52 protein-coding genes, 1 tRNA gene and 2 pseudogenes (1 of these 55 running past the window's edge) are annotated in these 57,530 nt (G+C 68.7%); 38 read left to right on the top strand and 17 right to left on the bottom strand.

Annotation, left to right across the window (positions count from 1 at the left end; genetic code table 11):
- The 15 genes from MHN84_RS27265 to MHN84_RS27195 all read left to right on the top strand — a co-directional run.
- Positions 1–491: the 3' portion of an NAD kinase gene (locus MHN84_RS27265; RefSeq protein WP_241207597.1), read on the top strand. 427 nt of this gene lie to the left of the window's left edge; 491 of the gene's 918 nt are visible here — the last part of the coding sequence; its start codon lies off the left edge, out of view; the stop codon is at positions 489–491.
- On the top strand, positions 491–2,266 hold the full coding sequence (recN, locus tag MHN84_RS27260; RefSeq protein ID WP_241207608.1) for a DNA repair protein RecN: 1,776 nt from the start codon (positions 491–493) through the stop codon (positions 2,264–2,266). Before MHN84_RS27265 ends, recN begins: the two co-directional genes overlap by 1 nt.
- Before the next feature lie 91 nt (positions 2,267–2,357).
- Positions 2,358–3,542, top strand: coding sequence for a putative cytokinetic ring protein SteA (gene steA, locus MHN84_RS27255; RefSeq protein WP_241207596.1), 1,185 nt, complete (start codon positions 2,358–2,360; stop codon positions 3,540–3,542).
- A 10-nt stretch (positions 3,543–3,552) separates the two neighbouring features.
- Positions 3,553–4,494 carry a copper transporter gene (locus tag MHN84_RS27250; protein ID WP_241207595.1) on the top strand — a complete coding sequence of 314 codons (942 nt, stop codon included), beginning with the start codon at positions 3,553–3,555 and terminating at the stop codon, positions 4,492–4,494.
- A 73-nt stretch (positions 4,495–4,567) separates the two neighbouring features.
- A complete protein-coding gene (locus MHN84_RS27245; protein WP_241207607.1) occupies positions 4,568–6,328 on the top strand; it encodes a CTP synthase in 1,761 nt (586 codons plus the stop codon).
- On the top strand, positions 6,321–6,953 hold the full coding sequence (locus tag MHN84_RS27240; protein WP_241207594.1) for an NUDIX domain-containing protein: 633 nt from the start codon (positions 6,321–6,323) through the stop codon (positions 6,951–6,953). The genes MHN84_RS27245 and MHN84_RS27240 overlap by 8 nt, the downstream gene beginning before the upstream one ends.
- Complete coding sequence (gene xerD / locus MHN84_RS27235; protein ID WP_241207593.1) at positions 6,950–7,909, top strand: site-specific tyrosine recombinase XerD; 960 nt, start codon at positions 6,950–6,952, stop codon at positions 7,907–7,909. Before MHN84_RS27240 ends, xerD begins: the two co-directional genes overlap by 4 nt.
- Positions 7,910–8,002: 93 nt before the next feature.
- Positions 8,003–8,911 (top strand): ParA family protein, encoded by a 909-nt coding sequence (locus tag MHN84_RS27230; protein ID WP_304654343.1) that lies wholly within the window; start codon positions 8,003–8,005, stop codon positions 8,909–8,911.
- Positions 8,908–9,699, top strand: a complete 792-nt coding sequence (locus MHN84_RS27225) for a segregation/condensation protein A (RefSeq protein WP_241207592.1) — start codon at positions 8,908–8,910, stop codon at positions 9,697–9,699. Before MHN84_RS27230 ends, MHN84_RS27225 begins: the two co-directional genes overlap by 4 nt.
- Before the next feature lie 16 nt (positions 9,700–9,715).
- The gene (scpB, locus tag MHN84_RS27220) at positions 9,716–10,423 is read left to right on the top strand and encodes an SMC-Scp complex subunit ScpB (RefSeq protein WP_241207591.1); all 708 of its coding nucleotides are present in this window, start codon (positions 9,716–9,718) and stop codon (positions 10,421–10,423) included.
- 2 nt (positions 10,424–10,425) lie between these two features.
- Positions 10,426–11,169, top strand: coding sequence for a pseudouridine synthase (locus MHN84_RS27215; protein ID WP_241207590.1), 744 nt, complete (start codon positions 10,426–10,428; stop codon positions 11,167–11,169).
- Positions 11,166–11,852, top strand: a complete 687-nt coding sequence (gene cmk / locus MHN84_RS27210; protein WP_241207589.1) for a (d)CMP kinase — start codon at positions 11,166–11,168, stop codon at positions 11,850–11,852. The genes MHN84_RS27215 and cmk overlap by 4 nt, the downstream gene beginning before the upstream one ends.
- Complete coding sequence (gene der, locus MHN84_RS27205; protein ID WP_241207588.1) at positions 11,849–13,258, top strand: ribosome biogenesis GTPase Der; 1,410 nt, start codon at positions 11,849–11,851, stop codon at positions 13,256–13,258. The genes cmk and der overlap by 4 nt, the downstream gene beginning before the upstream one ends.
- A 25-nt stretch (positions 13,259–13,283) precedes the next feature.
- Positions 13,284–14,051, top strand: a complete 768-nt coding sequence (locus MHN84_RS27200; RefSeq protein ID WP_241207605.1) for a sulfite exporter TauE/SafE family protein — start codon at positions 13,284–13,286, stop codon at positions 14,049–14,051.
- Positions 14,052–14,258: 207 nt separating this feature from the next.
- Positions 14,259–15,167, top strand: a complete 909-nt coding sequence (locus tag MHN84_RS27195) for a sulfite exporter TauE/SafE family protein (RefSeq protein ID WP_241207587.1) — start codon at positions 14,259–14,261, stop codon at positions 15,165–15,167.
- On the opposite strand, the gene MHN84_RS27190 is transcribed toward MHN84_RS27195, so the two are convergent.
- Positions 15,147–16,625, bottom strand: a complete 1,479-nt coding sequence (locus tag MHN84_RS27190) for a cryptochrome/photolyase family protein (protein ID WP_241207586.1) — start codon at positions 16,623–16,625, stop codon at positions 15,147–15,149. The two genes, MHN84_RS27195 and MHN84_RS27190, sit on opposite strands and share 21 nt — an antisense overlap.
- A 100-nt stretch (positions 16,626–16,725) precedes the next feature.
- On the opposite strand from MHN84_RS27190, the gene MHN84_RS27185 reads away from it, so the two are divergent.
- A tRNA-Pro gene (locus tag MHN84_RS27185) sits at positions 16,726–16,799 on the top strand.
- A 77-nt stretch (positions 16,800–16,876) separates the two neighbouring features.
- Here MHN84_RS27185 and MHN84_RS27180 read toward each other — a convergent pair.
- Positions 16,877–17,200, bottom strand: a complete 324-nt coding sequence (locus tag MHN84_RS27180) for a DUF2795 domain-containing protein (protein ID WP_241207585.1) — start codon at positions 17,198–17,200, stop codon at positions 16,877–16,879.
- A 92-nt stretch (positions 17,201–17,292) separates the two neighbouring features.
- Entirely contained in the window at positions 17,293–17,775 is a 483-nt protein-coding gene (locus MHN84_RS27175) for an STAS domain-containing protein (RefSeq protein WP_241207584.1), read from the bottom strand.
- Between the two features lie 245 nt (positions 17,776–18,020).
- Here MHN84_RS27175 and MHN84_RS27170 point away from each other — a divergent pair, with 245 nt between their 5' ends.
- Positions 18,021–19,034 (top strand): AraC family transcriptional regulator, encoded by a 1,014-nt coding sequence (locus MHN84_RS27170; protein ID WP_241207583.1) that lies wholly within the window; start codon positions 18,021–18,023, stop codon positions 19,032–19,034.
- A 244-nt stretch (positions 19,035–19,278) separates the two neighbouring features.
- On the opposite strand, the gene MHN84_RS27165 is transcribed toward MHN84_RS27170, so the two are convergent.
- From MHN84_RS27165 to MHN84_RS27155, 3 genes are all read right to left on the bottom strand, one after another.
- The gene (locus MHN84_RS27165) at positions 19,279–21,402 is read right to left on the bottom strand and encodes a hypothetical protein (protein ID WP_241207582.1); all 2,124 of its coding nucleotides are present in this window, start codon (positions 21,400–21,402) and stop codon (positions 19,279–19,281) included.
- A gap of 61 nt (positions 21,403–21,463) precedes the next feature.
- Positions 21,464–22,129 carry a cation transporter gene (locus tag MHN84_RS27160; protein ID WP_241207581.1) on the bottom strand — a complete coding sequence of 222 codons (666 nt, stop codon included), beginning with the start codon at positions 22,127–22,129 and terminating at the stop codon, positions 21,464–21,466.
- Positions 22,129–22,467, bottom strand: coding sequence for a helix-turn-helix transcriptional regulator (locus MHN84_RS27155; RefSeq protein WP_241207580.1), 339 nt, complete (start codon positions 22,465–22,467; stop codon positions 22,129–22,131). Before MHN84_RS27155 ends, MHN84_RS27160 begins: the two co-directional genes overlap by 1 nt.
- A gap of 86 nt (positions 22,468–22,553) precedes the next feature.
- Between MHN84_RS27155 and MHN84_RS27150 the strand changes: the two genes are divergently transcribed.
- Entirely contained in the window at positions 22,554–22,976 is a 423-nt protein-coding gene (locus MHN84_RS27150) for a pyridoxamine 5'-phosphate oxidase family protein (protein ID WP_241207579.1), read from the top strand.
- On the opposite strand, the gene MHN84_RS27145 is transcribed toward MHN84_RS27150, so the two are convergent.
- The gene (locus tag MHN84_RS27145) at positions 22,977–25,115 is read right to left on the bottom strand and encodes a DNA gyrase subunit A (protein ID WP_241207578.1); all 2,139 of its coding nucleotides are present in this window, start codon (positions 25,113–25,115) and stop codon (positions 22,977–22,979) included.
- Positions 25,116–25,124: 9 nt separating this feature from the next.
- Positions 25,125–27,158 (bottom strand): toprim domain-containing protein, encoded by a 2,034-nt coding sequence (locus MHN84_RS27140; protein WP_241207577.1) that lies wholly within the window; start codon positions 27,156–27,158, stop codon positions 25,125–25,127.
- 115 nt (positions 27,159–27,273) lie between these two features.
- Between MHN84_RS27140 and MHN84_RS27135 the strand changes: the two genes are divergently transcribed.
- The gene (locus tag MHN84_RS27135; RefSeq protein WP_241207576.1) at positions 27,274–28,182 is read left to right on the top strand and encodes an endonuclease/exonuclease/phosphatase family protein; all 909 of its coding nucleotides are present in this window, start codon (positions 27,274–27,276) and stop codon (positions 28,180–28,182) included.
- A 63-nt stretch (positions 28,183–28,245) separates the two neighbouring features.
- Positions 28,246–28,482, top strand: coding sequence for a hypothetical protein (locus MHN84_RS27130; protein ID WP_241207575.1), 237 nt, complete (start codon positions 28,246–28,248; stop codon positions 28,480–28,482).
- 6 nt (positions 28,483–28,488) lie between these two features.
- Here MHN84_RS27130 and MHN84_RS27125 read toward each other — a convergent pair whose 3' ends face one another.
- Complete coding sequence (locus tag MHN84_RS27125) at positions 28,489–28,848, bottom strand: Rv2640c family ArsR-like transcriptional regulator (protein ID WP_241207574.1); 360 nt, start codon at positions 28,846–28,848, stop codon at positions 28,489–28,491.
- Between the two features lie 105 nt (positions 28,849–28,953).
- On the opposite strand from MHN84_RS27125, the gene MHN84_RS27120 reads away from it, so the two are divergent.
- Positions 28,954–29,349, top strand: a complete 396-nt coding sequence (locus tag MHN84_RS27120) for an ArsI/CadI family heavy metal resistance metalloenzyme (protein ID WP_241207604.1) — start codon at positions 28,954–28,956, stop codon at positions 29,347–29,349.
- A gap of 10 nt (positions 29,350–29,359) precedes the next feature.
- A pseudogene (arsB, locus tag MHN84_RS27115) lies at positions 29,360–30,885 on the top strand (ACR3 family arsenite efflux transporter).
- On the opposite strand, the gene MHN84_RS27105 reads toward arsB, so the two are convergent.
- Positions 30,857–31,648, bottom strand: a complete 792-nt coding sequence (locus tag MHN84_RS27105) for a DUF4239 domain-containing protein (protein WP_241207573.1) — start codon at positions 31,646–31,648, stop codon at positions 30,857–30,859. The pseudogene arsB and the gene MHN84_RS27105 sit on opposite strands and share 29 nt — an antisense overlap.
- 130 nt (positions 31,649–31,778) lie before the next feature.
- Here MHN84_RS27105 and MHN84_RS27100 point away from each other — a divergent pair, with 130 nt between their 5' ends.
- Positions 31,779–32,726 (top strand): helix-turn-helix transcriptional regulator, encoded by a 948-nt coding sequence (locus MHN84_RS27100; RefSeq protein WP_241207572.1) that lies wholly within the window; start codon positions 31,779–31,781, stop codon positions 32,724–32,726.
- A gap of 93 nt (positions 32,727–32,819) precedes the next feature.
- On the top strand, positions 32,820–33,095 hold the full coding sequence (locus tag MHN84_RS27095; protein WP_241207571.1) for a hypothetical protein: 276 nt from the start codon (positions 32,820–32,822) through the stop codon (positions 33,093–33,095).
- Between the two features lie 14 nt (positions 33,096–33,109).
- Here the strand turns inward: MHN84_RS27095 and MHN84_RS27090 are convergent.
- Positions 33,110–33,274 (bottom strand): annotated as a pseudogene (locus MHN84_RS27090) (SDR family NAD(P)-dependent oxidoreductase); the annotation flags it as partial.
- A gap of 154 nt (positions 33,275–33,428) precedes the next feature.
- On the opposite strand from MHN84_RS27090, the gene MHN84_RS27085 reads away from it, so the two are divergent.
- On the top strand, positions 33,429–35,252 hold the full coding sequence (locus MHN84_RS27085; RefSeq protein ID WP_241207570.1) for an alkaline phosphatase family protein: 1,824 nt from the start codon (positions 33,429–33,431) through the stop codon (positions 35,250–35,252).
- Here the strand turns inward: MHN84_RS27085 and MHN84_RS27080 are convergent.
- Positions 35,249–35,908, bottom strand: a complete 660-nt coding sequence (locus MHN84_RS27080) for a glycoside hydrolase (RefSeq protein WP_374238436.1) — start codon at positions 35,906–35,908, stop codon at positions 35,249–35,251. The two genes, MHN84_RS27085 and MHN84_RS27080, sit on opposite strands and share 4 nt — an antisense overlap.
- Positions 35,909–36,036: 128 nt before the next feature.
- Between MHN84_RS27080 and MHN84_RS27075 the strand changes: the two genes are divergently transcribed.
- Entirely contained in the window at positions 36,037–37,437 is a 1,401-nt protein-coding gene (locus MHN84_RS27075) for an amino acid permease (protein ID WP_241207568.1), read from the top strand.
- Positions 37,438–37,440: 3 nt separating this feature from the next.
- Here the strand turns inward: MHN84_RS27075 and MHN84_RS27070 are convergent, their stop codons facing one another.
- Positions 37,441–37,770, bottom strand: a complete 330-nt coding sequence (locus MHN84_RS27070) for a cupin domain-containing protein (protein WP_241207567.1) — start codon at positions 37,768–37,770, stop codon at positions 37,441–37,443.
- A gap of 139 nt (positions 37,771–37,909) precedes the next feature.
- On the opposite strand from MHN84_RS27070, the gene MHN84_RS27065 reads away from it, so the two are divergent.
- From MHN84_RS27065 to MHN84_RS27055, 3 genes are all read left to right on the top strand, one after another.
- A complete protein-coding gene (locus MHN84_RS27065; RefSeq protein WP_241207566.1) occupies positions 37,910–40,147 on the top strand; it encodes an NADP-dependent isocitrate dehydrogenase in 2,238 nt (745 codons plus the stop codon).
- A gap of 156 nt (positions 40,148–40,303) precedes the next feature.
- Entirely contained in the window at positions 40,304–41,443 is a 1,140-nt protein-coding gene (locus MHN84_RS27060) for a hypothetical protein (protein ID WP_241207565.1), read from the top strand.
- A 70-nt stretch (positions 41,444–41,513) separates the two neighbouring features.
- On the top strand, positions 41,514–42,827 hold the full coding sequence (locus MHN84_RS27055) for an acyltransferase (RefSeq protein ID WP_241207564.1): 1,314 nt from the start codon (positions 41,514–41,516) through the stop codon (positions 42,825–42,827).
- On the opposite strand, the gene MHN84_RS27050 is transcribed toward MHN84_RS27055, so the two are convergent.
- Complete coding sequence (locus MHN84_RS27050) at positions 42,781–43,563, bottom strand: SDR family oxidoreductase (RefSeq protein WP_241207563.1); 783 nt, start codon at positions 43,561–43,563, stop codon at positions 42,781–42,783. The genes MHN84_RS27055 and MHN84_RS27050 overlap by 47 nt on opposite strands.
- A 138-nt stretch (positions 43,564–43,701) precedes the next feature.
- On the opposite strand from MHN84_RS27050, the gene MHN84_RS27045 reads away from it, so the two are divergent.
- Both MHN84_RS27045 and katG read left to right on the top strand, forming a co-directional pair.
- On the top strand, positions 43,702–44,139 hold the full coding sequence (locus tag MHN84_RS27045) for a Fur family transcriptional regulator (protein WP_241207562.1): 438 nt from the start codon (positions 43,702–43,704) through the stop codon (positions 44,137–44,139).
- A 33-nt stretch (positions 44,140–44,172) separates the two neighbouring features.
- On the top strand, positions 44,173–46,419 hold the full coding sequence (katG, locus tag MHN84_RS27040; protein WP_241207561.1) for a catalase/peroxidase HPI: 2,247 nt from the start codon (positions 44,173–44,175) through the stop codon (positions 46,417–46,419).
- A 7-nt stretch (positions 46,420–46,426) separates the two neighbouring features.
- Here katG and MHN84_RS27035 read toward each other — a convergent pair whose 3' ends face one another.
- Both MHN84_RS27035 and MHN84_RS27030 read right to left on the bottom strand, forming a co-directional pair.
- Entirely contained in the window at positions 46,427–47,176 is a 750-nt protein-coding gene (locus MHN84_RS27035) for an STAS domain-containing protein (RefSeq protein WP_241207560.1), read from the bottom strand.
- Positions 47,173–48,177, bottom strand: coding sequence for a chemotaxis protein CheB (locus MHN84_RS27030; RefSeq protein WP_241207559.1), 1,005 nt, complete (start codon positions 48,175–48,177; stop codon positions 47,173–47,175). Before MHN84_RS27030 ends, MHN84_RS27035 begins: the two co-directional genes overlap by 4 nt.
- A 144-nt stretch (positions 48,178–48,321) precedes the next feature.
- Between MHN84_RS27030 and MHN84_RS27025 the strand changes: the two genes are divergently transcribed.
- From MHN84_RS27025 to MHN84_RS27015, 3 genes are all read left to right on the top strand, one after another.
- Entirely contained in the window at positions 48,322–49,440 is a 1,119-nt protein-coding gene (locus tag MHN84_RS27025; RefSeq protein WP_241207558.1) for a glycosyltransferase family 4 protein, read from the top strand.
- A 153-nt stretch (positions 49,441–49,593) separates the two neighbouring features.
- On the top strand, positions 49,594–50,571 hold the full coding sequence (locus MHN84_RS27020) for a glycosyltransferase (protein ID WP_241207557.1): 978 nt from the start codon (positions 49,594–49,596) through the stop codon (positions 50,569–50,571).
- An 11-nt stretch (positions 50,572–50,582) separates the two neighbouring features.
- Entirely contained in the window at positions 50,583–51,773 is a 1,191-nt protein-coding gene (locus MHN84_RS27015) for a glycosyltransferase (RefSeq protein WP_241207602.1), read from the top strand.
- 4 nt (positions 51,774–51,777) lie between these two features.
- Here the strand turns inward: MHN84_RS27015 and MHN84_RS27010 are convergent, their stop codons facing one another.
- The gene (locus MHN84_RS27010; RefSeq protein ID WP_241207556.1) at positions 51,778–52,671 is read right to left on the bottom strand and encodes a glycosyltransferase family 2 protein; all 894 of its coding nucleotides are present in this window, start codon (positions 52,669–52,671) and stop codon (positions 51,778–51,780) included.
- Between MHN84_RS27010 and MHN84_RS27005 the strand changes: the two genes are divergently transcribed.
- From MHN84_RS27005 to MHN84_RS26990, 4 genes are all read left to right on the top strand, one after another.
- Entirely contained in the window at positions 52,670–53,689 is a 1,020-nt protein-coding gene (locus MHN84_RS27005; protein ID WP_241207555.1) for a UDP-glucuronic acid decarboxylase family protein, read from the top strand. The two genes, MHN84_RS27010 and MHN84_RS27005, sit on opposite strands and share 2 nt — an antisense overlap.
- A 12-nt stretch (positions 53,690–53,701) precedes the next feature.
- Positions 53,702–55,354 (top strand): carbamoyltransferase C-terminal domain-containing protein, encoded by a 1,653-nt coding sequence (locus tag MHN84_RS27000; RefSeq protein ID WP_241207554.1) that lies wholly within the window; start codon positions 53,702–53,704, stop codon positions 55,352–55,354.
- On the top strand, positions 55,351–56,847 hold the full coding sequence (locus MHN84_RS26995) for an HAD-IIIA family hydrolase (protein ID WP_241207553.1): 1,497 nt from the start codon (positions 55,351–55,353) through the stop codon (positions 56,845–56,847). Before MHN84_RS27000 ends, MHN84_RS26995 begins: the two co-directional genes overlap by 4 nt.
- Positions 56,844–57,530 (top strand): glycosyltransferase family 9 protein (locus MHN84_RS26990; protein ID WP_241207552.1); only part of this gene is annotated, 687 nt, incomplete at its 3' end. The genes MHN84_RS26995 and MHN84_RS26990, both read left to right, overlap by 4 nt.

Below are 57,530 nucleotides of genomic sequence, written 5' to 3'. Positions count from 1 at the left end.
TGTGGTCGGGCGGAGAGCTGCTCGACCGCGGCTGGGCGCTCAACGAGGCCAGCCTGGAGAAGGGCCCACGGCTGGGCGTGCTCGGCGTGGTCCTCGAAGTCGACGGTCGCCCGGTGTCGGCGTTCGGGTGCGACGGCGTGCTCGTGTCGAGTCCGACCGGATCCACCGCGTACGCGTTCTCCGCCGGCGGCCCCGTGCTGTGGCCCGACCTGGAGGCGATCATCGTGGTGCCCAACAACGCGCACGCGTTGTTCGCCCGGCCGATGGTCACCAGCCCCAATGCCTTGATCGCCATCGAGATCGAGGCAGGCGGACACGACGCGCTGGTGTTCTGCGACGGGCGTCGGGAAATGGTGCTGCCCGCCGGCAGCCGCCTCGAGGTGACCCGCTGCGGCACGCCGCTGAAGTGGGTACGCCTGGACAGCGCACCGTTCACCGACCGGCTGGTGCGCAAGTTCCGGTTGCCAGTCACAGGGTGGCGCGGACAGTAGTGCTAGCCGAGATTCGGATCGAGTCGCTGGGCGCGATCAGCGCCGCGACCGCGGAATTCGACGGTGGATTGACCGTGCTCACCGGGGAGACCGGCGCAGGCAAGACCATGGTCGTGACGGGCCTGCACCTGCTCGGGGGCGCCCGCGCGGACCCGGCCCGCGTGCGCTCGGGGTCGGCCAAGGCGGTCGTCGAGGGCCGGTTCGTGACTGACGAGATCGGCGCGGACGCGGTCGCCCGCGTCGATGACATCCTCGATTCCTCAGGTGCCGAGCGCGACGACGACGGCAGTGTGATCGCGGCCCGCTCCGTGAGTCGTGAGGGGCCGTCGCGGGCCTATCTGGGCGGCCGCAGCGTGCCCGCCAAGTCGCTGAGCGAGTTCACCGGCGAGCTGTTGACGCTGCACGGCCAGAACGACCAGCTGCGCCTGATGCGTCCGGATCAGCAGCGCGCCGCCCTCGACCGCCATGCCGGCGTCACCTCGCAGCTACAGCACTACCGGACCGTGCGCGACGAGTGGCTGGCCGCGCGCAGCGACCTCGAGGAGCGGCGCCGCAGCGCCCGGGAACTGGCCCAGGAGGCGGACCGGCTGCAGTTCGGTATCGACGAGATCGAGGCGGTCGCACCGCAGCCGGGCGAGGACGAGTCGTTGGTGTCCGACATCCGGCGCCTGTCCGAGCTCGACGCGCTGCGCGAGGCGGTGCAGACGGCGCGCGCAGCGCTCGCCGGTGACAGCGAGCCCGGCGCCGACGGAGTGGCCGCCGTCGACACGATCGGGCAGGCGCGCTCGGCGCTCGAGCACACCGATGACGCCGCGCTCAAGGCGCTGGCCGCACAACTCGACGGAGCATTGACGGTCGTCGTCGACGTCGCCGCCGAGCTGGGCCACTTCCTGTCCGAACTACCCAGCGACGCAAGCGCTCTGGAGACCAAGCTGGCCCGGCAGGCCGAACTGCGTTCGCTGACCCGCAAGTACGCCCCCGACGTGGACGGCGTGCTGGAGTGGGCGCGCACCTCCCGCGAGCGGCTCGCGCAGCTCGACGTCTCCGAGGAAGCGATGGCCGGGCTCGCGCGTCGCGTGGACGAGCTGGCCGGGTCGGTCGCCTCGGCCGCGGCGACAGTGACCAAGGCCCGCGTGAAGGCCGCCAAGGGATTGGCGAAGGCGGTCACCGCCGAACTCGGCGGGCTCGCGATGGCCGGCGCGCAGTTCACCATCGCGGTCAGCCCGCTGCCGACCCGCCCCGACGACAGTGCGCCGTTGACGCTGAGCTCCGGTGACGTCGTGCACGCCGGCCGCGACGGTGTCGACGCGGTGGAATTCGGGTTTGCCGCGCACTCCGGGTCGGACATCCTGCCGCTGCACAAGAGCGCGTCCGGCGGTGAGCTGTCGCGCGTGATGCTCGCCCTCGAGGTGGTTCTGGCCGCGTCGACAGAAGGCACCACGATGGTCTTCGACGAAGTCGACGCCGGGGTCGGCGGGCGTGCGGCAGTGCAGATCGGGCGCCGGCTGGCCCGCCTGGCCCGCACCCACCAGGTGATCGTCGTGACCCACCTACCGCAGGTCGCCGCCTATGCCGACGTGCACCTGGTCATCGAGGGTCAGACGGAGGCGACCTCGACGCGCGCCAAGACCAGCGGTGTGCGGCGCCTCGGCGAAGACGACCGGGTCGCAGAACTGGCGAGAATGTTGGCCGGTCTGGGGGAGTCCGACAGCGGCCGTGCGCACGCGCGGGAGCTGCTCGACGCGGCGCGGCAGGAGCGTGACGCGCCGGACTGACGTGTGACTGGTGTGAAAAGAAGAGACTTCTGAGGCTGATGTTACGGCGCGCCTCCGACGGATCCACGGGGTTGCTGGCCAGAATCCCCCCATGAAGATGTCAGCGCTGCTCTCCCGAAACGCCAGTTCACGGCCGGGCATCACCGGCACCGCCCGCGTGGACCGCGACATCGACCGGCTGCTGCGCCGGGTGACTCCCGGCGACATCGTCGTCATCGACGCCCAAGACCTCGACCGCGTCACCGCCGATGCTCTCGTGGAGGCCAACATCGCGGCCGTGGTGAACGCCTCGTCGTCGATCTCGGGGCGCTATCCCAACCTCGGACCCGAGGTGCTCGTCGCCAACGGCATCACCCTCGTCGACGACACCGGCCCGGAGGTGTTCAAGAAGGTCAAGGACGGTGCACGGATCCGGCTCAACGAGGGCGGCGTCTACTCCGGTGATCGCCGGCTCATCCTGGGCACCGAGCGCACCGACGCCGACATCCACGAGCTGATGCAGGAAGCCAAGGGCGGGCTGGTCGCGCACCTGGAGGCCTTCGCCGGCAACTCGATCGAGTTCATCCGCAGCGAGAGCCCGCTGCTCATCGACGGCATCGGCATCCCCGACATCGACGTCGACCTCAACCGTCGCCACGTCGTGGTCGTCGCCGAGGAGGACCACGCCGCCGCCGACCTCAAGGCGCTCAAACCGTTCATCAAGGAGTACCAGCCGGTGCTCGTCGGCGTCGGCACCGGCGCCGACGTCCTGCGCAAGGCCGGCTACCGGCCGGCGTTGATCGTCGGCGACCCGGACAAGATCAGCACCGAGGCGCTGCGCAGCGGCGCGCAGGTGGTGCTTCCCGCCGACGCCGATGGGCACGCCGCCGGTCTGGAGCGCATCCAGGACCTCGGCGTCGGGGCGATGACGTTCCCGGCCGCGGGATCGGCTGCCGATCTCGCGCTGCTGCTGTGCGATCACCACGGGGCGTCGCTGATCGTCACCGTCGGCCACACCGCAAGCATCGAGGAGTTCTTCGACCGCACCCGGCAGCGCAGCAATCCGTCGACCTTCCTGACCCGGCTGAAGGTGGGCGAGAAGCTGGTCGACGCCAAAGCCGTTGCGACGCTGTACCGCAGCCGTGTCTCCGGCGGTGCGATCGCGCTACTCGTCCTCGCGATGCTGATCGCGGTGATCGCCGCGCTGTGGGTGTCGCGCGCCGATGCCGCCGTGCTCGAATGGATCACCCACACGTGGAATCAGTTCCTGCTGTGGGTGCAGGGTCTGGTCTCCTAGGGCTCGCGACATGATCTCGCTGCGTTCGCACGCCATCTCGCTGGCCGCCGTGTTCCTGGCGCTCGCCATCGGCATCGCCCTGGGTTCCGGGCTGCTGTCCAACACCGTGCTGTCGGGTCTGCGCGACGACAAGGCGCAGATGCAGACCGAGATCGACATCCTCACCAACGACCGCAATGCTCTCAACGAAAAGCTCAGTGCCGCAGGCGACTTCGATGCGCAGATGGCCCCTCGCATCCTGCGTGGCAGCCTGGCCGACAAGTCGGTGGTGCTGTTCCGCACCCCGGATGCCGCCGACGACGACGTCGACGCCGTGTCTCGCCTCGTCAGTGCGGCGGGCGGTTCGGTCAGCGGCACCATCGCGCTGACCCAGGAGTTCGTCGACGCCAACGCCGCCGAGAAGCTGCTGTCGGTCGTGAACTCGCCGATCGTGCCCGCCGGCACCCAGCTGAGCACCACGACCGTCGACCAGGGCTCCCAAGCCGGCGACCTGCTCGGCATCACACTGCTGGCCGCCAAGGACCCCAAGGCTCCGCCCGTCAACGACGATCAGCGCGACACCGTGCTCTCCGCGCTCCGCGACACCGGTTTCATCACCTACGGGACCGAGCGCATCGGTGTGGCCGACACCGCGGTCGTCATCACCGGTGGCGGTCTCGGCGACGATGCCGGCAATCAGGGCGCGACGGTGGCCCGCTTCGCCGCCGGACTCGCCCCGCACGGCGCGGGCGTCGTGCTCGCCGGCCGGGACGGCGCCGCCTCGGGGACCTCGGCGGTCGCCGTCGTACGCTCCGACAACGCCCTCGCGAGCACGGTCAGCACCGTCGACGACGTCGACCGGGAATCCGGCCGGATCACCACTGTGCTCGCGCTGGGCGCGCTGGTCGGAGGCGGCAAACCCGGTCAGTACGGCACCGGACAGGGCGCTAGCGCGGTCACCGTTCCCCAGTAGCGCCGCCGCGTGCCCGCGTGTCAGTGACGCGGCAACGCAGTCGCTGTTAGGGTGGAGTTCCGTGCCAGGCCAAATGAAGCCGTTGCGCAAGCATCCGCAGACCGCCACCAAACACCTCTTCGTGACCGGTGGGGTGGTGTCCTCTCTCGGCAAGGGGTTGACGGCATCCAGCCTCGGTCAACTCCTCACCGCGCGTGGTCTGCAGGTCACGATGCAGAAGCTGGATCCGTACCTCAACGTCGATCCGGGCACCATGAACCCGTTCCAGCACGGTGAGGTGTTCGTCACCGAGGACGGCGCCGAAACCGACCTGGACGTCGGCCACTACGAGCGCTTCCTGGATCGCAACCTGACCGGGTACGCCAATGTGACGACAGGCCAGGTGTATTCGTCGGTGATCGCCAAGGAGCGCCGGGGCGAGTACCTCGGCGACACCGTGCAGGTCATCCCGCACATCACCGACGAGATCAAGAACCGGGTACTGGCCATGGCCGAGCCCGACGCCGACGGGAACCGCCCCGATGTGGTGATCACCGAAGTGGGCGGCACGGTCGGCGACATCGAGTCGCTGCCGTTCCTGGAAGCCGCGCGGCAGGTGCGCCACGAGGTCGGCCGGGAAAACTGCTTCTTCCTGCACTGCTCGCTGATCCCCTACATGGCGCCCTCCGGAGAACTGAAGACCAAGCCGACGCAGCACTCGGTGGCGGCACTGCGCAGCATCGGCATCCAGCCCGACGCGCTGATCCTGCGCTGCGACCGGGACGTGCCGGAAGGGCTGAAGAACAAGATCGCCCTGATGTGTGACGTCGACATCGACGGCTGCATCTCCACCCCCGATGCGCCGTCGATCTACGACATCCCCAAGGTGTTGCACCGCGAGGAACTGGACGCCTATGTGGTGCGCCGGCTGAACTTGCCGTTCCGCGACGTCGACTGGACGCAGTGGAACGATCTGCTGCGCCGCGTGCACGAGCCGCGTGAGACCGTGCGGATCGCGCTGGTGGGCAAGTACATCGATCTCTCCGACGCCTACCTGTCGGTCGCCGAGGCGCTGCGCGCGGGCGGATTCGCCCACCACGCCCGGGTGGAGATGCGCTGGGTGGCCTCCGACGACTGCGAGACCGACACCGGGGCGGCCAGCGCGCTGGCCGACGTCGACGGCGTGCTGATCCCCGGCGGGTTCGGCATCCGCGGGATCGAGGGCAAGATCGGCGCCATCCGCTACGCCCGCCGCCGCGGCCTGCCGGTGCTCGGCCTGTGCCTGGGACTGCAGTGCATCGTGATCGAGGCGGCGCGGTCGGTCGGGCTGACCGAGGCCAGCTCGGCCGAGTTCGATCCCGACACACCGGACCCGGTGATCTCGACGATGGCCGACCAGAAGGAGATCGTCGCCGGCGAAGCGGACCTCGGCGGCACCATGCGGCTGGGCGCCTATCCGGCCGTTCTGACCCCGAATTCGATTGTCGCGCAGGCGTATCAGTCGACCGAGGTGTCCGAGCGGCACCGCCACCGCTACGAGGTCAACAACGCCTACCGCGCGCAGATCGCCGAGGGCGGGCTGCGGTTCTCGGGCACCTCGCCCGATGGACACCTGGTGGAGTTCGTCGAATACGACCCCGAGGTGCACCCGTTCCTGGTCGGCACCCAGGCCCACCCGGAGCTCAAGAGCCGGCCGACCCGGCCGCACCCGCTGTTCGTCGCGTTCGTCGGTGCGTCCCTCGATTACAAGAACGCCGAACGACTCCCCGTCGACATTCCCGAGATTCCGGAGGCTCCCGAGCGGGAAACCAACGGCGCCAAGCATTCTCTGGAAGACGCGCCCGCCCGTGGCTGACGGGACCGGCAACCACGACTTCTCGGTGGCCTCGTCGGAGACCCTCTACGTCGGCAACATCTTCGCGCTGCGTGCCGACGAGGTGCGGATGCCGGGCGGAGCGACGGCGCGCCGCGAGATCGTCGAGCACTACGGCGCGGTCGCCGTGGTCGCCCTCGACGAGGACAGGCGCGTCACGCTCGTCTACCAGTACCGGCACCCGTTCGGCCGCCGGCTGTGGGAGCTGCCCGCGGGCCTGCTCGACATGAGCGGTGAACCGCCGCACGTGTCCGCGGCGCGGGAACTCGAAGAAGAGGCCGGACTGGCCGCCGAGACCTGGCACACGCTGGTCGACCTCGACACCGCGGCCGGGTTCAGCGACGAGAGCGTGCGGGTGTTCCTGGCAACTGGGCTGCGTGAGGTGGGCCGCCCGGAGGCTGAACACGAAGAAGCCGACCTCGTCGTCGAGCGTGTCGCGCTCGAAGACGCCGTCGCCAAGGTGTACTCGGGGGAGATCGTCAACTCGATCTCCGTCGCCGGCATCCTGGCCGCGCACGCGATGCCCGGCATCGATGCGCTCCGCGCCGTCGACGCGCCCTGGACCGACAGGCCCCGGGCGTTCGCACGGCGGAAGGGACACGCGTGACCCAGACGTTCTCGTCTGTCGGCTCCACCCTCGAGGTCCAGATCCAGGGCTATCTCGACCACCTGGCGATTGAACGCGGCGCGGCCGCGAACACGCTGAGCTCCTACCGGCGGGACCTGCGCCGCTACGTCGAGCACCTGTCCTCGCGCGGCGTCACCGACCTGGCCGAGGCCACCGAACCCGACGTCAGTGACTTCCTCGTCGCGCTGCGCCAGGGCGACCCCGACAACGGCGTGCCCGCGCTGTCGGCGGTCTCGGCGGCGCGCGCGCTGATCGCGGTACGCGGCCTGCACCGCTTCGCCGCCGCCGAGGGGATCGCGACGCTCGACGTGGCCCGCGAGGTCAAACCGCCCACCCCGAGCCGGCGCCTGCCCAAGAGCCTGTCGCTGGACGAGGTGCTGGCGCTGTTGGAAGCCGCCGGCGGTGACAGCGACGCCGACGGGCCGCTGACGCTGCGTAACCGAGCACTGCTGGAACTGCTGTACTCGACCGGGGCGCGGATCTCCGAAGCCGTCGGCCTCGACATCGACGACATCGATCTGCAGGCGCGCTCGGTGCTGCTGCACGGCAAGGGCGGCAAGCAGCGGCTGATTCCGATCGGCCGGCCCGCCGTCGCCGCGCTGGACGCCTACCTCGTGCGGGCCCGCCCCGACCTGGCCCGTCGCGGCAGGGGAGTCCCGGCGATCTTCCTCAATGCCCGGGGCGGCCGGCTGTCCCGGCAGAGTGCGTGGCAGGTGCTCCAGGACGCGGCCGATCGTGCGGGTATCACCGCCGCGGTGTCCCCGCACGTGCTGCGGCACTCGTTCGCCACCCACCTCCTCGACGGCGGCGCCGACGTGCGCGTCGTGCAGGAGCTTCTCGGCCACGCCTCGGTGACCACCACGCAGATCTACACGATGGTCACCGTCAACGCGCTGCGCGAGGTGTGGGCCGGCGCGCACCCGAGGGCGCGCTAGCGTGCGGGTCTGCCTCGCCGGCGCGCCATCTCCCGTTAAACTCGTCGCGATGTCCGCCACGCCTGAAGGTTGCCTGACCAGCGACGGTCCGGCATGACCGACGACACGGGCACATCCATCCCTGAAGCGGGACCCGAACCCGACCCGGCACCTGAGCCTGAACCCACTCCCGGACTGACCGGCCGGCTGCCCCGTCACATCCCCGAACCGCCGCCGCGCACCTCACACGGCCCGGCCACCGTGATCGCGATGTGCAATCAGAAGGGCGGCGTCGGCAAGACCACGTCGACCATCAACCTGGGCGCCGCCCTCGCCGAGTACGGCCGCCGGGTGCTGCTCGTCGACCTCGACCCGCAGGGTGCGCTGTCCGCCGGGCTCGGCGTCCCGCACTACGAGCTGGACAACACCGTCTACAACCTGCTCGTCGAGCCGCGGGTGTCGATCGATCAGGTGCTGATCACGACCCGGGTACCGGGCCTCGACCTGGTGCCCAGCAACATCGACCTGTCCGCCGCCGAGATCCAGCTCGTCAACGAGGTGGGGCGGGAGCAATCGCTGGCGCGGGCGCTCTACCCGGTGCTGGACCGCTACGACTACGTGTTGATCGACTGCCAACCCTCGCTGGGCCTGCTCACCGTCAACGGCCTCGCGTGCAGCGACGGCGTCGTCATCCCGACCGAATGCGAGTACTTCTCGCTGCGGGGTCTGGCACTGCTCACCGACACCGTCGAGAAAGTGCACGACCGGCTCAATCCCAAGCTCGACATCAGCGGGATCCTCATCACCCGCTACGACCCGCGCACCGTCAACTCCCGCGAGGTGATGGCCCGGGTGGTCGAACGCTTCGGCGACCTGGTGTTCGACACCGTGATCACCCGCACCGTGCGCTTTCCCGAGACCAGCGTGGCCGGCGAGCCGATCACCACGTGGGCGCCGAAATCGGCTGGGGCCGAGGCGTACCGGGCGCTGGCGCGCGAGGTCATCCACCGGTTCGGCGCGTGAGCGAGCCCACCGGGTTCCAGGTTCGGCTGAGCAATTTCGAGGGCCCGTTCGACCTGCTGCTGCAGCTGATCTTCGCCCACCGGCTCGACGTCACCGAGGTGGCGCTGCACCAGGTCACCGACGAGTTCATCGCCTACACCAAACAGATCGGCAGCACCTTGGGCCTCGACGAGACGACGTCGTTCCTGGTGGTCGCCGCGACCCTGCTCGATCTGAAAGCGGCCCGGCTGCTGCCGGCCGGTGATGTGCACGACGAGGACGACCTGGCGCTGCTGGAGGTGCGCGACCTTCTCTTCGCCCGGCTGCTGCAGTACCGCGCGTTCAAGCACGTCGCGGAGATGTTCGCCGAACTGGAGTCCGCGGCGCTGCGGAGCTACCCCCGGGCTGTGGCGTTGGAGGATCGTTTCGCCGACCTGCTGCCCGAGGTGATGCTCGGGGTGGATGCGGCCCGATTCGCCGAGATCGCTGCCGCCGCGTTCACCCCCCGCCCGGTGCCGACCGTCGGGCTCGATCACCTCCACCAGGTCCCGGTGTCGGTGCCCGAGCAGGCCGCCAATCTGATGTCGCTGCTGGAGGACCGCGGAATCGGCGAATGGGCGTCCTTCTCCGATCTGGTCGCCGGCTGCCAGGTGCCGATGGAGATCGTCGCGCGCTTCCTGGCACTGCTCGAGCTGTTCCGCGCCCGGGCGGTAGCATTCGACCAGTCAGAACCGCTGGGCGTGCTCCAGATTTCCTGGACCGGGGAGCGGCCCAACAGCGAGCAGTTGGCGACCGCGGACGCCGAATAGCGCGGGACTAGAGAACATGCCAGAAGACTTTTCGCCGGACGCCGAGCCGGACAACGAGCCCGATGCCGAGCACGTCGAGGCCGACCTCGAGGATGCCGAGCTCGATGCGGTGCTCGAGGCGCTGCTGCTCGTGGTCGACACCCCGGTCCCTGTCGACGCGCTCGCGACGGCCACGGACGCCCCCGCGGCCAGGGTCGCCGAGCGGTTGCAGCTGCTCGCGGACGGGTTCGCCGCCCGGGGCAGCGGTATCGATCTGCGCGAAGCCGGCGGTGGGTGGCGGATGTACACCCGCGCCCGCTACGCGCCGTACGTGGAGAAGCTGCTGCTCGACGGCGCTCGGACGCGGCTGACACGCGCCGCACTGGAGACCCTGGCGGTGGTCGCCTATCGGCAGCCGGTCACGCGGGCCCGGGTGAGTGCGGTGCGCGGCGTCAACGTCGACGCGGTGATCCGGACACTGGTGGCGCGCGGGCTCATCACCGAGGCCGGTACCGATCCCGATTCCGGTGCGGTCACCTTCGCCACCACCGAGCTGTTCCTCGAACGCCTCGGCTTGTCGTCGCTGACCGATCTGCCCGACATCGCACCGTTGCTGCCGAACGTCGACGTGATCGACGACATCAGCGAAAACCTGGACGAGGAGCCACGTTTCATGAAACTCAACGGGACATCGGCTGGGTCCCAGCCGGACCCGGCGATCGACGTCGACGCGGAACGGGAGTGACGATGAGCGACGACGAGGGCGTGCGGCTGCAAAAGGTGTTGTCGCAGGCCGGGATCGCCTCCCGGCGGGTGGCCGAGAAGATGATTCGCGACGGCCGGGTCGAGGTCGACGGCATCATCGTCACCGAACTCGGTACCCGCGTGGATCCGCAGAACTCGACGATCCGGGTCGACGGTGCGCGGATCGCCGTCGATGACGACCGGGTCTACCTGGCGATCAACAAACCGCGCGGTATGCATTCGACGATGTCCGACGATCGCGGCCGCCCCTGTGTCGGAGACCTCGTCGAGCACCGGGTGCGCGGTAACAAGAGCCTTTTCCACGTCGGCCGGCTCGACGCCGACACCGAGGGTCTGCTGCTGCTCACCAACGACGGTGAGCTCGCCCACCGGCTCATGCACCCGTCGTTCGAGGTGCCCAAGACCTACCTGGCCACGGTGATGGGCAGCGTCCCCCGCGGGTTGGGCAAGAAGCTGCGCGGCGGCATCGAGCTGGACGACGGTCCGGTGCGGGTGGACGACTTCGCCGTCGTCGACACCGTGCCGGGCCGATCCTTGGTGAAGGTCACGCTGCACGAGGGCCGCAAGCACATCGTGCGCCGGCTGCTCGCCGAGGTCGGCTTCCCGGTTCAGGAATTGGTCCGCACCGACATCGGCGCGGTCACGCTCGGCGAGCAGCGGCCGGGCAGCATCCGGGTGTTGACGCAGAAGGAGATCGGCGACCTCTACAAGGCGGTGGGACTGTGACCCGGTCGGTGGTGATCGCGATCGACGGTCCGGCAGGTACCGGAAAGTCAACCGTAGCAAGGGGATTGGCGACCGCCCTGAAAGCCCGCTACCTGGACACCGGGGCGATGTACCGCATCGTCACGCTGGCCGCGCTACGGCAGGGAGTCGACCTCGACGACCCGGCGGCGATCACGGCGGCGGTGCGCGACACCGCGATGGCCGTCGGCCACGACCCCGCCGAGGACCGGTCCTTCCTGGCCGGCGAGGACGTCTCGGCCGAGATCCGCGGCGACGCGGTGACCAAGGCGGTGTCGGCGGTCTCGGCGGTCCCTGAGGTGCGCGCCCGGCTGGTGACGCTGCAGCGCGAGCTCGCCGACGGTGACGAGCCCGTGGTCGTCGAGGGCCGAGACATCGGCACCGTCGTGCTGCCCGACGCCGACGTGAAGATCTTCCTGACCGCCTCCGCCGAAGAACGGGCCCGCCGCCGCAACGACCAGAACGTCGCATCCGGGCTGCCCGACGACTACGACGCGGTGCTCGCCGATGTCCGCCGTCGCGACCATCTCGACTCCACCCGGGCGGTGTCGCCGTTGCGCGCTGCCGACGACGCGCTGGTGGTCGACACCAGCGACATGACCCAAGACCAGGTGATCGGCCATCTGACCGCACTGGTCGAACAGAAAGCCGGTGCGATCAGATGAGTGAAGGAGACGGCGTCTGGTTCGACGAGGGCGACTGGGAAGTCGGCGCCGACGAGATCAGCGAAGCGGTCGAGGAAGCGTCGGCGCCGCCACCGGTGCTGGCCGTCGTCGGCCGGCCCAACGTCGGCAAATCGACACTGGTGAACCGCATCCTGGGCCGCCGCGAGGCCGTCGTTCAGGACATCCCCGGCGTCACCCGCGACCGCGTCTCCTACGACGCGTCCTGGTCGGGCCGCCGGTTCGTCGTGCAGGACACCGGCGGATGGGAGCCCGACGCGAAAGGCCTGCAGCAGCTGGTCGCCGAGCAGGCCTCGGTGGCGATGCGCACCGCCGACGCGATCGTGTTCGTGGTCGACGCCGTCGTCGGCGCGACGAGCGCGGACGAGGCCGCCGCCAAGATCCTGCAGCGCTCCGGCAAGCCGGTGTTCCTCGCCGCCAACAAGGTGGACAACGACCGCGGCGAGGCTGACGCCGCCGCGCTGTGGTCGCTGGGATTGGGGGAGCCGCACCCGATCAGCGCGATGCACGGCCGCGGCGTCGCTGATCTGCTCGACGCGGTCCTCGAGGAACTGCCCGCCCTCTCCGAGGTCGGCGGCAGTGGTGGCGGACCACGCCGGGTCGCGCTGGTCGGCAAACCGAACGTCGGCAAGTCCTCACTGCTCAACCGGCTCGCCGGTGACGAACGGTCCGTCGTGCACGACGTCGCCGGCACCACCGTCGATCCCGTCGACTCGCTCATCGAGATGGACGGCAAGCTCTGGCGCTTCGTCGACACCGCCGGGCTGCGCCGCAAGGTGGGGCAGGCCAGCGGGCACGAGTTCTACGCCTCGGTCCGTACCCACGGCGCGATCGACGCCGCCGAGGTCGCGATCGTGCTCATCGATGCCTCACAACCGCTGACCGAGCAGGACCAGCGGGTGCTGTCGATGGTGGTCGAAGCAGGCCGCGCGCTGGTGCTGGCGTTCAACAAATGGGACCTCGTCGACGAGGACCGCCGCTACCTGCTCGACCGCGAGATCGACCTGCAGCTGGCGCAGATCCAGTGGGCGCCCCGGGTCAACATCTCCGCCAAGACCGGCCGGGCGGTGCAGAAACTGGTGCCGGCACTGGAAACCGCGCTGACCTCGTGGGACAAGCGGATCACGACCGGCCAGCTGAACACGTTCCTCAAAGAGGTCGTCGCCGCGACGCCGCCGCCGGTGCGCGGCGGCAAGCAGCCGCGCATCCTGTTCGCCACCCAGGCCACCACCCGACCGCCGACGTTCGTGCTGTTCACCAGCGGGTTCTTGGAGGCCGGGTACCGGCGGTTCCTGGAGCGGCGGCTGCGTGAGACGTTCGGCTTCGACGGCAGCCCGGTGCGGATCAACGTCCGGGTGCGTGAAAAGAGGGGTCCCAAGCGCCGATAGGGTGAGCCGAGTGCCCGTCGTCGACATGATCCTCATCGCCCTGGCGGGCGTCGGAGCGGGCGCGATCAATGCGCTCGTCGGCTCCGGCACCCTCATCACGTTCCCGACGCTCGTCGCACTGGGGTATCCGCCGGTGACCTCGACGATGTCCAACGCGGTGGGCCTGGTGGCCGGCGGCGTATCCGGCACCTGGGGCTACCGGCGGGAACTGCGCGGACAGTGGCACCGGCTGCGGTGGCAGATCCCGGCGTCGCTGCTCGGCGCGGGTGGCGGAGCCTGGCTGCTGCTGCACCTGCCGGAGAAGGTGTTCCTCCGCATCGTGCCGGTGCTGCTGGTGCTCGCACTCGTGCTGGTGGTCATCGGGCCGCGCATCCAGGCCTGGGCGCGCCGCCGTGCCGAGGCGGCCGGCCAGTCCGCCGACCACGTCTCCGCGGCGCGGATGACCGCGCTCGTCGCGTTGACGTTCGCGGTCGGCGTCTACGGCGGCTACTTCACCGCCGCGCAGGGCATTTTGCTGGTCGCAGTCATGGGTGCGCTGCTGCCCGAGGACATGCAACGCATGAACGCCGCCAAGAACCTGCTGTCGCTGCTGGTCAACATCGTCGCGGCCGTCGCCTACACGGTGGTGGCGTTCGACCGGATCAGCTGGGCGGCTGCCGGGCTGATAGCGATCGGGTCGCTCATCGGCGGATTCCTCGGTGCCCACTACGGGCGCCGACTTTCGCCGAACGTGCTCCGCGCGGTGATCGTCGTGGTGGGATTGATCGGGCTGTACCGGTTGTTGACCGTGTAAGCTGACCGGGATCTGATCAGGGGATGGGGTAATCGATGGTCGACAGCGTGCTGGTGGCGGCTGCGCCGTCCGAAGCGTCTGCACTCGAGCCCTTCTGGCCGTCGCGCCGCCTGATGGCTTTCGACGAGTGGTGTTGTCGGCGTCCCTGACGCCGAGTCCCCACGTCCGGCCGGTCGCTTTGCGTGACCGCATCCCCCGAAAGCACCCATGCGTTCGCTTCTGATCTTCACCCTCGTCGGTGTCGGCGCCCAACTCGTCGACGGTGCCCTGGGCATGGCCTTCGGGGTCACGGCCACCACGTTGCTGGTGCTCTCCAGCGTCGGCGCGGCCCAAGCCAGCGCCGCGGTGCACCTCGCCGAGGTCGGCACCACGCTGGCGTCCGGACTGTCGCACTGGCGGTTCAAGAACATCGACTGGCCGCTGGTCGCCAAGCTGGGTGTGCCCGGAGCGATCGGCGCCTTCGTCGGTGCGACCGTGCTGTCCTCGCTGTCGACGGAGCACGCAGCTCCGCTGATGGCTGCCATCCTGATGGTGATCGGCATGTATGTGCTGCTGCGTTTCTCGCTGCGCACCCCGCTGGTGATCGGCGGTGAGGGCACTCGGCACGGGGTGAAGTTCCTCGCGCCACTGGGTTTGTTCGGCGGCTTCATCGACGCCTCCGGTGGCGGCGGCTGGGGTCCCGTCACGACCAGCACACTGCTCTCGCAGGGCAAGACGGCGCCGCGCACCGTCATCGGTTCGGTCAGCGCCTCGGAGTTCCTGGTGTCGGTGTCGGCGTCGATCGGTTTCCTGATCGGGCTGCGTCACGAGTTCCTGGAGAACTGGCCGGTGGTGGTCGGGCTGATGGTCGGCGGTGTCATCGCCGCGCCGATCGCAGCGTGGCTGGTGAGCCGCATCAGCCCCGCGCTGCTGGGCACCGCGGTCGGCGGGGTCATCGTCTTGACCAACAGTCAGAAGTTGGTGCATTTCTTCGACATCCACTGGCCGTGGTCGACGGCCATCTACACGCTGATCGTCGTGGTGTGGGTGTCGCTGGTCATCTACGCGTGGCGGGTGTCGCGGGCACCCAAGTCGCTGCCGGTCACCGATTCCAGCTCAGAAGTGCTCCCGCGCTGACTCCTGCTCGAGGACGGCGTCGAGATCGCCGAGACGTTCCATCGAGGACACCGCACGGCGGGTGCGCATGTTCTTGGCGAGCAGATCCTTGTGGCGGTGCGTGAAGGCCCAGTACCCCGCGGTGAACGGACACGCATCGTCGCCGAGGCGCTTCTTCGGGTCGAACGCGCAGTCGCCGCAATAGTCGCTCATCTTGTTGATGTAGGCGCCGCCGGAGGTGTACGGCTTGGTGGCCAGCAGTCCGCCGTCGGCGTGTTGACTCATGCCGACGACGTTGGTGGGCATCACCCAGCGGAACCCGTCGACGTAGGCGGTGGCAAACCACTCGGCCAGCTCGTCAGGCCGGTAGCCGCGCTGCAGGGCATGGCTGCCCAGGATCATCAGCCGCTGGATGTGGTGAGACCAGCCGCGGTCGCGCACGCCTTTGAGGGCGTGGTGCAGACAGGCCGCGGTGACCTCGTCGGCGTCCAGGTCGGCCCACCACTGCGGCAGCTTGGTGTGCGCTCTCAGCTCGTTCTTCTTCGTGTACTGCGGGCCGAAGTGCCAGTAGAGATGCCACATGTACTCGCGCCAGCCGAGGATCTGGCGGATGAAGCCCTCGGTGGCGGCCAGGGGAGCGTTGCCATCGCGGTAGGCCTGCTCGGCGGCTTCGACGGCATCGAGGGGGTGCAGGACGCCGAGGTTCAGCGGGACCGACAGCAGCGAGTGCGACATCGCCCAGTCGCCGCCCATCATCGCGTCCTCGTAGCGGCCGAACAGCTCCAGCCGGTGGTCGATGAAGCGCTTCAGCGCCCGCTTGGCCTCGGTGGGGGTGACGGCGAACAGGCGCGGACCGTCGGCGCCGACGGTGTCGAGGTCCATCGCGTCGAGGTCGTGGCGGACCTGCTCATCGATGTCGTCCTCGCGCGGCTTGTAGGGGGCGGGCACGTCGAGTGTGGCCTGCTTCTTGGGCGGGGACTCGCGGTTGTCCTCGTCGTAGTTCCAACGCTTGCCGACGGGATCCGCGCCCTCCATCAGCACGTCGAAGCGGCGGCGTTGGTCGCGGTAGAAATCCTCCATGCGAAAACGGGTCCGGTTGCCGGCCCAATCTTCGAAGTCCTTGCGCGGCAAGGCAAATGTCGGGGTGGGGAGGACTTCCTCGACGAGGCCCTGCTTCTGGAGCCGGTTGACGAAACGTTCGGCCGCGTGCGAGGTGGGTTGGTGGACCAGCACTGGACGGTCGAATTGCTCGAGCGCGTCGGTGTAGGTGTCCGCCTTGAGCAGGGTCGCGCGGTCGCCGAGATCGCGCTCGGCATGGCGCAGCGCCGAGAGGACCAGGTGCAGTTTCTGGCGGTGATACCGGCGTTTGGCCAGAGCCGAGGTGGCCTCGACGAGCAGGACCTCGCGGTGGGCGTGCTCGCCGCCGTAGACGGCCGGGCCGAGCTGATCGGCGAACAGCCACAGGGGAGTGTCGCTCATTGGTCAGTTGTACCCGCGCGGGGCACGGCGACGCGGTTGGGAACCGGGGGTAACCCTGCTGTAAGCTTTCGACCGCTGACCGGCGATCCCGGGAGGCACGCGGGCTGTGGCGCAGCTTGGTAGCGCACTTGACTGGGGGTCAAGTGGTCGCAGGTTCAAATCCTGTCAGCCCGACTTTCAAAACCCGCTCTGACCAGTGTCGGAGCGGGTTTTTGTGTCTCGGCGGTCCTGCGCGATTGCCAAGCGGCGCCTCACTTCTTGCGGTTCTCGCCCAGTTCCTCGGCGATCGGGTTCGGCGGCACGTCTCTGTCCCTCTCGGTGACACCCGGTTTGGTGGGCACCCGGTGCGCGGCACCCTTCTCGCCGTTGCTCATCACGTCGTCGGTCAGCGGCACCGACGCCAGCACTTCGGAGAATGCGGCATATGTCTCGGGTGGGATCGAACGCAGGGCCCGGATGGTGTCGTCATCGCAAGAATGGCGTTCGGCCGCTGCGAGAAGAGTCGCCTTGTCAGCTGGGAAATCGACATCGTCGAGGCATTCGCGGAGTTGGCGGCGAGTGGTGGCTGCGGACATGGTGCTCCTCCTCATCTGCGGGTCTGTCGGTGCCCAATGCCCAGCACGACGGGCCGCAAACCAGGCCGCTCATGACTCCTGGGACGAGATCGCTACCCCTGCGGGTCCGCGCCGCCCGGGTGCCGATCGTCTGTCGCGCGAGGCCCGAAGCGTCGCAGACACTGGCTCTGCTCAGACGCCCTCCGCGCTGCCTCGATGGTCTTCTGCGCGCGCTCACGGTCGCGATGCGACTGTTCGATCACGGCAGCGCCCGGTGTCTTCAGATGGTCCGCCCTGAGCTGGGCTTTGTGCAGCGACGTGAATATCTCGAAGCGCTCGAGTAGATCAGCAGCGGCGAGCGCATCGGCGACGGGTCCAGTCGGCGACACAACCAGGCAGAAGGAGGTGTCGGCCTCTCCGGCGATTGCGGATGCGTCGACGAGGGTTGTGACGAATGAGCCACCGACCGACGTGGCGCGTGACAGCTCGAGGACCAGCTGTGCCGGTTGTCGTGCCAGTTCAGCGGCGACCAAGCGGCCCATGGTCGCCCCTTCGGCATCGTCGATGTGCCCAGAAACGAACAGGATGCTCGTCATGTCGGGAAGTCGCCTCAGCGTGAACGGATGTCCGTTCTGCCGGCCGCTGTCTCCGATTTCGCCCACTCCGTCACCTCCTTCATAAGTCCACCGGCGACCTGATCAGGCGGTGGGGGGGGCAGCTATCCGCTGGAAGTCCCTGCATTGGCCGATTCGCGCCAGGTACGTGGCTGGCATGCTTGAAGGAGGGCCGCAATGACGCGGGGCAGTAGGATTTCGGGGGGCCGGCGAGGAGCCCCCCGCGCATGACAAGCTGGGAGCACCACATGACCGACGCGCCGTTCGAGCAGGCAGCGGAGGTGCGCACAACTGACGTCGACGAGGCGGCCGATGCCGTAGGCCGCTTCTATGTGGCCGCAGAACTGGCTCCCATCGAAACCGCCGCGGTGAAGATGCAGATGAAGGCGTTGGTACTTCCCATGGTCACCGTCGGCGACGTCGGCTTCGGGGTGGACATCGAGATACGAGCCGACGACGTCAGTGCCTACTACATCGACGCACCGGTAACAGGCACGGCGATGAACAGGTGGCGCGACGGTGAGGATGTCGCTACGACCGCAGGGGCCGTCGCCATCTTCACACCGGGAACGCCGTGCCGGCTCGCCTGGTCCGCCGACTGCGATCAGGTGTGCGTCAAGGTGCCCGAATCACAGATGCGGCGCCAGCTCGAAGCCATGCTCGACCGTCCCGTCCGAGAAAGAATCACGTTCGATCGGCGGCTCAGTCTCAGCTCCACTGCCGCGAAGGACTGGTATTCCTTGGTGCGGCTCCTCGGCCGGCAAGCCTGGCAGCCCGGAGGCCTCCTGAACCACCCGCTCGCGGTGGGCAACCTCCAACTCCTCTTGATACAGGGTCTGTTGCAGATGCAGCCCCACAACTTCACCGATGCGCTGACCGCACGCGAACACCCGGCCAGCGCAGCAGTGACGAAGCGGGCAATCGATTTGATGCATGCGCAGCCGCAAAAGCTCTGGAGCACCGCAGAATTGGCGCGAGCAACGGGAGTCAGTGCACGTTCCCTACAGCGGGCGTTCGAACGGTCCGACCATCCCGCGCCGATGGCCTACCTCCGACGGCTTCGACTGAACCACGTGCACGCAGAGTTGGCGTCGAGCTCTCCTGACTCGGTCAGCGTGACGACGGTCGCCGTCCGCTGGGGATTCCTGCACTTGGGCCGATTCGCCAGTCAGTATCGAGAGCATTTCGGAGAGACCCCCTCGGAGACACTTCGCTCGGGCGCCCGGCCGGATCGTCCCTAGCTCCTCGCGAAACGACCCCGTCGTGGCAGCAGCGCCGACGTCACCCGGCGCCTTCGATAGCTGATCACACTCTCGTCAGAGGGAACCCGGGGCCGAGACCGCGCGCCGACGCCGAACATCAGCAGCCGCTTGTGAACACACGCAGCGATGTACTCGGTCCGGCTAATACACCGGAAGTGCTCACGTTCTTGGCCTGGAAGAAGTGGTCGAGCTGACCGACCACGACGAGCCGCCGCATCCGCGGTCACACGACAGCCAGCGCCGAGAAGCTGTACACGAGGGTGTCTCGCGTGGCCGTCCCGAGCTTGACGTACGCCGTTCCGTTCGGCTCGAACTCCGACAGGAAACTCTGCGAGGTATTGGATCTGCCCGCTGCCTCCAGCACCTTCTGTGCGCCCGACGGCGTCAGTGCGTACACGCTTGCGGTGGGGCCGAGGTCGTTGTTGATCACGTACGCGGTGCCGTCCGGGGCGAAGGTCAGCAATCTCTGCTTGTAGAACTCCGTGAAGACGTACGTCAGGCTGGTGAACTCGCTCAGCGGGATCACGGTGTTCCCTGTCGAATCGAAGCCCAGGATGTTCCATGCGCCGCCACTTCCCGACACGCGCAGATATCCGGTGCCGTCCGGGCCGAACTCGATGTATCCCGCCAATCCAGGCACTTCGGTCGTGACCGTGTCGGTCGAGAGCGCGAGTACCTGATAGGCCGAGATGAAGCCGTCAGGCCCCGTGTAGCGCAGCAGCTGGTACGGCGCACCGTCGGGGCCGAACACCACTGCGTTTCCCGCCGCACCCGACGGAAGATCGACAATGCGCACGATGGTGCCATCGGTGTTCAGCACGGCCACGTGTTCGGATCCCTCGGCGGTGTAGTTGACGTAGCCGACGTTCTCCGTCGCGGGGGACACGACGCCTCCCTGCCCTGGCGCCACCGACGACTGCGTCGGTGTGCCCGGCACCGCGACGACGGCGACGGTGCCGTCGGGGGCGACGATCGCCACCGGGGTGGTCGTCGACGACGCCGGAACCGCCAGCGGCGCAAAGACAGTGCCATCCGCCGCGACCTGCATCAGGAAACTGACGATGCGGCCCTCGATCACGTCGGAGGTGTCCAGCGTGGTCGGCGTGATCTTCGAGATGAGGGTTGTTCCGGTGCCATCGTCGGTCGAACCGGGATGGGTGTACGTCTCCAGGTAGACGCCGTCGGGCGTCACCACGGTCCACCCGGGCAGGCCGTCGACGGTGCGCACCGTGCTCGACGTCCCGGCGAGGGCGTAAATGCGGGTTGTCTTGCTGCCGAACCATCCCTTCACGCCGGCGGTGACGTAGACCGTGCCGTCGTCACCGACGATCGGGTCGCTGGGTTCTGAGCCGTACGGCAGCGCGACGGTTCGTGTCGCGCCGGTTGCCGTGAAGACCCGCACCGACGAGAACCCGCCCTGGGTCGACACCAGGTACGCGCTCCCGTCGGGTCTGAGCTCGACCGCGGTGTCGTGCGGCAGAACCTGGGCGGTGCTGTTCGGTGAGATCCGCACCAACCGGTAGGGGCGGGTCGCTCCCATGACACCGAAGGTGGGGACCTCAGTGCTGATGTACAGCGCGCCGTCCGCACCGACGCGAACCTGCCGATCCGGCGTGCCGGTGATCTTGGCGATCCTGGTGACTGTTCCGGCGCTGTCGACGGTCGAGACAGTCGAGCGCCTGCCGCCCGGGCCGAGGGTGACGACGACGACCGTCCCGTCGGGTCGTGCCGCGGGAAAGTAGGCATACCCGTCGATGTCTGCGCTCGCGATGACCTGAGCGTTGTCATCGAGGACGGAGACGTGGGTGATGGACTCGCGCCGGCTGAACACCTCACGGGTCACTTGGTACGCGGTGCCGTCGGGGGTGACGACCGGGGCCTCGAACGCCTCCCCGGGAAGTTCGGAGGTTCCGACAGCAGCCTCGACATCGCGGGCTTCGCGCCGCGCGGAGCCCACCATCGTCCACAGCAGCGACGAGGCGGCCGGCGCGTCAGGTGTGCTCGCCGGCTTCGGCTTCGGGGAGAACAGCGGCCGCAGTGCCGTGGACCGCTTCGTCCGCGGCAGCGCGGACCGCTCGGCGAGATCGGAATCCTGTTCGCTGGCAGCGACTTTGACATCAGCGCTGCCGGTACCTCGCTTGCTCGTGCGTGTGCTGCCGCGCCAGGGTTTGTCGGAAATCTTCCTGGTGTGGTTCCTGGGAGCGTCGGCGCTCTGCGATGTGCCCGCCGACGTACTCGTTGCGTCGGGTTCGGCCTGCGCCTCCCCAGCCAATCCGACGATCGCCGAACCGATTCCCAATGCAACGGCCAGTGCGCCCACTCGGCCGATGTTGTTTGCTTGCCCCACTGCGCAACCTCCCCTGGACCCCTTTCAGCAAACCACGCTGGGAAGCGGCTGTGAAGGGAAATCAGCAGTCGCAGCTCGAGCAGGCCGGCTCACCTGTGCTGACGACGGGTGACGGGCAGCAGGTATCGCCCTTCCAGGCGTTGACGCCTTCGCGGACGGCTATCGCGGCGATGACCACACCCGCGATGGGATCGGCCCAGGTCCACTCGAAGAGGCTGTTGAGCACCAGGCCGACGAGGAGCACCGCCGACAGGTACGTGCACAGCAGCGTCTGCTTGGAATCTGCTACGGCAGAAAGCGATCCGAGTTCGCGGCCGGCGCGCCGCTGCGCGTAGGACAGCACCGGCATGATGACCAGGCTCAGCGCCGCCAGCACGATGCCGATGGTCGAGTGTTCGGCCACGCCTCCACCGAGCATGGCGCGGAGTGCGTCCACCATCACGTAGACGGCGAGCCCGAAGAACGACAACGCGATGATGCGCAGGGCGACCTTTTCGCGCGCCTCGGGGTCCCGGCCGGAGAACTGCCACGCGACGGCCGCCGCCGACGACACCTCGATCACCGAGTCGAGCCCGAACCCGATCAACGCCGTGGACGACACCCGGGCACCTTCGGTGACGGCGACGACGGCCTCGATGATGTTGTAGGAGATCGTGAGCGCGACGAACAACCGGATGCGACGGGCCAACAGCCGGCGCCGGGTGTCGGTGAGTGCCACGGGCGCCATCAGGTGCACCCGCAGACCGCGCCGTCGGATGCGACGCAGCGACAGTCGGGATCCACGGCCAGCACCAGCCCCATCAGATCGTCCAGAGCGTGAGCAATGCGCTCGTCGGCCAACTCATATCGCGTGCGACGGCCCTCCGGCACAGCGACCACGAGGCCACACCCGCGCAGACATCCCAGGTGATTGGACAGCATCTGGCGGGACACCCCGAGTCGCTCGGCCAGGTCGGCCGGATAGGCCGGACCGGCGGCGAGGCTCAGCAGGATGCGCGTGCGCGTCACATCGGACAGCGCGTGCCCGAAGCGGGCCAGCGCATCGGTGTGGACGACGGTCGGCATCGCTCGATAGTACATAGAATTGTGTATTCACAAAAAGCTGTACTCAGGGAGGAATCGTTGCCGTCGCCCACCAGTAACCTCGTGTCATGCCCCGCGCACTCACCGATGACGAGATCAAGGCCCTTGTCGACAGCCGGCCGGGCTGGGCGACCCTCACGACCATCGACGACGACGGGTTTCCCCACAGCGTGCCGCTGGGCTACTTCCGGATCGGCGACGACATCGTCATGGGCGTGCGCGACCGCACGCACAAGATCGCGAACATCGAAGCGAATCCGAAGGTGAGCGTGATGCTCGAGGACGGCTCCACCATGTCCGACATCCGCGGCGTCATGTTCCAGGGCAACGCCCGCGTCGTCCGCGACAGCGAGGAAGCCGTCGAGCTCGCCCGCCACGGCGCGCGCAGGCGCGGCGTGCCGGAGGATGAGCTGCCCACCGAGCCGAGGCCGGGCTCCGCCTACATCTACGTCACCCCGGTGCGCACCCGGTCCTGGCACTACGGCGACTGATCAGCCCGCCGGTACGACGTCGCTTCCCGCCCCCTTGATCGACGCCTTCGCTCGGCTCTCGGCGCGCACGGCTCTCGTTCCGCGGACATAACCGGTCGCCGAGATCGACGCGGCCAGCAGTGCGTCCTCGCCCTTGGTGAACGGGTGGAAGCCGACACCGGCGCCGCCCCGCCCCTTGACGGGGATGTCGGCGACTTCGGTGACTTTCCAACTCTTTTCGGCCAGCGACAGGATCGCCTCACCGTTGGCGCACGACACCGGCAGCGCGGCGACCACCTCGTCGCCGTCACCGGACAGCTTCACCCCGGCCACGCCGTTGCCTGCCGCACCCTGCGGGTTGACCGCCGCCGGGTCGATGCGCAGGATCTTGCCCCGCCGCGTCACCAGAGCCAGGTGATGCCCCTCCGGGAGCACTCCCGAGCGCACCAACCCGGTGATGTCGGGCGCCACGGGGATGTCTCGGATCTTGAACGGCAAACCGTTGCCGTTGGTGAACTTCACGCGCCCATCGGTCCAGACCGCCCAGCCGAGACCGGACGTCAACAGCTCGCCGTGGCTGTCGGAGAACACCCCGCGATCGTCGAGGCGCCACGCGGTGTTGACCTTGCGTTCGCGCGGTCCGTCCTCGTCACCGCTCGCCGTCACAGGGGTGGCCTCGGTGTCCAGCACCGTGCGGCGGTCGAACTCCGGCCCCTTGAACAGCTTCGCCGTCTCGACGAGTTCCTGATCGATCACCCTGCGGCGTGCATCCGGGTCGGTCACCAACTCGGTCAGTGCCGCGAATTCAGCGTCCAGCTTCTCCGCCTCGGCCCGCAACTCGATGACGTCGAGCTTGGTGAGCCGGCGAAGCTGCAGTGCCAGAACATAATCGGCCTGCACGGCGTCGATTCCGAACCGCTCCTGCAACCCCTGCCGGGCCTCGTCGACGGTGTCGGAACCCCGGATGACCGCGACCGCCGCATCGATGTCCAGGTGGATGGTCATCAGACCTGCCACCAGGTGCCGGCGCGCGGTGACCTTCTCCAGTCGGTACTCGCTGCGGTGCAACACGACCGAGTCCCGCAGGCTCAGGAACGCCGCGATCAGTTGACGGACCGACCACCAGCGGGGCACGCGGTTCTCGTCGAGGGCCACCAGGCTGGCGGCGAACGTCGATTCCAGCGGGGTCAGCGCCAGCAGCTGCGTGCGGATGTCCTCGGCGCTGTGGCCGCGTTTGGCGGTGACGACGATGCGCAGACCGTTGCGACGGTCGGTGAGATCCGACATGTCGGCCACACCGGACATCTCCCCGGACTCCACCAGCGCGCGAATCCGTTCTTGCACAGTGTTGCTCGCGACACCCGGGGGTAGCTCGGTGATGACGCAGTTCTTGCCGTCGATGTGGATCGTGCCGCGCACGGTGAACGCACCCCGGCCGGTGGTGATGTACTCCCGCAACCCGGCCGTGCCGACGACGGTGGCGCCGCATCCCCAGTCCGGCCCGGGAATGAGCTTGCACAACCTGTCATCGGTCATGTTCGGGGTCTTGAGCAGCGCGCGACAGGCGGCCATCACCTCGCGGGGATTGTGCGCGGGCACCTTCGTGGCCCACCCCTCGGCGATACCGACGGCGCCGTTGCACAGCAGCACCGGCCACTGCGCCGGCAGCATCGTGGGCTCGGTCCATTCGCCGTCGAACGTGGGCACCATCGGCACGGCGTGGTCGTCGAGTTCGGCGGTCAGCGCTGCACCCGGCGCCGACAGCCGCATCTCGGTGTAGCGGTCGGCGGCGGGGATGTCGCCTTGGATGCGGGGGAACGCACCCTGCCCGTCGATGACCTTCACGCGCTGGAACTCCGCGGCCATCAGTGCCGCCGCCCCGTACATCGACGCGCCCCCGTGCGGGTGCAGATTGCCGGTGACCGCCGAGCACACCTTCGACGACTTCTGCGGCTTGTTGCCGGGCAGCAGCCGCGAGTCGTGCATCTGGTACAGCAGACGCCGCTGGCCGGGTTTGAGGCCGTCGAACGCCGACGGGATGGCACGGTCGCTGACGCTGTAGAGCGCGAAGGTCAGCTGATAGTGGTTCCAGTAGTCGTCGGCGCTCTGGTCGAGCACCAGGTCCGGGTTCTGTTCCGGGATGTCCAGGGTGGCAGACACGTCAAACTCCTAGTCGAGGTCGAGCGCAGAGGTGTCGACGCGGGCGGCGATCTCGGCCATCCATGTGCGACGCCCCTCGGGCGGCCCGCCGAACAACGTGTGGTGCAGCTTCGCCTCGTCGTGGTCGGGATGGACGCGAATGACCGTGCGGCGCTGCGGATCCAGCACGGTGTTCCAGAAGTCGTCGGCATCCATCTCGCCGAGACCCTTGTTACGTTGCACTTCCACCCGCTTCTTGGACGTGGCCTTCAGTTGCGCCACCGCGGCGTCTCGTTCGGACTCGTCCTGACAGTAGATCCGCTCGTCACCGTTCTTCACCACGAACAGCGGCGGCAACGTCACATAGACCATGCCGGCTTCGACGAGTGGGCGGTAGAAGTCGAGGAACATCGAGATCAGGCTCGAGTTGATGTTGCCGCCGTCGGGATCAGCGTCGGAGGCGAACAGGATCCGGTCGTAGCGGCACTGCTCGGGATCACAGTTGTCGCGCACGCCGCAGCCGAGAATCCGTTCGATCGAATCGAATTCGTCTTTGGCGCGGGCCTTGCTCAGCGCGAAGCCGTAGACATTGGGTGGCTTGCCCTTCAGTGGGAAGGCCGCCTGGAAGGTCGCGTCGCGCGCGGCTTTGATGGTGCCCAGTGCCGAATCGCCCTCGCAGAGGAACAGCTCGGCTCCCGAGCCGCGCCCGGTCTCCCTGCTGGGGAGCAGCTTCGGCGGCAGCGACAGATTGGTGCCCAGCCCTTTGGCTTTCGACGCTGCGCGCGAACGGGCCTTGGCGCCCTCGGCGCTGCGTCGCGCCCGGGCGAATTCGAGGGCCAGCTTCGTCCACAGCGAAACGGTCTCACCGTTGGCCGGGTTGGCCGCCCAGATGGTGACGCTGCGCGCGACATCCGGTGCCATCGCCAGATTCAACGACCGCGACGACACCGCCGTCTTGGCCTGCGAGTCCCACGACACGTCGGGAGCGCGGGTATCCACGGCAAGGGCGGTGACGGCCGCGAAATCCTGCGCCTCCGGTCCTTCTTCGCCCTTGGCCAGGCCCAGGTCGCGGATCCGGGACGCCCGGTCGGCCAGCGCCTCGGACAGCCCCTTCATCGCCGCGGTCAGATGCGACCCGCCGCCGGGCGTGCGCACGGTGTTGCAGAACGCCGCCACCGTCGCCGGTTCCGCGGGCCCCGCCGTCAACGACCAGCGAAACGGTGTGGGGCCGCGGCCGGTGGTGTACTCCCCGCGGCCTTCGACGACGGCCCGCACCGCCGGCGCGGGGGAGCCGGCCGCCGTGCACATGAGATCGAGGAGCGTGTCGGTGCCCCAGGGACCAGTGAAGGGTTCGAGCAGCACCGGCGGCACCTCGTCACCCGGCCAACCCTCGTCGACGACGCTCAGGTGCACACCGGGGGACATGCGCGCGGCCGCGTGCGCCCGCAGAAGAACCTCGCCGATGTCGAGCGTGGAATCCGGCACGACGGCCGGGTCGAACAGGATGCGCACCGTGGTGCCCTGAGCCTTGGGCTTGCGGTTGCTCACGCCGCGCAGCGGCTGCGCGTCGGCACGGGTGAACGGGGCGGCGGGGTCGAAATCCTCGCCGTCGAACGCGCCGGGATAGCCGCCGCCGAAGCTCTGCAGGTAGGTCTTGCCGCCCCGGCGGACCGTGACGTCCGTACGGGCGGAAATGAACACCGCAGCGGCAGCACCGATCCCGTTGAGGCCGGCGCCGGTGCTGGTGGCGTCGGCATGCGCGGAGAACTTCCCGCCTGCGCGGGCGGTGCCCAGCGTCTTGACGATGCCGTTCTTGCCGGTTGCCGGGTCGGTGTCGACCGGCAGTCCCCGGCCGTCATCGGCGACACTGACCGACCCGTCGCCATGCAGGGTGATCGTGACGGTCGACCCGCCGTGGCTGGGATCGGCGACCTCTTCCACTGCGTTGTCGATCAGCTCACGCAGCGCGGTGTTCAGGATGTCCAGACCGAGGTTGACCGCCGGCCGCAGGCGGGTGTGCTGGACATCGTCGAGCTCGGTGATGTCAGCGGCGGTGTAACTCACGTCTCGTCCTCTCCGTGGGGTGGGGCGCCGGTGGAATGGTAGACGGAGGATCCGACTTCCTCGTGCATCTACAGCTCCGCAACCCAGGTTGTGGCGGTGATGACACCATGGCGTGGTGCGCGCCTTCCTGTCCCGGCAGCGACGGCGGCTGACATGGATGCTGCGCCCGCAGCGGACCATCGACACGGCGGCCTTCGACATCGACAGGAATCGGTGGGTCGCGGTCACGGATGCGGTTCCCGTCGAGCGCGACGAGCTGAGTGTCGCGACGTTCAACATCTGGTTCAGCGACTACCACGCGACAGCGCGGTACCAGGCCATCGTCGACCTGCTCGAGACCTACACCCCGGACGTCATCGCGCTGCAGGAGGTCACTGCCGCGGCACTCGATGTGTTCCTCGGCCGGCCCTGGATTCGGAAAAATTACCAATCGGTGGCGGCCACCGGCCGTGATTTCGGCAACTACGGGTTGCTGATCCTCTCGCGGCTCCCGGTATCGCACGCTGTGTACACCCATCTGCCGCACAGTGTCGGTCGCGGCCTGCTGAGAGCGAACCTCACGGTCAACGGGCAGGAGCTGGCGGTCTGCTCACTGCATCTGCAAAGCGGCAAGAACGCGTCGACGATCCGTGCGCACCAGCTGGACGCGGTGTTCCGTATCGCTGGAACCACCGAAAACGTCGTACTGTGCGGCGATTTCAATCTGCGCGACACCGAGAACGTCGACCTTCCCGCAGACTGTGCCGACGCATGGGCGACGCTGCATCCGAACGAAGAAGGGTTCACCGAGAACACGTCGGTGAACCTCATGCTGTACGACAACAAGCGCAAGCACCGGGGCGTGCGGTTCGACCGCGTGCTGATCACGGGGGACCAGTGGGCCCCGGCGTGCATCGACCTTCTCGGTACCGAGCCGATCTCCCGCGCGTTGCCGCGAGTGTTCCCGTCCGATCACTTCGGTCTGCTGTGTCGGATCGTTCACACCGGCGGCGGCGACGGATCAGCTGTCGTTGCCGACCCGTGAACTCTGCGAAAACTTCTTCATCAGCGGCCGCCTTGCCGCGCCCCGGCCTCTACGCTGGCGTAAATGCCGTCCCCTTCGCCGACACCCGACGAGTTGCGCGTCAACTTCCAAATTCTGCTGAACAGCGCTCTCACCCACGGACGTGCAGCGGCGCGCGACTGCGGTCTGGGTCCCGCGACCATCGCAGCGATCAACGCCATCGCCTACGACCACCCCGATGCCGAAGCCGATACCGTCGCAGCTGCCTACGACGCGTTCAGTTCTGAGCATGGAGCACAAGCGACCAGTATGCCCGCGTGATCTGAGCTACCCGCAGCAGTTCGGATCCAGCACCGTGCACAGGGCGCCCAGTGCATCGGGCGCGACGCGATGAAAAACGTTCATGCCCCGACGATCCGAGGCCACGAACCCGGCGCGGCGCAGCTGCGCGAGGTGATGACTGACGGTGGACTCGGTCAACCCGATTGCCGCCGCCAACGCGCCGCTGTTCTCTTCACCGGATGCTGAACTGAAGAGCATCGACATGATCTTCACCCTGGCGGGATCTGCCAGAGCCTTCAGGCGCAGCGCCACCTGTAGCGCATCGGCATCGCTCATCGGACCCGAGGCCACCGGCGCACAGCACACTGGCCCGGACATGTCGATGGTCGGCAAGCTCTTGGGCACTCACCCATAGTGCCACCATCTTGACATTCATCACAAAGGTGGCATCGTGGCGGTCGTCAATACTTCGACATACGTCGTACAGGTAGGGAGGCAGTGATGTCAGAGATGCCGGTGACATCCCGCATCCAACTCGCACTCAACGTCGACGACCTCGACGAGGCCATCGCGTTCTACTCCGCGCTCTTCAACACCACCCCGGCCAAGGTGAAACCCGGTTACGCGAACTTCGCGGTCGCCGACCCTCCGGTCAAGCTGGTGCTGCTCGAGAACCCCGGCCACGGCGGCACCATCAATCACCTTGGTGTCGAGGTGGATTCGAGCGAAACCGTGCACCGCGAGATCGCCCGCCTCGCCGGCGCAGGCTTAATCACCGAGGAGGAGATCAACACCACGTGCTGCTTCGCGACGCAGGACAAGGTCTGGGTGAGCGGTCCCGCCGGAGAGCGCTGGGAGGTCTACACCGTGCTCGCCGACTCGGACACCTTCGGTGCCCGATGCTGATGGCCCGCTCATGACAGCCGACGCCGGCGTCGTCGACAAGCTCACGTTCCTCGACAGGTTCCTGCCGCTGTGGATCGGTATCGCCATGGCCGCCGGACTCCTGCTCGGCCGCACGGTGCCCGGTCTGGACCGTGTCATCAACGGCATTGCGGTCGACGGCATCTCGCTCCCGATCGCCCTGGGTCTTCTCATCATGATGTATCCGGTACTCGCCAAGGTGCGCTACGACCGACTCGACACCGTGACCGGCGACCGCAGAATGCTCGTCAGTTCCCTTGCCCTGAACTGGATTCTGGGACCCGCACTGATGTTCGCGCTGGCCTGGCTTCTGTTGCCCGACCTGCCGGAGTACCGCACCGGTCTCATCATCGTCGGTCTCGCCCGGTGCATCGCGATGGTCATCATCTGGAACGACCTGGCTTGCGGCGACCGTGAAGCCGCCGCCGTCCTGGTCGCCGTGAATTCCGTCTTCCAGGTCCTGATGTTCGCGGCACTGGGGTGGTTCTACCTGTCGATCCTGCCGGGCTGGCTCGGACTGCCGCAGACGAGCATCGACGCCTCCCCCTGGCAGATCGCGAAGTCCGTCGTCATCTTCCTCGGAATCCCACTGCTGGCCGGGTATCTCTCGCGTCGACTGGGGGAGCGGGCGAGAGGGCGAGACTGGTACGAACGGACCTTCCTGCCGAGGATCGGACCCTGGGCGCTGTACGGACTCCTGTTCACCATCGTCGTCCTGTTCGCGTTGCAGGGCGACCAGATCACCAGCCGGCCCCTCGACGTCGCCCGTATCGCCGTCCCGCTTCTGGCCTACTTCGCGATCATGTGGGGCGGCGGCTATCTGCTCGGAGCCGTGCTGGGCCTGGGTTACGAGCGCACGACGACGCTCGCTTTCACCGCGGCAGGCAACAACTTCGAGCTCGCGATCGCCGTTGCCATCGCGACGTTCGGCGCGACCTCGGGGCAGGCGCTGGCCGGTGTCGTCGGCCCCCTCATCGAGGTTCCCGTACTCGTCGGTCTGGTCTACGTGTCACTCGCCCTGCGCCACCGGTTCGCCGGGGCCCGATCGGAGGAGGCGCCGGCATGACGGATGCCCGGACACCGTCGGTGTTGTTCGTGTGCGTGAAGAACGCCGGTAAGTCGCAGATGGCGGCCGCACTCATGCGTCAACTCGTCGGCGACTGCGTCGTCGTCCACTCCGCCGGCACGCGACCGGGCGAGCGTGTCAACGCGCTGTCCGCGCAAGCCCTCGCGGAGGTGGGCGTCGACATCAGCGGTGAAGCGCCGAAGCCGCTCGACGCCGGCATGATCGGTGACGTCGACATGGTCGTGACCCTGGGCCGCGAAGCCCACGTGGAACCGGTTGCGGGTCCTCGATTCCACACCTGGGACACCGTCGAACCCTCCGAGCACGGTATCGACGGGATCGAGCGCATGCGGCTCATCCGCGACGACATCGCGCGGCGCGTGCAGACTCTCGCCGACGACCTGGTGCAGCGCGGACCCGGGATCACCGGGCCTGCTCGAGAATTCCGATGACCTGCTGCAGCGGATCGGACACCGTGGACACCGCCCCCACATAGGGATGCGAGAGCTCCACCACGAGGAACAACTGCGCCCCGACGAGCGTGCCGATGATGGCCACCATCGCGTAGTGGTTGGCCGGCTTCTCGACCCCGTAGATGATCGCGCACCCCAGGAGCAGGCCGCTGGTGACGAAGATGACCGCCCACAGCGACCAGGGGGGACCGGTATCGGTCCGCGCCTGCAGCACTCGCTCCGTCCTGGCCTTGCTCATGTCGTTCAGGTTGCCGAAAGACGTTGACAGCAACGTCTTTTGCGCGTCGGTGCGGGGCGTCGCGCTCTCATATACCGAGTAGAGGCGGTTCAGCGCCTCGTCGGCCGCGGGATAGAGCCGGCCCGCGTTCGACTCGTCCCACTCCGCCAACGCAGCCCGCTCGTAGGCCATCAGGCTCTGGCGAATGCGATCGCGGTCCGGCTCGTCGAACACTCCGGAATCACGGGCGAGCTGCGCCCCGGCCGCCCCTTCGGTCCGCACCACCGAATCGGCGTGGCTGATCTGCCCCCACATGGCCGATACGACGAATCCGATGAAGAACGCGAACACGAAACCGACGACACCGAACGCGAACTTGGTGACGTCGTTGTGCTCTTCGTCGCGGGTGCCGGGAAAGCGGCGCCGTACCAACGTCTGGATCACGACGGCGAGTCCTGCCGTCGCGGCCACGATCAGGATCAACAACAACCACGACGGCACATGGGTCACCAACCATTGACTCACGTCGCCCCCTCGTCAGCTCGATCGCCGCTGACTCTAAACCGGCCGGGTTGAATACAACGGGCGATAGTGGGAACAATGTCAGTGGCTCAACAAGGAAGCCCACGCCATTCCGGCTGTCTGGGGACCTGCGATGACCGTCCTGCTCGACACCGCGGACCTGGGCGAAGCCGAACATCTGGTGAGTGCCAATTACACCAAGGTGTGCTTCACCCCGTCCGACGACGCCGTTCCGCGTGTCCACGTGGAACGCACCGAGCTGGGCAGCATGGTGCTCGACGACTTCCAGTACGGCATGAACTTCACGTTCGACGGCAGACCACTCGACGACATCGTGCTGTGCCTCGTCCGTTCCGGCATGATCCTGCACACGACGTCAGCGCCCGAACCCCACCTGTCCCGGGCGGGCGACATCATCGCGCTCGGCGCGCACGAAGGCCAACACCTCAGCGGGGAGGCCCGCGGCGTGCACTTCGACGCCATTTCCCTCGACAGACGGGTGCTGGACACGGTGGCGGCGGGAGTGACCGGCAGCGAACCAGTCCGCCTGACGGCACCGACGCCGGTGTCACCGATCGCCGGAGCCCACGTGATCACGGCCCTGCGGCACATCAAGCACTCCGTGGCAACCAATCCCTGCGCCGCCCAGAGCCCACTGGTGGTCGCGAACGCCCGGCAGTACCTGGCGGCCTGCGTTCTGGCCGCATTTCCCACCACCGCCCATCTCGAGCCGACCGCGGCTGACCGGCACGACAGCACACCGACATTGCTGCGCCGAGCGATCGCGTACATCGACAGCAACGCCCAGCGCGACATCTCGATGGTCGACATCGCCAATGCCGTGTACGTGACACCGCGGGCGCTGCAGTACATGTTCCGCAAGCACTGCCACTGCACGCCCACGGAATACCTTCGCCGGGTTCGGCTCTCCCATGCGCACGCCGAGCTGGCAGCCGGCGACCGGTCCACGACGCGGGTCGCGGAGATCGCGCTCCGGTGGGGTTTCTCGCATTCGGGGCGCTTCGCCGTGTACTACCGCGAACAGTACGGCGAGAGCCCGCACGCCACGCTTCGCCGTTGACTTTCTGCCCTTGGGCGAGCGCGGCCGGAAGAGTTATCGTCGACGGGTACGGTTCCGCGATGACGGGTTCGCGGCCGTCTGCGGGAGGCCGACATGCGGCTCACATACGTCACGATCCTGCCGGCGTTGATCGGCCCCGGGCTGATCGCCTTGCCGCCGGCCGCGGCCGACTGCACCAGCGCCGCCGGCACCACCGTCTGCTCGCAGGGCGACGTCCGCGGCGCCAACACCGGGCAGGGTCCCGGCGCGGTCCCCACCTACAACCCCTACCAGTGCTGGTACTGCAACGACGGCGGCTGGGGCCTGACCTTCATCATCGAGCGGCCGCACCGGCCTCACGGTGACGGCGGGGCCGGCAGAAGAGGTTGAGGCGCAGCGGCTTTGGCGCGCAGATCCGCCCGGCGCGCCACAGCCAGCACCGTCGCGCCCTGGGTCGCCAGTTTCTCCGCTGCGACCTCACCGATTCCCGACGATGCGCCGGTCAGCAGAATGCGCTTGCCCTGCAATGGAATCGACGTGCCCAGCGACGGAAGAGGGAGCGGCCGCATGCCGGCCAGCCGGAACGCTCGGCGCAGCGGGCTCGTCACCGATCCGACTCTAGGCCGACACGACGACGATCTCAGCGAATTGCCGACGCGAACCGCTGACGGGAGCGTAATTTTGCCGTGACACACGCCACGGGGGTCGGCGAAGGGATACTTCATGGGTCAGGCAAAGGTTCAGGCAGCCACCATCGGACGCGTCGGAGCGCTGGCCGTGACGCTGGGCGTCGGCTGGGCGGTGGCCACGGCTGCTCCCGGCGTGGCATACGCCGACGACACCGGCGGTGACACGTCCGCGTCTGCGTCCGTGTCATCGTCGGAGTCGTCGCAGAGCGCGACCGGGGCATCCCGGGCAGCCGAGCGCCGGGCCGCTGCCGCGCAGCGCCGTCAGGAGGCCCGCGAGGCGGCAGCGACGCGGCGCGCCGAGCGTCAGGAGGCTCGCCGTGCCCGGGCCGCCGATCGCAGAGCAGACGACACGGACGGCGCCGTGACGTCGGTGAGGATCACCCCAGGCGCAAAAGCCGCCTCACGCGCCGACGCCCCCGAGGGCCCGCCTCCCGCGGCGCCGCTCGCCCTCACCACGTTGCTGACGGCAGCCGCCGCGAAACGCGACGAGCGGACGACGACGCAGCGGAGCACCGTCGCGTCGCAGGTCAGCGCCCTGGCGGCCGACGACACCCCGAACGTGCTGGTGATCGGCATCGACGGCACCAACCTCAGCAAGGTCCTGGCCAACCAGCAGAACACCAACCTGTTCAGCCTCATGCAGGGCGGCACGACGGCGGCCTCGACGATCGTCGGGCACACCACGATCTCCAACCCGTCGTGGTCGTCGATCCTGACCGGGGCGTGGGGCGAGAAGACCGGCGTGATCAACAACGTCTTCACCCCGTGGACCTACTCGACGTGGCCCACGCTGTTCACCCAGCTCGAACAGTTCAACAGCAGCATCGAAACCACCGCGATCTCCGACTGGGACGTGATCGCCGGCATCGCCGGAACCGGTGGTGCGGCCACAGTCGACAACAACATCTATTTCACCCAGGTCGCCGGCGACACCGACTGGTCGAAGACCGACGACCGGGTCGGCGACGCCACCGAGGCCGCGATCCTGGGCGCCGACCCCAACGTCGGCAACTTCGTCTTCAGCTACTTCGTCGGGGTCGACGAGAACGGGCACATGCACGGCGGCGACTCACCGGAGTACGCCGAGGCCATCACCAACGTCGACCGCAACATCGGGGAGATCCTCGCCGCCATCGAGGCCAGCGGCCAGGAATGGACGATCATCGTGGTCACCGACCACGGCCACCAACCCCAGAAGGGCATCGGCCACGGCTTCCAATCCCCGCCCGAGACATCGACTTTCGTCATCGCGAACGGGGCCGGCTTCGACTCCGGCGCGATCAACCTGACCTACTCGATCGTCGACGTCACCCCCACGGTGCTCACCCTGTTCGGGGGTACGCCGTCGGGGGACTCGGACGGGACGTCCCTGACCGACCAGGACGACAGCAACGTCGACCCGGTGAACGACGACGGCGCCCTGCGGGCCGACCTCCTCGAGATCATCGCCAAGTACGGCTATCCCGACGACGCGACCGAGGCCAGGCTCGCGCTGCGCACCATCGTGACCTCGGTGCCGTACTTCGTGTTCGGTGCGACCAACCAGCTCACCTCAGGCCTGCAGGATCTCGTCGATCTCGGCATCCCGCTGGTCAGCCTGGTGGCCAAGGTCGCGATCATCCCGGTGCAGCTGGGCGGCGACCTGGTCTACGTCGCGACCAATCTGGCGGCGCAGATCGTCGCCAAGCTCACCGGCGTCGAGGGCGCCAGCATCTTCCCGCTGTGGCCCCCGGCACCACCGGCGATCGAACCTCAGCCCGACGAGACCACCACGCTGGTGGACCTGTTCGCGGTGTGCGGTGACGACCCCGCGTCCGCCGGCTTCCTGCGGTGCGGGGCACCGGGTATCGCGGTCTAGCGCTGCATCGAGTTGATGAAGTAGGACTCTTTGCCGGTGGGGTAGCCGCCACCGTCGGTGGCGATGTGCACGTGGTCGAAGTGGTTGGCCGTCTCGTTGCCGTAGTCGGCCGTCCAGCTCGGCGCTCCGATGCCGGGGTAGAGGCCCTGGCGCCAGATCACGTGCAGCACGCCCCAGCGCTTGGCGTTGGCCAAGGCGTAGCCGGCGATCTGATTGCCCAGGGCGATGCCCTCGTCGGAGTGGTAGTTCGGGATCATCACGTCGATCGCCAGCCCGTTGGGATGCCACTTCAGCGGGTCTTGGCGATAACCACCGATCGTGGTGATCTCGGGGAACATCGCGCTGATCGCGCGGGCCGCCCAGATCGTCTTGACCTGCAGGCCGCCCTCCGGCGCGACGCCGCGCGGCAGCGACAGGTCGAACACCCGCGCGTCGATGGGCGCGCTGGCGGCCAGCAGTTCGGCTTTGTCGGGTGGAGGAGCGGCGGGCGACGCGGACGGCCCACCCGGAGCGGCGGCGGGCGGCACGGCGGCCGGGGCCACCGACTTCTCCGTGTCCTGGGCATAGAACATGCCGGCCGACACCACCAGCGACACCGCGATCGCCAGCCACCGGCCACGGCCGTTGGCTAACAAATTCGCGCGCACGAGGTGCACCATAACGCCGCGCACCGCCGGCGCGGGCAATGTTGGCCTACGGCGCGTTTGAAAAAGTTCCGCGCTGGGGACACTGTCATCCTGTTTGGTGCGGGGGGCACGCGTGGCCCGGACGGAAGGCATCCTCGATGAGCGAAGTCAGTACGGAGTCTACGCAGACCGGCACCCAGCGAAAGCTCGGTACCAGTCTGAAATCTCGGCACATCACGATGATCTCCATCGCCGGGATCATCGGTGCGGGTCTGTTCGTCGGGTCGAAGAACGCCATCGCGGAGGCGGGCCCGGCCGTCATCCTCTCCTACATCATGGCCGGCACCCTGGTGGTGCTGGTCATGCGCATGCTGGGGGAGATGGCCACGGCCAACCCCGACACGGGATCGTTCTCGGTCTATGCCGACCGCGCCCTGGGTGGCTGGGCCGGCTTCTCCATCGGCTGGCTGTACTGGTGGTTCTGGGTGCTGGTGATCCCGGTGGAGGCCACCGCCGCGGCGAACATCCTGAGTGATCTGATCGGTGGCGCACAGTGGATCTGGGCGCTGGCGGTCACGCTCCTCCTGACCATCACCAACCTCGCGAGCGTCGGCAACTACGGCGAGTTCGAGTTCTGGTTCGCCTTGATCAAGGTCGTCGCCATCATCGCGTTCATCGGCGTCGGTGTGGCCGCGATCTTCGGCCTCATCCCCGACTCGCAGGTCAGCGGCATCGAGAATCTCTGGCAACCGGACGGATTCCTGCCCAACGGTTTCGGCGCCGTCATCGCCGGCATGCTGATCACGATGTTCTCGTTCATGGGTACCGAGATCGTCACCATCGCGGCCGCCGAATCACCTGACCCTCAGCACGGCATCTCCAAGGCCGTCCGCACCGTCATCTGGCGCATCTCGCTGTTCTACATCGGGTCGATCTTCATCATCGTCTCGTTGATGCCGTACAACGATCTGCCCGACGGGTCCTACCAGTCGACGCTGGAGGCGATCGGCATTCCCGGCTCCAAGCTCATCATGGACATCGTCATCCTGACCGCGGTGGCGTCGTGCCTGAACTCCGCGCTCTACACGGCCTCGCGAATGTTGTTCTCGCTCAGCGAGCGTCGGGACGCTCCGCAAGCGGTCCGCAAGATCGCGGGCAACGGGGCGCCCTGGGTGGCGGTACTGGCCTCGACCGCGGTGGGCTTCCTCGCCGTCATCGGCAACTACCTGCTGCCGGAGAAGATCTTCGGCTACCTGCTGGCCACCAGCGGCGCGGTGGCGCTGTTCGTCTATCTCGTCATCGCGATCAGCCAGTTCGTCCTCGGCCGCAAGATGCGGGCCGCGGGCGAACGCCCGCCGGTGAGGATGTGGCTGTTCCCGTACCTGACCGTGGTGGTGATCGGGCTGATCGTCGCGGTGCTGGTGTTGATGGCGTTCGATCCCAAACAGCAGCAGGCGATCGCACTCTCGGTGATCTCGGCCGTCGTCATCGTCGGGCTCGGGGTGTTGGTGCACCGGCGCCACGGCGCGGCCGCCGGGCAACCGGCCGACAGCCGCTGAGCGTCAGGGTCGCTTGGCCACCGTCAGCAGGATCGCCGCATCCTCGAGCGCGCGCAGGGAATGGTGTGCATCGGGGATCAGCAACAGATCCCCGGTGCGGCCGTCCCAGTGATCGTCGCCGGCGAGCAGCCGCACGGATCCCCTGAGCACGAAGATGGTGGCCTCGCCGGGATTGGCGTGTTCGCTCATCTCCGAACCTGCCGTCATCCCGACCACGGTCTGGCGCAGGATCCGCTCGTGACCGCCCACCACCGTGTCGGCGGCGTTGCGGCCGGTCGATGCCGCCCGCTCGAGTTGTTGGCGGGCCAGCGCGTCGATCGACACCTTTTGCATGGCTGCCATTCCATGCCCGCTGCGGCTGGATCGTCAACCGAGGATGTGACCGGACCGGGGAGCACCCCGGTTCGGTAGGGTTGAACCGCCCCGAAAATGACACATCTCTGACCGCACTTCAACGCCGGGAGGCCACTACATGAGCGCCGAGCAGCCCACCATTTTCTACACCCTGACCGACGAGGCGCCGCTGCTCGCGACCTACGCCTTCCTGCCTGTGGTGCGCGCGTTCGCAAGCGCCGCCGACATCGACGTCAAGTCCAGCGACATCTCGGTGGCCGCCCGCATCCTGGCCGAGTTCTCCGACCGGCTCAGCGAGGACCAGCGAGTACCCGACTATCTCACCGAACTCGGTGAACTGACCCAGTTCCCCGAGACCAACATCATCAAGCTGCCGAACATCAGCGCCTCGGTGCCCCAGCTGCTCGCCGCCATCAAGGAACTGAAGAGCAAGGGTTACGACCTGCCCGACTATCCGGGCGATCCGAAGACCGACGATGAGCGCCAGATCAAGGAACGCTACGCCAAGGTTCTCGGCAGTGCGGTCAATCCCGTTCTGCGCGAAGGGAATTCAGACCGCCGGGCGCCGAAGGCGGTCAAGGAGTACGCCCGCAAGCACCCGCACAGCATGGGGGAGTGGTCACAGGCCTCCCGCACGCACGTCGCGACGATGAAGGGCGGCGACTTCTACCACGGCGAGAAGTCGATGACACTCGACAAGGCGCGCAACGTACGCATGGAGCTCAAGACCACGCGGGGCGAGACCATCGTGCTCAAGCCCGAGGTCAAGCTCGACGAGGGCGACGTCATCGACAGCATGTTCATGAGCAAGAAGGCGCTCATCGAGTTCTACGAGGCGCAGATCGAGGACGCCTACAAGACCGGCGTGATGTTCTCGCTGCACGTCAAGGCCACGATGATGAAGGTCAGCCACCCCATCGTGTTCGGCCATGCCGTCAAGGTGTTCTACAAGGACGCGTTCGCCAAGCATCAGGAACTGTTCGACCAGCTGGGCGTCAACGTCAACAACGGCCTGTCGGATCTCTACGACAAGATCGAGGCGCTGCCCGCATCCCAGCGCGAGGAGATCATCGAAGATCTGCACAAGTGCCACGAGCACCGGCCCGAGCTCGCGATGGTCGATTCGGCGAAGGGCATCTCCAACTTCCACTCGCCCAGCGACGTCATCGTCGACGCCTCGATGCCGGCGATGATCCGGCTCGGCGGAAAGATGTACGGCGCCGACGGCCGCACCAAGGACACCAAGGCCGTCAACCCCGAGTCGACGTTCTCCCGGATGTACCAGGAGGTCATCAACTTCTGTAAGACCCACGGCCAGTTCGACCCGACGACCATGGGCACGGTGCCCAACGTCGGCCTGATGGCGCAGAAGGCCGAGGAGTACGGCAGCCACGACAAGACCTTCGAGATCACCGAAGACGGCGTCGCCGACATCGTCGACAACGAGACCGGCGAGGTGCTGCTGACCCAGAACGTCGAGGAGGGCGACATCTGGCGCATGCCGATCGTCAAGGACGCCCCGATCCAGGACTGGGTCAAACTCGCCGTGACGCGCGCCCGCGCCTCGGGCATGCCGGTGGTGTTCTGGCTCGACGACGAACGGCCGCACGAGAACGAGCTGCGCGCCAAGGTGAAGAAGTATCTCGGCGACCACGACACCGAGGGCCTGGAGATCACGATCCTGCCGCAGGTGTGGGCGATGCGGTACACGCTGGAACGGCTGATCCGCGGGCAGGACACCATCTCGGCGACCGGCAACATCCTGCGCGACTACCTCACCGACCTCTTCCCGATCCTCGAGCTGGGCACCAGCGCCAAGATGCTGTCCATCGTGCCGCTGATGGCCGGTGGCGGACTGTACGAGACCGGCGCCGGCGGCTCGGCGCCCAAGCACGTCAACCAGCTGGTGGAGGAGAACCACCTGCGCTGGGATTCCCTGGGTGAGTTCCTGGCGCTCGGCGCGAGCTTCGAGGACATGGGGGCCAAGGCCGGGAACAAGAAGGCCTCGATCCTGGGCAAGGCGCTCGACGCCGCCATCGGCAAGCTGCTCGACAACAACAAGAGCCCGTCGCGCAAGACCGGTGAACTCGACAACCGCGGCAGCCAGTTCTACCTGACGATGTACTGGGCGCAGGAGCTCGCGAACCAGAACGAGGACTCCGAGCTCGCCGAGCACTTCAGTGCGTTCGCCAAGACCCTGGCCGAGCAGGAGGACACCATCGTCTCCGAGCTCAACGCCGTGCAAGGCGAGGCCGTGGACATCGGAGGCTACTACTACCCCGATCGGGAGAAGACCACCGCGGTGATGCGGCCCAGTGAGACGTTCAATTCCGCTCTGGAGTCGCTGCAGAGCTGAGCCACCGTCCAGCTAAACGCTGGAATTCGCCGCTGCGGTCAATTGCGGTTTCGCCACGTTCGGCGACAACTCGGTGTGGTGTGCGTAACATCCGACATGGATACGCCGATAAAGGGCCATCACCGGCCGTCGTCAGGGGTAGCTATGCGCGTGGTTATGGGTCTTTCGCTGACCGCCAAGAGTGCGGTGTGGGCATTGGTCGATGTCAAGGACGGCACCATCCTGGCCGACGAGGTGGTGCCGATCGATTCGGCGAACGAGATTGCCCGCGCCACGGCGCGCAGCGTTCAGGCGTTCGCCCTGCAAAGTCAGCGCGATATCGACGGGGTGCGCCTGACGTGGAGTGACGACGCACGGACCCATGGCATCCGGCTGCGCACCAAGCTGCGCCTGTTCGGATTCGACACGGTGGAGACGGTGACGCAGGAGGCGGCCCGCGAAGGACGCAACCGCACCGCCCGCCACATCGCCCCTCACCTGGTGCTCGCCTACGGCGCGGCGCGCGCCGATCTGCACGGCGGCGATCGCGGCGACTATCGCAGCGTGCTGTCGCGGCTGGTGTCGCGGGTGCCGCTGCCCGTCGCGGGTGCCGCCGCCGGCGTGGTGGCCGTCGCCGGCGTCGGAATCTACGCCCTGACCGGCGGATTCACCACCGATACCCCGGTCGTGGAAGCCTCCGCTGCCACGCCGGCACCCGCCGCGGTACCGCCTGCTGCGCCGGCACCCGTTCCCGCGGCCGTACCGGCCCCGCCGCCGACCGTCGCGCCGGCCCCCGAAGCCGCCCCGGAGACGTTCACGCCGGTCGAGTCGGCCCAGTCGTTCGCGGCTCCCACAGTGCAGGATCCAGAGCAGGAGCCGGTGCAGGAGGAGCCCGCGGTGGGCGCGTCGACTCCGGCGGCGACGACGGGGACCCCTCTTGCGGCCACGGCCGACACACCCGTCGGACCCGCGGAGAGCGGGGCGGTCCCGCAGACTGCGGCGCTCCCGCAGGGCTCGGCCGGTACGCAGGGCTCGGCCGGTACGCAGATCGCCACCGCGCAGGAGTTCCAGCAGCCCAGCTCCGCCAGCGTCGCGGCGGTCGGCATCACGCCCAGCGATCCGCAGACGAACGACACCATGATCGGCCAACCGCATCTCACCGGGTCTCAGCTGGCCGCCGGACCGGTGCAGGCGGTGGTTGCGCCGGCGCCGGCGCAAGCCGCTGCAGCGGTTCCGGTGAGCACCGCGACATCGGGGCCGACATCGGGCACCGCGTCCAACGGTCCGCTGAGCGCCTTCCTCGAAGCGCTGCCCTGACAGATCAACGCCCGCACACTCGGGTAGTAGTACTCATCCACTCGACACCACCCGGCGGCATGCTGGGGTCATGACCGTTACCGCCCCCACCCGTGACCGCGCCGTGGACGTCGCCCGTCTCGCGGCGCTGTCGGTGGTGATGTTCGGCCACTGCGCGCTGCTCCTCGCGTCGATCGACGGGCGCGGCCTGCACGTGGGGAACCTGATCGGCGCACTTCCCGCGATCGCGCCCGTCACGTGGATCGTTCAGGTGATGCCGCTGTTCTTCCTGGCCGGCGGGGCTGCCGGTACCTATGGTCACCGCGACGGAACGCCTTGGGGCACGTGGCTTTTCACGCGAGCGCAGCGACTGTGCCGCCCGGTGTTCTTCTACCTCGCGGTGTGGTCTGCGGGCCTGCTCGTCGTGCGCTTCACGCTCGGCGCGGAATCGGCCGCGCGACTGGGCCGCGAGAGCGTCGCGCTGCTGTGGTTCCTCGGGGTCTACCTGGTGACACTCGCCGCTGTCCCCGCTCTGGTCCGGATGACCGCACAGCGCACCGTCACCGTGGTCCTCATCGGTCTCCTCGCTGCGACAGCGCTCGGCGACGCCGCCCGGTTCGCCCTCGACACTCCCACCGCGGGCGTCACCAATTTCGTCGTCGTCTGGCTCATCCCGGTCGCGATCGGCGTCGGTTACGCCCGGCGGTTGATCAGCGCGCGATGGGCGGCCTGGGTCGGCGTCGGCGCGTTCGTCGCACAACTGGCCATCGCCGCCGTGGGGCCCTACGACGTGTCGCTGGTGGTCACCGGGGCCGAGCAGGTGTCGAACGTGGCTCCGCCCACGCTGTTGCTCGCCGTGCACTGCACGTGGATGTCGTGCGCGTTCGTGCTCGCCGCCGGCGCACTGCAGCGATGGGCGCTCCGCCCGCGGGTGTGGCGGGTGGTCAGCACGGGCAACGGCGGCGCGATGACGCTCTACCTCTGGCACATCCCGGCGATCGCGGTGGCCGCCTTCGCACTTCACGCCGTCGGCCTCGACGCCTACGACGTGCACGCACCGGGGTTCTGGGGGCTGTTGGCGGTGCGGGCGGTGTTGTTCGCCGGCGTGATGGCCGCATTCTTCGTCGCACTGTCTCCGCTGGAACACCGTCCGCTGCCGTGGTGGGACCGGCCGGTCAGCGCACGCGGTGCCCGCGCGACCGCCACCGGAGTGCTGGTGTGCGCCGCCGGGGTGGCGCTCGTGTTCACCGCCAAACTGGGGCTCACCGGATGGGGGTGGGCGGCGCTCGCGGTGTTCGCCGCGGCATTGGCGGCGGCGCGGATCGGCGCAGGCGTCGCCGCGGCTGTCGGACCGGACGTCAGCGCCCGAACGGCGCCGACACCAAGCGGTTCCCGGCGGCCTTGATCGGGTCCGGCAGGACGCGCAGCATCGAGCCCATCATCTTGGAGCTCCACGATGCGGCGACCACCTGCCGGTCACCGCGCATCAGCGCCTCGTAACCCTGGCGGGCGACCTCGGCCGGGTCGTCTTTGCCCATCCTCCCGATCGGGGTGTGCAGCATCTTCGCGCGGCCGAAGAACGCAGTATCGGTGGGCCCCGGCAGCAGCGCGGTCACCGTGATCGACGTGTCCCGCAGCTCGTCCTGTAAAGCCTTGACGAACGATTGCACGAACGACTTCGACGCGTTGTAGACCGGCTGGAACGAGCCCGGCATCATCGACGCGACCGAGGACGTGAACAGCACTCTGCCGGCGTCGCGGTTGGCCATGTCGCGCAGGACGAGTTTGGCCAGGTGCACCGTCGAGCGCACGTTCAGATCGATGATGCTCATATCGTCGGCCAGTTCACTGGCGAGGAACATGTCTCCTCGTCCGACCCCGGCGTTCAAGGCTGCCGCGGCGACCGGCGTTCCTTTCTGCACTGTGCTCGCGAAGAGGTGTTCGACGCCCTCGGGCGTGCGCAGGTCCACCTGGACGGGGTGCACTGCGCCACCGTAGGTCGCGAGTTGGTCGGGCACGGCGACGATGCCGTCGTCCTCGGCGGCGACCACCAGGTCGTAGCCGTCACGGGCGAAACGGCGCGCGAGTTCGAGGCCGATGCCGCTGGATGCGCCGGTCACGAGGGCAAGAGGTGCTGTCATGTCCAGCCCGTACCCGTGGCTGTGGCGCGCAAAAGCCGTGTTCGCTTTCTGGCCGCCCAGCGACGTGGCGGAAAATTCCCTGCAAAAAGTTCCGTCGAATTCTTGATCTAATCCAGAAAACGGGCCAAGATCGAAGAGATGACCGACGACCCCGACTACGCAGACGCGCTCAAGTCAGCGGGCCTTCGGGTGACCCGGCCCCGGATGGCGGTGATGCATGCGGTCGAGCACCATCCGCACGCTGACACCGAGGACATCATCGCCGCCGCCCGCGACCGGGCGCCCGACATCTCCCGCCAGACGGTCTACGACGCGCTCAACGCGCTCACCGCCACCGGTCTCGTCCGCCGGATCCAGCCCGCCGGTCATCTCGCCCGCTACGAAGCCCGAGTGGGCGACAACCACCACCACATCGTGTGCCGGTCGTGCGGTGTGGTGGCCGACGTGGACTGCGCCGTGGGTGAGGCGCCGTGCCTGACCGCGTCGGACGACCTCGGCTTCGACGTCGACGAAGCCGAGGTCATCTTCTGGGGCCTGTGCCCCGAGTGCACCCCGCAGCCCCGATCACATCCGTGATCAGCTCGTCATCCACCACCGAAAGGGAATGTTGTGTCCTCTGATACGTCCGATGCCCGCCCGCCGCACTCAGACACCAAGACCCACAGCCACAGCGAATCCGAGAACCCGGTCATCGACGCGCCGCAGCCCAAAGTCCATGCGCCGCTGACCAACAAGGACTGGTGGCCCGAGCAGGTCGACGTCTCGCTGCTGCACAAGCAGAACGAGAAGGGCAACCCGCTCGGTGAGGACTTCGACTACGCGACCGAGTTCGCCAAGCTCGACGTCGAGGCGTTCAAGCGGGACGTCGCCGAGGTGGTCACCACGTCCGTGGACTGGTGGCCCGCCGACTACGGCAGCTACGCCGGCCTGTTCATCCGGATGAGCTGGCACGCCGCAGGCACCTACCGCATCTTCGACGGGCGGGGTGGCGCCGGTCAGGGCGCGCAGCGGTTCGCCCCGTTGAACAGCTGGCCCGACAACGCCAACCTCGACAAGGCGCGCCGACTGCTGTGGCCGATCAAGCGCAAGTACGGCAACAAGATCTCCTGGGCCGACCTGATCGCCTACGCGGGCAATGCCGCGCTGGAGTCCGCGGGCTTCAAGACCTTCGGTTTCGCGTTCGGGCGCGAGGACATCTGGGAGCCCGAGGAGATGCTGTGGGGCCAGGAGGACACCTGGCTGGGTACCGACAAGCGGTACGGCGGTACCAACGACAGCGACCGTCAGCTCGCCGAGCCCTTCGGCGCCACCACGATGGGCCTGATCTACGTCAATCCCGAAGGGCCCGAAGGCAAGCCGGATCCGCTGGCCGCCGCGCACGACATCCGTGAGACGTTCGGCCGGATGGCGATGAACGACGAGGAGACCGCCGCGCTGATCGTCGGCGGCCACACGCTGGGCAAGACCCACGGCGCCGGCCCTGACGAGGGGATGGGCCCCGAGCCCGAGGGTGCGCCGATCGAGCAGCAGGGCCTGGGCTGGAAGTGCCCGTTCGGTTCCGGCAAGGGCGCCGACACCATCACCTCCGGGCTCGAGGTCGTCTGGACCGGAACCCCGACGCAGTGGAGCAACGGGTATCTGGAGATCCTCTACGGCAACGAGTGGGAGCTGACCAAGAGCCCCGCCGGTGCCTGGCAGTTCGAGGCCAAGGACGCCGAGGCCACCATCCCGGATCCGTTCGGCGGACCGCCGCGCAAGCCCACCATGCTCGTCACCGACGTCTCGATGCGGGTCGACCCCATCTACGGTCAGATCACCCGGCGCTGGCTCGACCATCCCGAGGAGATGAACGACGCCTTCGCCAGGGCGTGGTACAAGCTGATGCACCGTGACATGGGCCCGATCAGCCGCTACCTCGGACCGTGGGTGCCCGAGCCGCAGCTGTGGCAGGACCCGGTGCCCGCCGTCGACCACGAATTGGTCGACGAGTCGGACATCGCGTCGCTGAAGAACACGATCCTGTCGTCGGGCATCTCGGTGCCGCAGCTGGTCAAGACGGCGTGGGCATCGGCGGCGAGCTTCCGCGGGACCGACAAGCGCGGTGGCGCCAACGGTGCCCGCCTGCGCCTGGAGCCGCAGCGCAGCTGGGAGGTCAACGAGCCCTCGGAGCTGGACAAGGTGCTGCCCGTGCTGGAGAAGATCCAGCAGGATTTCAACGCCTCGGCCTCCGGTGGCAAGAAGATCTCGCTGGCCGACGTGATCGTGCTCGCGGGCTCCGCGGCGATCGAGAAGGCAGCCAAGGACGGCGGATTCGAGATCGACGTCCACTTCGCCCCCGGTCGCACCGATGCGTCCCAGGAACAGACCGACGTCGAGTCGTTCGCGGTACTCCAGACCAAAGCCGACGGGTTCCGCAACTACGCGCAGCCCGGCGAGAAGACCCCGGTGGAGAAGCTGCTCATCGACAAGGCGTACTTCCTCGACCTGACCGCACCGGAGATGGCTGCGCTCATCGGCGGTCTGCGCGTGATCGGCGCCAACCACGGCGGCAGCAAGCACGGGGTGTTCACCGACACCCCGGGCGTGCTGACCAACGACTTCTTCACCAACCTGCTCGACATGAGCACGGAGTGGAAGCCGTCGACCGACACCGAGAACGTCTACGAGGGCCGCGACCGCGCGACCGGTGCCATCAAGTGGACGGCGACCGCCAACGATCTGGTGTTCGGGTCGAACTCCATCCTGCGGGGCATCGCCGAGGTCTACGCCCAGGACGACAGCCGGGGCAAGTTCGTCGAGGACTTCGTCGCCGCGTGGGTCAAGGTGATGAACAACGACCGGTTCGACCTGCGGTAGGTAGTTCTCACAGCCGGTTCTCCGGCCCGATGAGCGCCCACACCGTCTTCCCGCCCGCCGTGGGGATGCTGCCCCAGGCCCTGCTCAGGGCAGCCACCACGGCGAGGCCCGAGACGGTGTGGGCGCCGTTGTCCACATTCTCGTGACGGACGGCGGCACGCGGATCGTCGTCGCTGACCGCGACCGTCACGCGGTCTTCCACCCTTTCGACGGTCACCACCGGGTGGCTTCGCGTGTGGGTCAGCACATTCTCGACCAGTACGGTGACCACGGCCGACGCCGTCAAGGTGGCGTCATGACACGACCATGCCGTCAGACACTGCCGGACGAAGCGACGGGCGGCGGTGACGGTGGTGGCCGAGACGTCCAGCGTCGTGCGGGCCCGGTGGCGGAAGTGGGCGCGGTGTCCGATGGCGGACGCGGCGGCGACCTCGTCGGAGACCACGGGAACGTAGCGGGTGATGCCACTGCGCTCGATCCTCGACCGCTCGGCGTCGTCGTCGCACACCAGGACCAGTGGAACGTCGGGCCAGACGCTGACGTGCCAGCGCGCGCTGGTGAAGGCAGCCCAGGCGGTGATGGCGGGTGCAGTGAGTCCGCTGACGTCGACGACGACCGCGTCGTGCTGGTCGAGCGCTGCCTTGATCACAGCGTCTCGGACATCCCGATAGGTCCAGCTGTCGAGTGTCCCGGCCACCGTGATCAGCGCGTACCCCGGTGTACGGGTCACGCGGATTGCGACCGTGCTCTCGATCATCGTCCTGGCGGCATCCCCTCCGGTGCCGAGGACAGTCTGTCGCGCAGCACGGCCAGTGCTTTGTCGGTCGCGGCGGCCAGCTCACAGTAGCGCTGCTTGACCGCGGGGGAGGTGGCTTTGTCGGCCAGTTGGCGGGCGAGCCGGCTCTTCTCCACCAGCGATTGGATCGCCATCCACAGAGCTCTCTCTATCTCCCGATCCTGAGCGCCCAGCAGCGCCTCGGCCGTCCACGCGTGGCCCACATGGCAGCGGAAGTGATCGGCACTCGCGATCTGCAGGGAACCGTGGCAGTCCGGACACATCAAACCGGCCGGCTCGTCGAACGACTCGTGTGCCGTGCCGACCCCGAAACGGCCCGACATCGCGATGCGGTTCTCCGATGCCAGATCTGGATGCAGTGGGGCAGCAGCAGCGGAGGCGGGTAGCTCCAGGTCGGTGAGCATCGCGCCGATGTCCGCCGCGCGCACCGTGCGATCGACGACGCCGGCGTTCAGCGCGTTGCGCGGCAGTGCCGGGAACGTGGCGTCCTGCGGGTCCTGACACATCGTGATGCCGCCCCGAGACCGGATGGCTGCCAGACCCAGCACGCCGTCGTCGAGCACTCCCGAGACGAGAATGCCGACCGCCTTTGGTCCGAATGCTACTGCCACAGAACGGAACAACGCGTTGAGTGCCGGTCGGTACCCGTTCTCGGTCGGCCCTTCGGACAGCACGATTCGGTGGTCGAGTGTCAGCAGGTGCCGGCCCGGAACCGCCACGTAGATCCTGCCGGGTTCGACCGGCATGCCCTCCTCGGCCGCCACCGTCTCCAGCGGCGTGCGCCGGCCGATGATGTCGGCCAGCACGCTGGGTGCGTCCGGTGGTAAATGCAACGCCATCAGCACCGCGAACGGAAGATCGGCGGGTAGAGCCGCCGCCGCGTGGGACAGCGCCTCCACGCCGCCCGCCGATCCACCGATCGCCACCACGCCGCGCAGCGAGCGCACGTGCTCGATCGTCATGGGTGTGGGGCTACCCGCGACGGCCGGAGGTAACCCGGTCGGACTCGGACGATCCACCTGACGAAGAGGGGGATCCACCAAACGAACCGCCCGGCCGCGAGGAGTTTGGCAGTGATCACTTGTGGCCTTCCCACAACTATGAGAGTGGCGATCATCGCGAACACGGGGCGCGCGGCAGGGTGCTACGACGCCGAGAGTCTCGCGGCCGCGCTGTCACGGCGCGACCACGAGGTGCGGTTCATCACCGCGTCACCGGTGAGTGGGAACACCGGCGACTACCGCATCGTGCGGATCCCCGACACCGACCCGAGTCCCCGGTCCGAGGGCGAGTTGATGTCGGGGATCGCTCAGATGGGCCGGTTCCTGGTCGACGAATACACCGACGAGCCGCCGGACGTCGTGCACTGCCATGGGCTCGCGTACGGCATGGCGGCCGCGCTGGCCGCCAACCGCCGGCCCGTCGCGACCGTGCAGACGTTCTCGCGGGTGTCCGGCGAGCGATCCGAAGTGCGGGGTTCGGAGACGACCAAAAAGCTCGAGACGCTGCTGGCCCGCAACGCCACGATGGTGACCGCCCCATGCAGCGACGACATGCAGAGGATCATCCGCCTCGGCGCGTCCCGAAGGCGCGTCAGCGTGCTCCCGTGCGGGATCGACGTCGACGCCTTCCACGTACCACCGGCGAATCCTGATGCGCGACGGCACCGTATCGTCGCACTCGTCGACGATCTGGGCGCTCCCCGCGGTGTCGCCGCGCTGGTCGCCGCTCTTCCCGGTGTGCCCTCCGCCGATCTCGTGGTGCTCGGCGCCGGCGCGTCCGGCGGCGCGGGGATGCAGGAGCTGCTCACCCATGCGCAGCGACTGGGCGTCGGCGATCGCATCCGGGTCGCGCAGGCGGCCGGCGATCGGGACGTCGCGGCGTGGCTCGCATCCGCAGATGTCGCTGTGTGCCCGTCGCCCGAGGACCCCGACCCCCGCCTGGCGCTCATGGCGATGGCGTGCGGCGTGGCCGTCGTGGCCGCCGAGGCCGGTGGCGCACGCGATGCCGTCATCGACGAGGTGACCGGGTTACTGGTGCCGCACGGGCATCCACAGGAACTCAGCCGTGCGCTGCGCGCAGTCCTCGCCCAGAACGTCCTGCGGCAGGGGATGGGGCTGGCAGGCCGCGCCCGTGCGCGGTCGCGCTACTGCTGGGACCGGGTGGCCACCGACGCTGAAGCGGTGTACGAGTCGGCGGCGCGACGAGCCATGATATCCGTCTGACGAAGTGCTCGCCGGCGGCGACCCCGGACGTGGGCCGCCGCTGGGCCATGCGCGAATTCTGCTCTGTGGTCGGCGTTTTCGCTGGTAACAGCGGAATCCAACTTTTCGGAGAAGTTCGGTTTGGTGAATTCTCTCAAGGGTATTTCGCGCCCCATGCCTTCGCTTCAGGGACCGCGCACCGTGCTGATCTGGCACGTGCACGGTTCGTGGACGGAGTCCTTCGTGACGGGTCGGCACCGCTATCTGATCCCCGTCACCGCCGATCGTGACGAGGACGGCCGGGGCCTCGCCGGCCGCACCTGGCGCCGGGCCCAGGCCGTGCCCGTCGACCGTCTGCGTGACATCGACGTCGATCTCGTCGTGCTGCAGCGGCCGCGAGACGTCGAGCTCGCGGCGCGCCATCTCGGCCGCCGCCCGGGCGTCGAGGTCCCGGCGGTGTACGTCGAGCACAACGCGCCCCGGCCGTCCCCCGTCGACAGCCGGCACCCGCTGGCCGATCGCAGTGATGTCACGCTGGTGCACGTCACCGCGTTCAACGAGTTGATGTGGGACAACGGCAGTGCGCCGACCCGGGTCATCGACCATGGGGTGGCTGACCGGGGGCATCTCTACACCGGGGAGATCGCCGCGGCGGCGGCGATGATCAACGAACCGGTGCGGCGGTGGCGCACGGTCGGCGCCGACCTTCTCGCGCCGCTGAGCCGGTACGCCCCGGTCGACGTCTGGGGAATGAAAACCGAAGAGCTGAACACGGATTCACGCTCTGGCGGCGCGGTGAGGGGACACGGCGACATTTCCGGGGCCGCCGTCCTCGACGACGTCGCCCGCCGACGTGTGTACCTGCACACCGCCCGCTGGACGTCGCTGGGACTGTCCCTGCTGGAGGCGATGTGCGCGGGCATGCCCGTGGTGGCCGTCGCCGCGACGATGGCGCCCCTGGCCGTCCCCGCAGACGCGGGGGTGGTCAGCGCCGACCGCTCGGTGCTGGGAGAAGCCCTCGCGCACTTCGTCGCCGACCCCGACGCCGCCGCGCTCGCCGGCAAGGCCGCCCGCGAGCATGCCCTGACCCACTACGGACTCGATCGCTTCCTCGCCGATTGGGACCGCCTGATCGAGGAGGTGTGCCCATGAGCGCCCCCACGCTGCGGATCGCGATGGTCTCCGAACACGCCAGCCCGCTGGCCCTGCTGGGCGGTGTCGACGCGGGCGGCCAGAACGTGGCCGTCGCCGAACTGTCCGCGGCGCTCGCGGCTCAGGGGCACGAGGTGGTGGTCTACACCCGTCGCGACGACGAGGATCTGCTGGACCGGGTCGACACCGAGTTCGGCTACACCGTCGTGCACGTTCCGGCCGGACCCGCCCGCCGCATACCCAAAGATGATCTGGCGCAATACATGCCGGACTTCGGGGATGTGCTCGCCGACGACTGGGCTCGCTGGCGGCCCGACGTCGCCCACGCGCACTTCTGGATGTCGGGCCTTGCGACACTGCGCGCTGCGCGGCGGCACCGCATTCCGGTCGTGCAGACCTTCCACGCGCTCGGAGTGGTCAAGCGGCGCCACCAGGGCCGTGACGACACCAGCCCCAACGACCGGATTCGGCTGGAGAGCCACGTGGCGCGCAGCGTGGACTGGGTCGCCGCGACATGCACCGACGAGGTCGCCGAACTGCAGCGCTTGGGCCGCGACGCGGACGCGATGTCCGTGGTGCCCTGCGGGGTGAACCCAGACGAATTCCGCCACATCGGGCCGAGGGCCACCCGCGGCAGCGCGCAGCGCATCGTGTCGGTGGGACGCCTGGTGCCGCGCAAGGGATTCGAGACGCTGATCCGCGCCATGCCGCAGATCCCCGCCGCGGAGCTGGTGATCGTCGGCGGTCCCGACAAGTCCGAACTCGACCGCGACGCCGAGGCGCAGCGACTCAATGCCGTTGCCGCCCAGTTCGGTGTCGCCGATCGCGTGCACTTCTACGGCGCGATCGCCCGCGACGAGATGCCGATGCTGCTGCGCTCCGCGGACGTGGTGGCCGCGACGCCGTGGTACGAGCCGTTCGGCATCGTTCCGCTGGAAGCGATGTCGTGCGGTGTGCCCGTGGTGGCCAGTGCCGTGGGCGGCATGCTCGACACCGTCGTCGACGACGTGACGGGGCGGCTCGTCCCCCCGCGCGACGCGCAACGCTGCGCGGACGCGATCAACCCCATCCTCGCCGACGCGGGCTTGCGGGCCGCGCTGGGCCGCGCAGGACGCGCCCGCGTCGAGGAGCGCTACTCCTGGCGGCGCGTCGCCGAGGACACCGCGGCCGTGTACGGGCGTCTGATCGGGGCGGCGTCATGATCGGTCAGGACTCGAGCACCCGCAGCGCGCGTTCGGTCTCGTCCGGCAACCGCCGGCGCGCGGCCAGCACCGCAGGCACCTTTCGCACTGCCTCGCCGAGCGCGCCGGCGTGGGCGCGGTCGGTGGCCGCAGCCCGCACGAAGCCCGCCGTTGCTCTCAGGCAATGCCGCAGCGGCCGGCGCAACCATGTCGTCAGCACCGCGTTGCGCATCGACCGGGCGTCCTGCGCCGCGCTGGTGCCGCGGTGGGTCGAGGGCTGGTGGAAGGCCGTGAGCCGGTCGCAGAAGCACAGGTCCCAGCCGTGGGCGGCGAGGTCCCAGGCCAGCAGCGTCTCTTCCCCGCGGAAGTGGATGATCGGCGAGAACCCGCCGACCGCCTCGAACGCCGAGGCCCGCACGATCGCCGAGCACGCCAGGAAGCCCAGGATCGACGGGCCCGGCAGCGCCGGATCGTGGCCCAGTGGACTTGAGGCGAGCTCGGCCACGATCGGGTCCTCGCGACCGCTCGGCATGACCAGCGTGCGCGCCGCGAGAACCGCGAGCGTGGGATACGCGTCGAAGAGCTCCTCCGCGAGGCCGATCGACGCCGCATCCCACCAGGAGTCGTCGTCGCAGAACGCCACGTACGGGGTCGATGCCTCGACCGCGCGGGTCACACCGACGTTGCGGCCGACGGCGCCGAGGTTCTCGGCGAGCTCCACGACGGTCAGCCGTCCGTCGGCCTCGTCGGCGAGGCGGCGCGCCTTCTGCACCGAGTCGTCCTCAGAGCCGTTGTCCACCAGAATGATCGGAGAATTTGTCGTGTCGAGCAGTCGCCGCAGCACCGAGGCGAGTTCGTCGGATCGGTTGCGGCTGGCGATGACGAACGAGGTGCGGGCACCAGGTGAGCGCGAAACCATGAGCGGTGGTGCTACCCCGGGAACCGAGCCCCAAACCGTGGCAGCACAGGTGCTGGTCACCGGCGGCGAAGGATTCCTCGGTCGGCATCTGTGTGCCCGCCTGGTCGCAGACGGCGCCGACGTGGTGGCCGTCGACAATCTCTCGACCAGTGCTGCGCGCAACACGGACCGGCCCGCCGGGGTGCACTTCGTCGCGCACGACATCACCGATCCGCTGCCGGAAGCGTTGGCGTATCGGCATTTCGACATGATCTTCCATCTGGCGTGCCCCGCGTCGCCGCCGGACTACCTGCGGTTACCGCTGCAGACCCTGCGGGCCGGCGCGCTGGGCACCGCGACGGTGCTCGACCTGGCCCGCCGCTGCGGCGCCCGGGTGGTCCTCGCGTCGACCAGCGAGGTGTACGGCGACCCACTCGAGCATCCGCAGCACGAAAGTTACTGGGGCAACGTCAATCCGATCGGTCCGCGCAGCGTGTACGACGAGGCCAAGCGCTACGCCGAAGCGCTCGCGTTCGCGCACCACCGCGAGCTCGGCACCGACATCGGGGTGGCGCGGATCTTCAACACCTACGGACCGGGCATGCGCCCGGACGACGGGCGCGCGGTGCCCACGTTCTGCCATCAGGCGCTGCAGGGTCGCCCGCTCACCGTGGCGGGGGACGGCACCCAGACACGATCGCTGTGCTACGTCGACGACACCGTCGCCGGTCTGATCGCCCTGGCCCGGCACCCGGTCGCCGGACCCGTGAACATCGGCAACCCGGTGGAGCTCGAGGTCCTGCGGATCGCCGAGATCGTCCGCGATCTCGCCGGTGCCGACGTGCCGATCGATCACGGACCGGCCGCCGCCGACGATCCCCGGCGCCGCTGCCCGGACATCACCACCGCCCGCGAGCTGCTCGGCTGGTCTCCGACCGTGAGCTACGAAGACGGCCTGGCGCGGACCCTCGACTGGTTCCGCACCGCGCTGGCCTCCCACAGCAGCGACGCCGCGCTGCCCGCTGCCCAGGCCAGGTGAAGGAGCCACCTCATGCGAATCCTCGGTATCAACGCGGTGTTCCACGATCCCGCCGCCGCCCTGGTGATCGACGGCCGGATCGTCGCCGCCGCGGAGGAGGAACGGTTCTCCCGCCGCAAACACGGCAAGCAGGCCGTACCGTTCTCCACCTGGGAGCTGCCCGTTGCCGCCGCGCGGTGGTGCCTGGCCGAGGCCGGCATCGACGCGGCCGACATCGACGCGGTCGGCTACTCCTACGATCCGGCGCTGATGGCCGACGAATCGGGCCAGACCGATGGCCTCGACCGCGACTGGGAGTACCTGCGAACGCTGTATGCACAGCGCGCCGCCCGCTTCCTCGCCACCGCGCTGCCGGGCCTCGACCCCGCCGTGGTGCGCCATGTCCGCCACCACGTCGCCCACGCCGCATCCACCGCGCTGGCCTCGCCGCACCCCGACAGCGCGGTGCTCGTCGTCGACGGCCGCGGGGAGCGCACCTCGATGCTCGCCGGTGTCTACCGCGACCACAAGCTCGACGTGCTGGCCACCCAGGAGCTTCCGCACTCGCTGGGCCTGCTCTACGAAAGCCTCACCGAACACTTGGGTTTCGCGCGCTCCAGCGACGAGTACAAGGTCATGGCGATGGGCTCCTACGGCAGCCCCCGGTTCATCGACGCGATGCGGGAGCGGGTCTACGCCTGCCCCGACGGCGGCTTCCGCACCGAGCCGATCACCTGGACCGACTTCGCGCCCGTCCGCACGACCGGTGGACAGGTCGGTGCGCTGGACCGGCCGGACCCCGTGCACGCCGACCTCGCCTGCAGCGTGCAGCAGGTGGTCGAAGAGGTGCTGCTCGACCTGGTGTCCTGGCTGCGCGAGCGGGTCGACACCGACGCGCTGTGCCTGGCCGGCGGCGTCGCCCTCAACTGCGTGGCCAACACCCGCATCCACGCCGAGAGCGGCTTCGACCGCATCTGGGTGCAGCCCGCCGCCGGCGACTCCGGCACCGCACTGGGCGCCGCGCTGGCCCTCGCCGCCGACGAGGCGGAACCGATCGCACCCATGGGGTCGGCGCAGCTGGGTCGCGGATGGACCGACGACGAGATCCGCGCCGTCCTCGATCGCGCGGCGCTGCGCTACGAACGACCCGACGACCTCGCACGAACCGTCGGCGAAGCGCTGGCCGACAACCAGCTCGTCGGCTGGTTCCAGGGGCGTGCGGAATTCGGGCCCCGCGCGCTGGGCGGCCGCTCCCTGCTGGCCGACCCGCGCCGGCTCGACAACCTCGAGCGGCTCAACGACGTCAAAGGCCGCGAACAGTTCCGGCCCGTCGCCCCGATGGTGCTGGCCGACCGGGCCGGTGAGATCTTCCGCCGCGGGCCGCTTCCCAGCCCGTACATGCTGTTCGTCCACGATGTCGCCGACGAGTGGCGCGACCGCATCCCGGCCGTCACCCACGTCGACGGCACGGCGCGGGTGCAGACCGTCGACGAGAGCCTGCCGTTGCTGCACGCCACCATCGGTCACTTCGCGCGGTGCACCGGTGTGCCGGTGCTGGTGAACACCAGCTTCAACACCGCGGGCCGACCGATGGTCGACAGTCCGGTCGACGCGCTCGAGTGTTTCGGCAGCGCCCCCATCGACGTTCTCGTGCTGGGCCCCTTCCTCCTGCGGCGACCCCGATGAACCACGACGTGACGATCGTCATCCCGACCATCGGTCGGGAGTCTCTGCAGCGCTTGATCACCGGCCTCGATCGCAGCGACGGGCCCCGCCCGGCGCGCGTGATCGTCGTCGACGACCGGCCCGGCGGGCACACCCTCACGCTGCAGTCCGACCTGCCGGTCAAGGTGCTCGAGAGTGGCGGGCGGGGACCGGCCGCAGCGCGCAACGTCGGCTGGCGCGCATCCGACACGCCCTGGGTGTGCTTCCTCGACGACGACGTCCTGCCCACGGCCCCATGGCTTTCCGCGCTGGATCAGGATCTCGCGGCGGCGGACGCGGTGGGTGCTGCAGGCTCGCAGGGCCGGCTCGACGTGCCGCGCGAGACCACCGGGCGCCCCACCGACGACGAACAACGCACGCTGCGTCTGGCCACGGCGCAATGGATCACCGCCGACATGGCCTTCCGGCGCGACGTGCTGGTGCAGGTCGGCGGCTTCGACCAGCGCTTCCCGCGCGCCTACCGGGAGGACTCCGACATCGCGCTGCGCATGACCGCCGCGGGCCATCACATCCTGCGCGGCAGCCGCCGCTGCCTGCACCCGGTGGCGCGCGCGACCTGGCGGACGTCGCTGCGTGTCCAGATCGGCAACCGCGACAACGCGCTGATGCGCCGCAAATTCGGGGCCACCTGGCGTGACCGCATCGGCGAGGGCCGCGGCCGACTGCCCGCGCACGCCGCCTCCACCGTGGTGCTCGCGGCAGCGGCGCTGGCCGCGGTGACGGGTCGCCGCCGCGTCGCCGCCGGTGCCGGTGTGGCGTGGACGGGCCTGACCGCCGACTTCGCCGCCCGTCGCCATCTGGCCGGGTCCCGCACCGTGGGCGAACTCGGGCCGATCGTCGCGACGAGCGCTCTGATCCCGCCGCTGGCGGTGTGGCACCGGGTGGTCGGTGCCTGGCAGCACCGCCATGCGCGAACCGATCCGCCGCTGGCGGTGCTGTTCGACCGCGACGACACACTGATCGCGGACGGCCCGTACCTCAACGACCCGCGGGGCGTGCACCCCGTGCCCGGCGCCCGCCGCGCCCTCGACCGGCTGCGCCGCCGCGGCCTGCTACTGGCTGTCGTGACCAACCAGTCCGGCGTCGCGCGCGGGCTGATCACCACCGAACAGCTCGGAGAGGTGAACGCCGAAGTCGTCGGTCAACTGGGAGCGTTCGACGAGTGGCAGGTGTGCCTGCACGGCGAGGACGACGGCTGTGCGTGCCGCAAACCGGCCCCGGGCATGGTGATCGCGGCTGCCGCGGCGCTCGGTGTGCCGCCGGCGCGCTGCGTGATGATCGGTGACACCGGCAGCGACGTCGGCGCGGCGCTGGCTGCGGGTGCCCGGGCGATCCTGGTGCCCACGGACCGGACACTGACGCCCGAGATCGAGGCGGCGCAGGCGGACCCGCGTGCGGCGGTGGCGGCGACGCTGACCGCCGCGGTGGACATGGTGCTGCAGGAGGCGCGATGAGCACCGCGCTGGTGGCCCGCCTCGACAGTGCGGGCGACGTGCTGATCACCGGTCCGGCGATCCGCGCGGTCGCGCAGCGCCACGATCGGGTGGTGATGCTGGCAGGGCCGCGGGGGCGCGCTGCCGCGGAACTGCTGCCCGGGGTGGACGAGATCATCGAATGGCAGGCGCCCTGGGTGGATTTCGACTCGCCCGAACTCACCGCCGCACACGCCGACGACCTGCTCAAGCAGCTGCGCGACGTGGCCCCCGATCGCTGCTACATCTTCACCTCGTTCCACCAGTCACCGCTGCCGCTGGCGCTGTTGTGCCGGATGGCCGACATCGGCTGGGTCGGGGCGATCAGCGTGGACTATCCGGGCAGCCTGCTCGACCTGCGCCACCACGTCGCCGACGACATCCCGGAGCCGCTGCGCGCCCTCTCGCTCACCGAGGCCGCCGGATGTGCTCTGCCGCAGGGCGATACCGATGCACTGCGGGTCACCGGCATCGCTGCACTGCCGCAGTGGCTGCGGGACCGTGTCGGCGCGGGCGAGTACGTGGTGTTCCATCCGGGCGCCGCAGTACCCGCGCGGAGGCCCGGCGCCGACCGCAGCCGGGCGATGGTCGCCGCGCTCGTCGCCGCCGGGCACCGCGTGGTGGTCACCGGCGGCCCGGACGAGCGCGAGCTGACCGCGCACGTC

It is taken from the genome of Mycobacterium sp. PSTR-4-N, from assembly GCF_022348085.1.
Taxonomy (GTDB): Bacteria; Actinomycetota; Actinomycetes; order Mycobacteriales; family Mycobacteriaceae; genus Mycobacterium.
The sequence above is the reverse complement of the archived record's forward strand: the minus strand, read 5'-3'. Positions and strand labels throughout refer to the sequence as shown.

Excerpts from the sequence above, each read along its gene's own strand:
- MHN84_RS27020 (WP_241207557.1), top strand. The coding sequence starts at position 49,594 with ATGCCTTCGCTTCAGGGACCGCGCACCGTGCTGATCTGGCACGTGCAC.
- steA (WP_241207596.1), top strand. The coding sequence starts at position 2,358 with ATGAAGATGTCAGCGCTGCTCTCCCGAAACGCCAGTTCACGGCCGGGC.
- scpB (WP_241207591.1), top strand. The coding sequence starts at position 9,716 with ATGCCAGAAGACTTTTCGCCGGACGCCGAGCCGGACAACGAGCCCGAT.
- MHN84_RS27070 (WP_241207567.1), bottom strand. The coding sequence starts at position 37,770 with ATGCAAAAGGTGTCGATCGACGCGCTGGCCCGCCAACAACTCGAGCGG.
- MHN84_RS27120 (WP_241207604.1), top strand. The coding sequence starts at position 28,954 with ATGCCGGTGACATCCCGCATCCAACTCGCACTCAACGTCGACGACCTC.
- MHN84_RS27095 (WP_241207571.1), top strand. The coding sequence starts at position 32,820 with ATGCGGCTCACATACGTCACGATCCTGCCGGCGTTGATCGGCCCCGGG.
- MHN84_RS27170 (WP_241207583.1), top strand. The coding sequence starts at position 18,021 with ATGACAAGCTGGGAGCACCACATGACCGACGCGCCGTTCGAGCAGGCA.
- MHN84_RS27085 (WP_241207570.1), top strand. The coding sequence starts at position 33,429 with ATGGGTCAGGCAAAGGTTCAGGCAGCCACCATCGGACGCGTCGGAGCG.
- MHN84_RS27045 (WP_241207562.1), top strand. The coding sequence starts at position 43,702 with ATGACCGACGACCCCGACTACGCAGACGCGCTCAAGTCAGCGGGCCTT.
- MHN84_RS27065 (WP_241207566.1), top strand. The coding sequence starts at position 37,910 with ATGAGCGCCGAGCAGCCCACCATTTTCTACACCCTGACCGACGAGGCG.
- MHN84_RS27215 (WP_241207590.1), top strand. The coding sequence starts at position 10,426 with ATGAGCGACGACGAGGGCGTGCGGCTGCAAAAGGTGTTGTCGCAGGCC.
- MHN84_RS27175 (WP_241207584.1), bottom strand. The coding sequence starts at position 17,775 with ATGACGAGCATCCTGTTCGTTTCTGGGCACATCGACGATGCCGAAGGG.
- MHN84_RS27030 (WP_241207559.1), bottom strand. The coding sequence starts at position 48,177 with ATGACGATCGAGCACGTGCGCTCGCTGCGCGGCGTGGTGGCGATCGGT.
- MHN84_RS27035 (WP_241207560.1), bottom strand. The coding sequence starts at position 47,176 with ATGATCGAGAGCACGGTCGCAATCCGCGTGACCCGTACACCGGGGTAC.
- MHN84_RS27230 (WP_304654343.1), top strand. The coding sequence starts at position 8,003 with ATGACCGACGACACGGGCACATCCATCCCTGAAGCGGGACCCGAACCC.
- MHN84_RS27100 (WP_241207572.1), top strand. The coding sequence starts at position 31,779 with ATGACCGTCCTGCTCGACACCGCGGACCTGGGCGAAGCCGAACATCTG.
- MHN84_RS26995 (WP_241207553.1), top strand. The coding sequence starts at position 55,351 with ATGAACCACGACGTGACGATCGTCATCCCGACCATCGGTCGGGAGTCT.
- MHN84_RS27050 (WP_241207563.1), bottom strand. The coding sequence starts at position 43,563 with ATGACAGCACCTCTTGCCCTCGTGACCGGCGCATCCAGCGGCATCGGC.
- MHN84_RS27130 (WP_241207575.1), top strand. The coding sequence starts at position 28,246 with ATGCCGTCCCCTTCGCCGACACCCGACGAGTTGCGCGTCAACTTCCAA.
- MHN84_RS27200 (WP_241207605.1), top strand. The coding sequence starts at position 13,284 with ATGATCCTCATCGCCCTGGCGGGCGTCGGAGCGGGCGCGATCAATGCG.
- MHN84_RS27010 (WP_241207556.1), bottom strand. The coding sequence starts at position 52,671 with ATGGTTTCGCGCTCACCTGGTGCCCGCACCTCGTTCGTCATCGCCAGC.
- der (WP_241207588.1), top strand. The coding sequence starts at position 11,849 with ATGAGTGAAGGAGACGGCGTCTGGTTCGACGAGGGCGACTGGGAAGTC.
- MHN84_RS27005 (WP_241207555.1), top strand. The coding sequence starts at position 52,670 with ATGAGCGGTGGTGCTACCCCGGGAACCGAGCCCCAAACCGTGGCAGCA.
- MHN84_RS27155 (WP_241207580.1), bottom strand. The coding sequence starts at position 22,467 with ATGCCGACCGTCGTCCACACCGATGCGCTGGCCCGCTTCGGGCACGCG.
- MHN84_RS27000 (WP_241207554.1), top strand. The coding sequence starts at position 53,702 with ATGCGAATCCTCGGTATCAACGCGGTGTTCCACGATCCCGCCGCCGCC.
- MHN84_RS27075 (WP_241207568.1), top strand. The coding sequence starts at position 36,037 with ATGAGCGAAGTCAGTACGGAGTCTACGCAGACCGGCACCCAGCGAAAG.
- MHN84_RS27160 (WP_241207581.1), bottom strand. The coding sequence starts at position 22,129 with ATGGCGCCCGTGGCACTCACCGACACCCGGCGCCGGCTGTTGGCCCGT.
- MHN84_RS27055 (WP_241207564.1), top strand. The coding sequence starts at position 41,514 with ATGACCGTTACCGCCCCCACCCGTGACCGCGCCGTGGACGTCGCCCGT.
- MHN84_RS27195 (WP_241207587.1), top strand. The coding sequence starts at position 14,259 with ATGCGTTCGCTTCTGATCTTCACCCTCGTCGGTGTCGGCGCCCAACTC.
- MHN84_RS27190 (WP_241207586.1), bottom strand. The coding sequence starts at position 16,625 with ATGAGCGACACTCCCCTGTGGCTGTTCGCCGATCAGCTCGGCCCGGCC.
- MHN84_RS27250 (WP_241207595.1), top strand. The coding sequence starts at position 3,553 with ATGATCTCGCTGCGTTCGCACGCCATCTCGCTGGCCGCCGTGTTCCTG.
- MHN84_RS27245 (WP_241207607.1), top strand. The coding sequence starts at position 4,568 with ATGAAGCCGTTGCGCAAGCATCCGCAGACCGCCACCAAACACCTCTTC.
- MHN84_RS27150 (WP_241207579.1), top strand. The coding sequence starts at position 22,554 with ATGCCCCGCGCACTCACCGATGACGAGATCAAGGCCCTTGTCGACAGC.
- MHN84_RS27180 (WP_241207585.1), bottom strand. The coding sequence starts at position 17,200 with ATGTCCGCAGCCACCACTCGCCGCCAACTCCGCGAATGCCTCGACGAT.
- MHN84_RS27060 (WP_241207565.1), top strand. The coding sequence starts at position 40,304 with ATGGGTCTTTCGCTGACCGCCAAGAGTGCGGTGTGGGCATTGGTCGAT.